At 62.6% G+C, this 55,604-nt stretch carries 56 protein-coding genes and 2 tRNA genes; 23 read left to right on the top strand and 35 right to left on the bottom strand.

Translation table 11 applies throughout. The features are described 5' to 3' along the window. Window positions 1-20: 20 nt before the first annotated feature. Both U3648_RS15295 and U3648_RS15290 read left to right on the top strand, forming a co-directional pair. Entirely contained in the window at window positions 21-425 is a 405-nt protein-coding gene (locus U3648_RS15295; RefSeq protein ID WP_420860103.1) for a helix-turn-helix domain-containing protein, read from the top strand. Next, window positions 422-694 (top strand): succinate dehydrogenase assembly factor 2, encoded by a 273-nt coding sequence (locus U3648_RS15290; RefSeq protein WP_420860102.1) that lies wholly within the window; start codon window positions 422-424, stop codon window positions 692-694. The genes U3648_RS15295 and U3648_RS15290 overlap by 4 nt, the downstream gene beginning before the upstream one ends. A 5-nt stretch (window positions 695-699) precedes the next feature. On the opposite strand, the gene olsA is transcribed toward U3648_RS15290, so the two are convergent. The 3 genes from olsA to U3648_RS15275 all read right to left on the bottom strand — a co-directional run bounded on the left by olsA (window position 700) and on the right by U3648_RS15275 (window position 2,625). Next, window positions 700-1,539: a lyso-ornithine lipid O-acyltransferase gene (olsA, locus tag U3648_RS15285; protein WP_420860101.1), complete on the bottom strand. Its 840-nt coding sequence runs from the start codon at window positions 1,537-1,539 to the stop codon at window positions 700-702. Next, a complete protein-coding gene (gene olsB / locus U3648_RS15280) occupies window positions 1,536-2,309 on the bottom strand; it encodes an L-ornithine N(alpha)-acyltransferase (protein ID WP_420860100.1) in 774 nt (257 codons plus the stop codon). The genes olsA and olsB overlap by 4 nt, the downstream gene beginning before the upstream one ends. 127 nt (window positions 2,310-2,436) lie before the next feature. Next, entirely contained in the window at window positions 2,437-2,625 is a 189-nt protein-coding gene (locus tag U3648_RS15275; RefSeq protein WP_420860099.1) for a DUF3553 domain-containing protein, read from the bottom strand. A gap of 30 nt (window positions 2,626-2,655) precedes the next feature. Here U3648_RS15275 and U3648_RS15270 point away from each other — a divergent pair, with 30 nt between their 5' ends. Continuing rightward, window positions 2,656-3,243, top strand: a complete 588-nt coding sequence (locus tag U3648_RS15270) for a histidine phosphotransferase family protein (protein ID WP_420860098.1) — start codon at window positions 2,656-2,658, stop codon at window positions 3,241-3,243. 91 nt (window positions 3,244-3,334) lie between these two features. After that, window positions 3,335-4,933 carry a DUF4139 domain-containing protein gene (locus tag U3648_RS15265; protein ID WP_420860097.1) on the top strand — a complete coding sequence of 533 codons (1,599 nt, stop codon included), beginning with the start codon at window positions 3,335-3,337 and terminating at the stop codon, window positions 4,931-4,933. On the opposite strand, the gene U3648_RS15260 is transcribed toward U3648_RS15265, so the two are convergent. The 8 genes from U3648_RS15260 to U3648_RS15225 form a co-directional block, all read right to left on the bottom strand. Next, window positions 4,930-6,183 carry a glutamate-5-semialdehyde dehydrogenase gene (locus U3648_RS15260; RefSeq protein ID WP_420860096.1) on the bottom strand — a complete coding sequence of 418 codons (1,254 nt, stop codon included), beginning with the start codon at window positions 6,181-6,183 and terminating at the stop codon, window positions 4,930-4,932. The genes U3648_RS15265 and U3648_RS15260 overlap by 4 nt on opposite strands. Before the next feature lie 10 nt (window positions 6,184-6,193). Further along, window positions 6,194-7,300 (bottom strand): glutamate 5-kinase, encoded by a 1,107-nt coding sequence (gene proB, locus U3648_RS15255; protein ID WP_420860095.1) that lies wholly within the window; start codon window positions 7,298-7,300, stop codon window positions 6,194-6,196. After that, window positions 7,288-8,325 (bottom strand): GTPase ObgE, encoded by a 1,038-nt coding sequence (gene obgE / locus U3648_RS15250; protein WP_420860094.1) that lies wholly within the window; start codon window positions 8,323-8,325, stop codon window positions 7,288-7,290. Before obgE ends, proB begins: the two co-directional genes overlap by 13 nt. 36 nt (window positions 8,326-8,361) lie before the next feature. After that, on the bottom strand, window positions 8,362-8,880 hold the full coding sequence (locus tag U3648_RS15245; protein ID WP_420860093.1) for a GNAT family N-acetyltransferase: 519 nt from the start codon (window positions 8,878-8,880) through the stop codon (window positions 8,362-8,364). Next, the gene (locus U3648_RS15240) at window positions 8,873-9,385 is read right to left on the bottom strand and encodes a GNAT family N-acetyltransferase (protein WP_420860092.1); all 513 of its coding nucleotides are present in this window, start codon (window positions 9,383-9,385) and stop codon (window positions 8,873-8,875) included. The genes U3648_RS15245 and U3648_RS15240 overlap by 8 nt, the downstream gene beginning before the upstream one ends. A gap of 3 nt (window positions 9,386-9,388) precedes the next feature. Next, on the bottom strand, window positions 9,389-9,925 hold the full coding sequence (locus U3648_RS15235; RefSeq protein WP_420860091.1) for a GNAT family N-acetyltransferase: 537 nt from the start codon (window positions 9,923-9,925) through the stop codon (window positions 9,389-9,391). A gap of 145 nt (window positions 9,926-10,070) precedes the next feature. Beyond that, window positions 10,071-10,340, bottom strand: a complete 270-nt coding sequence (rpmA, locus tag U3648_RS15230; protein ID WP_129681217.1) for a 50S ribosomal protein L27 — start codon at window positions 10,338-10,340, stop codon at window positions 10,071-10,073. A 24-nt stretch (window positions 10,341-10,364) separates the two neighbouring features. Continuing rightward, a complete protein-coding gene (locus U3648_RS15225) occupies window positions 10,365-10,988 on the bottom strand; it encodes a 50S ribosomal protein L21 (RefSeq protein WP_420860158.1) in 624 nt (207 codons plus the stop codon). A gap of 184 nt (window positions 10,989-11,172) precedes the next feature. Here U3648_RS15225 and U3648_RS15220 point away from each other — a divergent pair, with 184 nt between their 5' ends. Further along, the gene (locus U3648_RS15220; protein ID WP_420860090.1) at window positions 11,173-11,502 is read left to right on the top strand and encodes a hypothetical protein; all 330 of its coding nucleotides are present in this window, start codon (window positions 11,173-11,175) and stop codon (window positions 11,500-11,502) included. Here U3648_RS15220 and U3648_RS15215 read toward each other — a convergent pair. Beyond that, window positions 11,499-12,332, bottom strand: coding sequence for a DUF2059 domain-containing protein (locus U3648_RS15215; RefSeq protein WP_420860089.1), 834 nt, complete (start codon window positions 12,330-12,332; stop codon window positions 11,499-11,501). The genes U3648_RS15220 and U3648_RS15215 overlap by 4 nt on opposite strands. A gap of 181 nt (window positions 12,333-12,513) precedes the next feature. On the opposite strand from U3648_RS15215, the gene U3648_RS15210 reads away from it, so the two are divergent. Beyond that, a tRNA-Ser gene (locus tag U3648_RS15210) sits at window positions 12,514-12,603 on the top strand. Between the two features lie 355 nt (window positions 12,604-12,958). Here the strand turns inward: U3648_RS15210 and U3648_RS15205 are convergent. Together U3648_RS15205 and U3648_RS15200 are read right to left on the bottom strand one after the other, a co-directional pair. Beyond that, window positions 12,959-13,687: an RlmE family RNA methyltransferase gene (locus U3648_RS15205; RefSeq protein WP_420860088.1), complete on the bottom strand. Its 729-nt coding sequence runs from the start codon at window positions 13,685-13,687 to the stop codon at window positions 12,959-12,961. A 36-nt stretch (window positions 13,688-13,723) separates the two neighbouring features. Continuing rightward, window positions 13,724-14,836 (bottom strand): Ppx/GppA phosphatase family protein, encoded by a 1,113-nt coding sequence (locus tag U3648_RS15200; RefSeq protein WP_420860087.1) that lies wholly within the window; start codon window positions 14,834-14,836, stop codon window positions 13,724-13,726. A 264-nt stretch (window positions 14,837-15,100) separates the two neighbouring features. Here U3648_RS15200 and U3648_RS15195 point away from each other — a divergent pair, with 264 nt between their 5' ends. The 3 genes from U3648_RS15195 to U3648_RS15185 are packed head-to-tail and all read left to right on the top strand — an operon-like array spanning window position 15,101 to window position 17,451. Beyond that, entirely contained in the window at window positions 15,101-15,397 is a 297-nt protein-coding gene (locus U3648_RS15195) for a virulence factor (protein WP_420860086.1), read from the top strand. A gap of 47 nt (window positions 15,398-15,444) precedes the next feature. After that, the gene (locus U3648_RS15190) at window positions 15,445-16,380 is read left to right on the top strand and encodes a methylenetetrahydrofolate reductase (protein ID WP_420860085.1); all 936 of its coding nucleotides are present in this window, start codon (window positions 15,445-15,447) and stop codon (window positions 16,378-16,380) included. A 9-nt stretch (window positions 16,381-16,389) separates the two neighbouring features. Beyond that, entirely contained in the window at window positions 16,390-17,451 is a 1,062-nt protein-coding gene (locus U3648_RS15185) for a methyltetrahydrofolate cobalamin methyltransferase (RefSeq protein WP_420860084.1), read from the top strand. Between the two features lie 48 nt (window positions 17,452-17,499). Here U3648_RS15185 and U3648_RS15180 read toward each other — a convergent pair whose 3' ends face one another. The 3 genes from U3648_RS15180 to bglA all read right to left on the bottom strand — a co-directional run bounded on the left by U3648_RS15180 (window position 17,500) and on the right by bglA (window position 21,442). Next, complete coding sequence (locus U3648_RS15180; RefSeq protein ID WP_420860083.1) at window positions 17,500-18,306, bottom strand: class I SAM-dependent methyltransferase; 807 nt, start codon at window positions 18,304-18,306, stop codon at window positions 17,500-17,502. A gap of 69 nt (window positions 18,307-18,375) precedes the next feature. Then, the gene (locus tag U3648_RS15175) at window positions 18,376-19,740 is read right to left on the bottom strand and encodes a sulfatase (protein WP_420860082.1); all 1,365 of its coding nucleotides are present in this window, start codon (window positions 19,738-19,740) and stop codon (window positions 18,376-18,378) included. A 76-nt stretch (window positions 19,741-19,816) separates the two neighbouring features. Then, the gene (gene bglA / locus U3648_RS15170; protein ID WP_420860081.1) at window positions 19,817-21,442 is read right to left on the bottom strand and encodes a beta-galactosidase BglA; all 1,626 of its coding nucleotides are present in this window, start codon (window positions 21,440-21,442) and stop codon (window positions 19,817-19,819) included. Window positions 21,443-21,679: 237 nt separating this feature from the next. Between bglA and U3648_RS15165 the strand changes: the two genes are divergently transcribed. After that, window positions 21,680-22,726 (top strand): substrate-binding domain-containing protein, encoded by a 1,047-nt coding sequence (locus U3648_RS15165; RefSeq protein ID WP_420860157.1) that lies wholly within the window; start codon window positions 21,680-21,682, stop codon window positions 22,724-22,726. Between the two features lie 84 nt (window positions 22,727-22,810). Next, on the top strand, window positions 22,811-23,791 hold the full coding sequence (locus U3648_RS15160; RefSeq protein WP_420860080.1) for a glucokinase: 981 nt from the start codon (window positions 22,811-22,813) through the stop codon (window positions 23,789-23,791). A gap of 110 nt (window positions 23,792-23,901) precedes the next feature. On the opposite strand, the gene U3648_RS15155 is transcribed toward U3648_RS15160, so the two are convergent. From U3648_RS15155 to guaB, 3 genes are all read right to left on the bottom strand, one after another. Then, complete coding sequence (locus U3648_RS15155) at window positions 23,902-26,061, bottom strand: ATP-binding protein (RefSeq protein ID WP_420860079.1); 2,160 nt, start codon at window positions 26,059-26,061, stop codon at window positions 23,902-23,904. 309 nt (window positions 26,062-26,370) lie between these two features. Next, on the bottom strand, window positions 26,371-27,534 hold the full coding sequence (locus U3648_RS15150) for an RsmB/NOP family class I SAM-dependent RNA methyltransferase (protein ID WP_420860078.1): 1,164 nt from the start codon (window positions 27,532-27,534) through the stop codon (window positions 26,371-26,373). A 45-nt stretch (window positions 27,535-27,579) separates the two neighbouring features. Next, on the bottom strand, window positions 27,580-29,028 hold the full coding sequence (guaB, locus tag U3648_RS15145) for an IMP dehydrogenase (protein ID WP_420860077.1): 1,449 nt from the start codon (window positions 29,026-29,028) through the stop codon (window positions 27,580-27,582). 152 nt (window positions 29,029-29,180) lie between these two features. On the opposite strand from guaB, the gene U3648_RS15140 reads away from it, so the two are divergent. After that, entirely contained in the window at window positions 29,181-29,894 is a 714-nt protein-coding gene (locus tag U3648_RS15140) for a hypothetical protein (protein WP_420860076.1), read from the top strand. Between the two features lie 100 nt (window positions 29,895-29,994). Next, window positions 29,995-32,040 (top strand): ASKHA domain-containing protein, encoded by a 2,046-nt coding sequence (locus tag U3648_RS15135; protein ID WP_420860075.1) that lies wholly within the window; start codon window positions 29,995-29,997, stop codon window positions 32,038-32,040. Here the strand turns inward: U3648_RS15135 and U3648_RS15130 are convergent. Genes U3648_RS15130 through U3648_RS15110 form a run of 5 tightly spaced genes read right to left on the bottom strand, consistent with a single transcriptional unit; the run spans window position 32,037 to window position 36,488 of the window. Beyond that, window positions 32,037-32,828, bottom strand: a complete 792-nt coding sequence (locus U3648_RS15130) for an alpha/beta fold hydrolase (RefSeq protein WP_420860074.1) — start codon at window positions 32,826-32,828, stop codon at window positions 32,037-32,039. The two genes, U3648_RS15135 and U3648_RS15130, sit on opposite strands and share 4 nt — an antisense overlap. Next, a complete protein-coding gene (locus U3648_RS15125) occupies window positions 32,828-33,424 on the bottom strand; it encodes an amino acid synthesis family protein (protein ID WP_420860073.1) in 597 nt (198 codons plus the stop codon). Before U3648_RS15125 ends, U3648_RS15130 begins: the two co-directional genes overlap by 1 nt. Before the next feature lie 11 nt (window positions 33,425-33,435). After that, the gene (locus U3648_RS15120) at window positions 33,436-34,470 is read right to left on the bottom strand and encodes an LLM class flavin-dependent oxidoreductase (RefSeq protein WP_420860072.1); all 1,035 of its coding nucleotides are present in this window, start codon (window positions 34,468-34,470) and stop codon (window positions 33,436-33,438) included. A 20-nt stretch (window positions 34,471-34,490) separates the two neighbouring features. After that, window positions 34,491-35,963: an aldehyde dehydrogenase gene (locus U3648_RS15115; protein ID WP_420860071.1), complete on the bottom strand. Its 1,473-nt coding sequence runs from the start codon at window positions 35,961-35,963 to the stop codon at window positions 34,491-34,493. Between the two features lie 12 nt (window positions 35,964-35,975). Next, window positions 35,976-36,488 (bottom strand): flavin reductase family protein, encoded by a 513-nt coding sequence (locus U3648_RS15110; protein ID WP_420860070.1) that lies wholly within the window; start codon window positions 36,486-36,488, stop codon window positions 35,976-35,978. Window positions 36,489-36,571: 83 nt separating this feature from the next. Here U3648_RS15110 and U3648_RS15105 point away from each other — a divergent pair, with 83 nt between their 5' ends. From U3648_RS15105 to U3648_RS15095, 3 genes are all read left to right on the top strand, one after another. Continuing rightward, the gene (locus tag U3648_RS15105) at window positions 36,572-37,459 is read left to right on the top strand and encodes a LysR family transcriptional regulator (RefSeq protein ID WP_420860069.1); all 888 of its coding nucleotides are present in this window, start codon (window positions 36,572-36,574) and stop codon (window positions 37,457-37,459) included. Window positions 37,460-37,496: 37 nt separating this feature from the next. Further along, a tRNA-Gly gene (locus U3648_RS15100) sits at window positions 37,497-37,570 on the top strand. Between the two features lie 49 nt (window positions 37,571-37,619). Continuing rightward, window positions 37,620-37,970 carry a RidA family protein gene (locus U3648_RS15095; protein ID WP_420860068.1) on the top strand — a complete coding sequence of 117 codons (351 nt, stop codon included), beginning with the start codon at window positions 37,620-37,622 and terminating at the stop codon, window positions 37,968-37,970. A 69-nt stretch (window positions 37,971-38,039) separates the two neighbouring features. Here the strand turns inward: U3648_RS15095 and U3648_RS15090 are convergent, their stop codons facing one another. Beyond that, the gene (locus tag U3648_RS15090) at window positions 38,040-38,678 is read right to left on the bottom strand and encodes a hypothetical protein (RefSeq protein WP_420860067.1); all 639 of its coding nucleotides are present in this window, start codon (window positions 38,676-38,678) and stop codon (window positions 38,040-38,042) included. Window positions 38,679-38,810: 132 nt separating this feature from the next. On the opposite strand from U3648_RS15090, the gene U3648_RS15085 reads away from it, so the two are divergent. Further along, complete coding sequence (locus U3648_RS15085; RefSeq protein WP_420860066.1) at window positions 38,811-40,193, top strand: T6SS phospholipase effector Tle1-like catalytic domain-containing protein; 1,383 nt, start codon at window positions 38,811-38,813, stop codon at window positions 40,191-40,193. A gap of 178 nt (window positions 40,194-40,371) precedes the next feature. Next, complete coding sequence (locus U3648_RS15080; RefSeq protein WP_420860065.1) at window positions 40,372-41,148, top strand: ion transporter; 777 nt, start codon at window positions 40,372-40,374, stop codon at window positions 41,146-41,148. A gap of 187 nt (window positions 41,149-41,335) precedes the next feature. Here the strand turns inward: U3648_RS15080 and pgi are convergent, their stop codons facing one another. The 5 genes from pgi to U3648_RS15055 all read right to left on the bottom strand — a co-directional run bounded on the left by pgi (window position 41,336) and on the right by U3648_RS15055 (window position 47,054). After that, window positions 41,336-42,934 (bottom strand): glucose-6-phosphate isomerase, encoded by a 1,599-nt coding sequence (gene pgi / locus U3648_RS15075; RefSeq protein WP_420860064.1) that lies wholly within the window; start codon window positions 42,932-42,934, stop codon window positions 41,336-41,338. Between the two features lie 15 nt (window positions 42,935-42,949). After that, complete coding sequence (pgl, locus tag U3648_RS15070; protein ID WP_420860063.1) at window positions 42,950-43,621, bottom strand: 6-phosphogluconolactonase; 672 nt, start codon at window positions 43,619-43,621, stop codon at window positions 42,950-42,952. Window positions 43,622-43,699: 78 nt separating this feature from the next. Continuing rightward, the gene (zwf, locus tag U3648_RS15065) at window positions 43,700-45,154 is read right to left on the bottom strand and encodes a glucose-6-phosphate dehydrogenase (RefSeq protein ID WP_420860062.1); all 1,455 of its coding nucleotides are present in this window, start codon (window positions 45,152-45,154) and stop codon (window positions 43,700-43,702) included. 112 nt (window positions 45,155-45,266) lie between these two features. Then, window positions 45,267-46,460, bottom strand: coding sequence for a reductive dehalogenase domain-containing protein (locus U3648_RS15060; protein WP_420860061.1), 1,194 nt, complete (start codon window positions 46,458-46,460; stop codon window positions 45,267-45,269). 9 nt (window positions 46,461-46,469) lie between these two features. After that, a complete protein-coding gene (locus U3648_RS15055; RefSeq protein WP_420860060.1) occupies window positions 46,470-47,054 on the bottom strand; it encodes an HNH endonuclease in 585 nt (194 codons plus the stop codon). A 205-nt stretch (window positions 47,055-47,259) separates the two neighbouring features. Between U3648_RS15055 and U3648_RS15050 the strand changes: the two genes are divergently transcribed. Continuing rightward, window positions 47,260-47,595: a DMT family transporter gene (locus U3648_RS15050; protein ID WP_420860059.1), complete on the top strand. Its 336-nt coding sequence runs from the start codon at window positions 47,260-47,262 to the stop codon at window positions 47,593-47,595. Here the strand turns inward: U3648_RS15050 and U3648_RS15045 are convergent. Further along, complete coding sequence (locus U3648_RS15045) at window positions 47,592-47,798, bottom strand: DUF6356 family protein (RefSeq protein ID WP_420860058.1); 207 nt, start codon at window positions 47,796-47,798, stop codon at window positions 47,592-47,594. The two genes, U3648_RS15050 and U3648_RS15045, sit on opposite strands and share 4 nt — an antisense overlap. Before the next feature lie 136 nt (window positions 47,799-47,934). Between U3648_RS15045 and U3648_RS15040 the strand changes: the two genes are divergently transcribed. Both U3648_RS15040 and typA read left to right on the top strand, forming a co-directional pair. Further along, window positions 47,935-48,393, top strand: a complete 459-nt coding sequence (locus tag U3648_RS15040; protein ID WP_420860057.1) for an Lrp/AsnC family transcriptional regulator — start codon at window positions 47,935-47,937, stop codon at window positions 48,391-48,393. Between the two features lie 76 nt (window positions 48,394-48,469). Then, on the top strand, window positions 48,470-50,290 hold the full coding sequence (gene typA, locus U3648_RS15035) for a translational GTPase TypA (RefSeq protein ID WP_420860056.1): 1,821 nt from the start codon (window positions 48,470-48,472) through the stop codon (window positions 50,288-50,290). Window positions 50,291-50,369: 79 nt separating this feature from the next. Here typA and U3648_RS15030 read toward each other — a convergent pair whose 3' ends face one another. From U3648_RS15030 to recA, 3 genes are all read right to left on the bottom strand, one after another. Next, on the bottom strand, window positions 50,370-50,660 hold the full coding sequence (locus U3648_RS15030) for a DUF1330 domain-containing protein (RefSeq protein ID WP_420860055.1): 291 nt from the start codon (window positions 50,658-50,660) through the stop codon (window positions 50,370-50,372). A gap of 132 nt (window positions 50,661-50,792) precedes the next feature. Further along, complete coding sequence (gene alaS, locus U3648_RS15025; RefSeq protein WP_420860054.1) at window positions 50,793-53,447, bottom strand: alanine--tRNA ligase; 2,655 nt, start codon at window positions 53,445-53,447, stop codon at window positions 50,793-50,795. A gap of 117 nt (window positions 53,448-53,564) precedes the next feature. After that, a complete protein-coding gene (gene recA, locus U3648_RS15020) occupies window positions 53,565-54,635 on the bottom strand; it encodes a recombinase RecA (protein WP_420860053.1) in 1,071 nt (356 codons plus the stop codon). 194 nt (window positions 54,636-54,829) lie between these two features. Here recA and U3648_RS15015 point away from each other — a divergent pair, with 194 nt between their 5' ends. Together U3648_RS15015 and U3648_RS15010 are read left to right on the top strand one after the other, a co-directional pair. After that, window positions 54,830-55,426, top strand: a complete 597-nt coding sequence (locus U3648_RS15015) for a gamma-glutamyl kinase (RefSeq protein ID WP_420860052.1) — start codon at window positions 54,830-54,832, stop codon at window positions 55,424-55,426. A 72-nt stretch (window positions 55,427-55,498) separates the two neighbouring features. Further along, window positions 55,499-55,604, top strand: a 106-nt coding sequence (locus U3648_RS15010) for a sugar phosphate nucleotidyltransferase (RefSeq protein ID WP_420860156.1), incomplete at its 3' end; no start/stop codon positions are given.

The raw sequence follows: 55,604 nt of genomic DNA, 5'->3' as shown, positions 1-55,604 counted from the left end.
AAGCAGGGAAGGAAATCGACATGTCTTCGACGCCCGCCGAAGAAAACTGGTACAGCGACGACCGTGCAACCTTTGGAGACCGGCTCGCCGCCGCGCGTGAAGGCGCAGGGCTGAGCCAGAAGGACGTCGCGTCGCGGCTGGGGGTGAAGACCTCTGTCATCAAGGCCTGGGAACAGGACATCAAGGAACCCCGCGCGAACCGGTTGCAAATGATTTCCGGCCTGTTGGGTGTCAGCCTGACCTGGCTTCTGACCGGCGAAGGGGACGCGCCCAGCCTGCCGGAGCACGACAGCTATGTCCCGGCCGATATTTCCGAGCTTCTGTCTGATATCCGCGCCCTGCAGGGCCAGATCAAACAAAGCAGCGACAAACTGGCCCAGATCGAAAAGCGCCTGCGCAGCGCCCTTCAGGACAGCGCCCTGTGACCGAACCGCGCGAGATCCGCGAAAAGCGGCTGGCGATGCGGTCCATGCGTCGTGGGATCAAGGAAATGGACCTGATCCTGGACAGTTATGCCCGCGCCCATCTGGCGGCCATGTCCGAGGCCGAGATCGACCTTTACGAGGCGCTCTTGGCGGAAAACGATCACGATCTTTACCAGTGGGTATCGGGGCAAGTGGCCCCGCCCACTGAATACACTGCGATGATTGCACAGATCGCAGAGCAGGCACGGGGGCTGACCCGCCCGGCCTGACCGGGTCAGGTGTCCAGCACGCCCGTCCGGTCCAGCCCGTCACGCACCTGTCCTTCTAGCAACCGGGCAAGCGCCTTGCGGTCGGCAACCTCGGCCACCCGAACGGGCGGATGATAGACCAGCGTCACCGACCCCTGACGCCGCGCGCCAAGCGTGGACAGAAGATGTGGCCCGAACTCCATATCCCCCCACCAGCCGTATTGCCGGGGGTCGGCGCCGCGCGCGGCCCGATAAACCACCGATACCGGCTGGATCGACAGGGTTTCGCGCAGCCCATCGGCCATGAAGGCGGCAAAAAGCGTCGGTTTGAATGGCAGGACACGCCGCCCGTCGGTGGAAGTGCCTTCGGGAAAGAACAACAGCTTGTGCCCATGCGACAGCCGCTCGATGAACAGATCGACATGTTCCCGCGCCTCGCGCGGATTGCGCCGGATGAAAACCGTCCCCGTGGCCCGCGCCAGCCAGCCGATCCCCGGCCAGCTTGCCACCTCGGCCTTTGATACGAAGTAGATCCGCTTGCGGGCGTTCAGCGCGAAGATGTCCAGCCAGCTTGAATGATTGGCGACAACCGCGCCGGGGCCTTTCATCATCTGGCCCTCGGTCCGATACCGAATGCCAAGAATGACAAAGGCGGACCGGCAGACAAACTGGGTGATGAAGGGCGTCAGCGGGCGGCCCTGTCCAAAGATCGGCCGTTCCACCAGCCGCAGTAGGAGCAACAGCGCAAGGCAGCCAAAGGTCAGCACTCCCAGAACCAGCCCCCGGGCCAGTGCCAGCCCCCAGCCAATCACACCCAGCGAGACATGAGGCGGTTCGATCTCGGGGTGCCAGCCTGTGTCACTCATGCCCGGCCCGCCTTTTCATAGATCGCCCGTTGGGTGGCATTCATCCGTGCGGTGTCAAGGATCAGGCAGACATCAGTCGTGTTGAACGCATGGTCGATCCAGGCCCCCTCGCCCACGACGCCCCCAAGCCGAAGGTAGGCCTTGATCAGTGCAGGCGTGTCCAGCATGGCCTTGCGCCTGTCGATCTGATCCTCGGGCATGAGGTCCATACTGGTGGCATTGGGCGGCAAGGCCGCGACACGCAGTTCTTCGGGCGCGAGGTGCCGATGGTGCAAAAGGGACAGCGGCCCGGCAAGCGCCTGTGGGTCCGTGCCATGAAAGGACGCGACGCCGAACAGAACCTCGACCCCATGATCGGCCACATAGCCGGACAGCCCGTTCCACAGGTGATACATCGCCGCCCCGCCGCGATAGTCGGGCAAGAGGCAAGAGCGACCAAGCTCCAAGAGGTTTCGGCCAGACCGGCGCAGCGGGCCTAGGTCGTATTCGGTCTCGGAATAGAAGCGCCCGACCTTGTCCGCCTGATCCCCGCGCAGCAGGCGATAGACACCAACCGCCTGATCGCCCTCGGGCCGGGCCCGGTCGAACAGGATCAGGTGATCAAAGAAGGGGTCAAAGGCATCCTGCTCCAGCCGGGCGTCATGGTCCACCATCTCGCCGGAGCCGCCAAGTTCTTCAACAAAGACGGTATAGCGCAAGCGTTGGGCCGCGCGCAGGTCCGCCTCTGTCCGGGCAAGGCACAGCTGGAAATCCGGGGAGGTCTGGGACATGCGGGCCCGCGGTTGATCAAGGTCCGGGCGGTTCTAGGCCCCCAGCCGCCACATGGCAAGACGGCTGTCACCTCGCTATTCTGTCGGGAATTGACAGCGGATGCGGCGTTGCTACCCTCGGTTGCGTTCAGAACCTGTCAGGCGACACCATGACCAGCATCACGCGACGCCCATCAATCAACACCTTGCCTTCGTCCGGAAAATTCACGGTGACACGCCCACCGATGTTGGACTGCACCTGCCCGACGCCCCAATCGGGGCGGTCCGGGTGCCGCACCATCATGCCCGGCTCCAGAAAACTATTGAGGTCGTCCATCGGTTCCTCCTTCACGACATGGGGTGCCCTATGACAACAAAACTGTCCAGCCTTGTCGGGTCCCGCATTTGCCATGACCTCATCAGCCCGATTGGCGCAATCAGCAACGGGATCGAGCTTTTGTCCATGACCGGGATCGACGACATCCCCGAACTGGCGCTGATCCGCGACAGCGTTGAAAACGCCAATGCCCGTATCCGCATGTTCCGGATCGCCTTTGGCGCCGCGGGCGAGGGGCAAACCGTGTCTAACGCAGAGGCCGCGAATATCCTTGAAACGCTGGGCCGGGCCAGCCGGTGCAGCTATCACTGGGATGTCACAGAGGCACAGTCGCGGGCCGATGTGCGGCTGGCCTTCCTTCTGGTGATGTGCCTTGAAAGCGCCCTGCCCTATGGCGGGGAAATCCATGTCATGGCCGACGAAACCGGGTGGCGGCTGACCGCCGACGCCGAGCGGATGAATGTTGATTCGGCGCTCTGGGGGCAGCTTAGCGGTCAGACCAGTGCGGATATGACCGCAGCGCAGGTCCATTTTCTGCTGGTCTCCCAAATTGCCGCGGCGGAACAACGCCAAATCCGGATGACCCAAAGCGCAAGCCAGATTTCGGTCGTCTATTAAGACGGGCGGCCATTTTGGGCTCTACCCCTGATTGACGGCGCTGCCATTTCTGCCAACATGCCCAAGACATGATTGCGTTTTGGGTGGTTCAATGAAGTCGTTTATCCTTGCCGTCGCCAGCATTCTGCCAACCGCGGTTCTTGCTGATACTTTCGATGTTCCGACACGGATCGACAGCGTTGTCGTCTATCCCTCGATCGCCGAAGTTCGGCGAGAGATTGTGTTTGAGGCACCGGCAGGTCGGCATACACTTCGTTTTGTCGCACCTGCGTCTGAATTCGAAGATATCCTGCCCCAGATCGAATTGCCAGACGGGGTGACATTGATGTCCTACCGGGTGATCCAATCCCGCCCACCCGTCCTTGGGGAACTGGCGGGGCCAGATGTCATCGCAGCGCGTGACACATTGGAAAACCTTGAACGGGCCATTGCTGACAAGGATGCCGAATCCGCTGCTATTCATCGCGAGATCGCGGCGATCCAGACGCAAATGACGTTTCTCGAAACGCTTGGATCGGGGCAGCCGGTTGGCACGGACCTTGATCACCTGCGGGCGGTTCTGGGCTGGATGGGCGAAGAGACACAGGCGCTTGCCGCGACCCAGACCGAAGCCCATGCACGGCTTGCCGCCCTTTCGGAAGAGCGTGAAGAGCTGTTGGACGACCTTGCTGACGCAGAGCAGGCGCTAGACTACTTGATCGCAGAAATCCCGGACCTTGCCACGATCGAGCTGGTTCTCGACCTGTCGGACGACGGCGAACAAAGCCTCTTCTTTACCGATTTTCGGGGCGGTGTTGACTGGCGACCGGTCTATGACCTGAATCTGGTGACAGGGCCCGCACCCCATGTCACGGTCGCCGTCAGCGCCATCGTCACCCAGGAAACCGGCGAGGACTGGACCGGTGTCGCGCTTGGCCTAGCGACCGTGTTCCCAATGTCTGACAATTATATCCGTAGGCCCTATGCCTGGCGCCGAACGATCGTCGAAGAACGCCAGATTTCCACAGCCAGCGACACGATGCAGATGGAGCCGGTAATCGTTGAAGAGTCGGCAGCTCCGCATCCTTTGGAAAACGGTTTGCCGCGGATAATCAGCATTCCCAATCGGGTTGATTTGCGCAGCGGATCCGACGTTCTTCAAGTTGAACTGGAGCATTTCGAAACCGAAGTGGATCTTTTCGCCCTTGGGGTGACGGGTGAAGGAACAGGCTTTCGCGCCGTCACATTCATCAACACCTCGCCCAATGTCGTGCTGGAAGGCTCGGCGATCATGAAAGTTGATGGTGCCCTCGTCGGCGCTGGCGAAATGCCGCTCTTGGCATCCGGCGAAGATACTGAATTGTTGTTCGGCCGGCTTCAGGGCCTTCTGATCAGTTCGCTGACCACGGACGAGCTTGAAGGGACAGACGGGTATTTCTCGCGCTCGAACCATGATCGCAGCGCATGGAGTCTGACGGTCGAAAACCTGACGGGCGAGGATTGGCCCCTACGGCTTCGAACAGGCGTCAGCTACTCTACCCACGAGGACCTCGTGATCGAATATGACTTCAGCCAGCCCCCCTATACCGGCCCCGATGCGCCGGAAAGACGGGGGGTCATCGAATGGCGCCACCCGCTGGCGGCGGGGGACACCTATGTCATCGACTTAGTCGAGACCATGGAGTGGCCCGAGGGGTTCCAGCTCCGCTAGGGCCGCGTCGCGCCGTTGCCTTCGACAAGGTATTTGAAGCTGGTCAGTTGCTCTGCCCCGACGGGTCCGCGTGCGTGCATCTTGCCGGTGGCGATGCCGATCTCGGCACCCATGCCGAACTCGCCGCCGTCGGCGAACTGGGTTGATGCGTTGTGCATCAAGATCGCGCTGTCCAGCCGTTCAAAGAACCGGGCGACCGGGGCCGAATCCTCGGCGATGATGCAATCGGTGTGGTTCGACCCATAGGCGCGGATATGGGCAATCGCCTCGTCCACGCCGTCCACCAGTTTCGCGGCGATATCCATGTCGAGGTATTCGCGCCCCCAATCTTCCTCGGTCGCGGCAACGGTACCGTCGATCCCCTCTGCCCCATGCACGCGGACGCCCGCGGCCTTGAGCGCGGCGACCAGATCGGCGCCGAGACCCTCTGCAATGTCGCGGTCGATCAACAAGCACTCGGCGGCGCCGCAGATCCCGGTCCTGCGGGTCTTGGCATTCAACACAACATCCAGCGCCTTCTTCGGGTCGGCGGATTTGTCGACGTAAATGTGCACGATCCCCTCGAGGTGGGCAAAGACCGGCACCCGCGCCTCGCGCTGGACCAGCCCGACAAGTCCCTTACCGCCACGGGGAACAATCACGTCGATATGGTCGGTCATGGTCAGCATCTCGCTGACCGCCGCGCGGTCGCGGGTCGGGACCAATTGGATCGCCGCTTCGGGCAGGTTCGCGCCTTTCAACCCCTCGACAAGGCAGGCATGGATGGCCTGCGACGAGTTGAACCCCTCCGAGCCGCCGCGCAGGATCACCGCGTTGCCCGACATCAGGCAGAGCGCGCCCGCATCCGCCGTCACGTTGGGTCGGCTTTCATAGATCACGCCGACGACGCCAAGCGGGGTGCGCACCCGCCGAATATGCAGGCCCGACGGCATGTCCCATTCGGCGATGACATCGCCCACCGGGTCGCGCTGTTCGGCCACGGTGCGCAGCCCGTCGACGATGCCGCGAATCCGGTCTTCGTCCAGCATCAGCCGGTCCATCATCGCAGGGCTCAGGCCCTTCTCACGGCCATAGTCCATGTCACGCGCGTTTGCCTCGATGATCTTGGCACGGTTCTTCCAGACGGCATCTGCGGCCCCAATCAGGGCGGCGTGCTTGCGGTCGGCCTTGGCATAGGCCAGTTCGGCGGCGGCAGCCCGGGCCTTTTCGCCGATTTCGATCATCTGGCTGTGAATCTCGGTCGCGTCCATTTTCGCCCCCTCAAAGTACCATGTCGTCGCGGTGCACCAATGCGGCCCGCCCCTTATACCCAAGAAGGGCTTCGATGTCGGCGCTCCGGCGGCCCATGATCTGGCGGGCCTCCGTCGCGGTGTAGCGCGACAGCCCGATGCCCAGCTGCGCCGCATTGGCCGACCGGATCGCAACCGGGTCACCACGCCCGAAACTGCCGGTTATTTTCGTCACCCCGGCGGGCAGCAGGCTCTTGCCCTGGGCAAGTGCGCCTTCGGCCCCCGCGTCCACGACGACCTCTCCTTTGGGCTTCATCGCGGCGATCCAATGTTTGCGGGCAGCCTTCGGGTCGGTCTGGGCGGTGAACCAGGTCGCATTCGCGCCGTTCTCTAGCTGATCCAAGGGGTTAAGCGGCGATCCTAAGGTGATTGCCATGGCGCAACCGGCCTCGGTCGCGACCTTGGCCGCCATCAGCTTGGTAATCATCCCGCCCTTCGACAGGCCGGAGACGCCATCGCCCGCCATTGCCTCGATCTCTGGCGTGATTTTTTCAATCACGTCAAACCGTTGCGCGGCGCTGTCAATGTTCGGATTGCCGGAATAGAACCCGTCCACGTCGGACAAAAGAACCAGCGTATCGGCACCGACCGTGACCGAGACCTGCGCGGCAAGCCGATCATTGTCGCCATAGCGGATTTCGTCGGTGGCGATGGTGTCGTTTTCATTGACAATGGGCACGACGCCCAGCCCCAGAAGGGTTTCCAGCGTCGCGCGGGAATTGAGGTAACGGCGCCGGTTGGCGCTGTCTTCCAGCGTCACAAGCACCTGCCCGGTGGTGATCCCATGCGGGGCCAGCACCTCTTCATAGGCCTGCGCCAGCCGGATCTGCCCGACCGAAGCGGCGGCCTGTGACTGTTCCAGCGCCAGTTCACCGCGCGGCAGGCCCAGAACTCCGCGCCCCAGCGCGATGGACCCAGAGGACACCAGCACCACATCCGTGCCGCGCGCTTTGATCCTCGCCACGTCTTCCGCAAGGGATTTCAGCCAGTTACGGCGCAAAGCTCCGGTTTCCCGGTCAACCAGCAAGGCCGACCCGATCTTGACCACAAGGCGTTTGGACGCGGTCAGGGTTGCCAAGGCTCGTCCTCCGCCTCCGCTGCCTTTTCGGCCGCGCGGCGTCCGTCGATAACGGCGCGCAGGTCCCGAAGAACGTCCTGCACCCCTTCCCCCGTTGCCCCGGACATCAAGAGGACCGGCGCATCAATCGCGGCTTCGATCTCGCCCTTGATGAATTGCCGTTCTTCCGCATCCAGCGTGTCGATCTTGTTCAGGACCGTGATCCGGGGCTTATCGGCCAGACCCGCGCCATAGGCCTCCAGCTCGCCGATGATCGTTTCGTAGTCGCCCACCGGATCGCCGGACGTGCCGTCAAGCAGGTGCAGAAGCACCGAACAGCGTTCGACGTGGCCCAGGAACATGTCGCCCAGCCCCCGGCCCTCGCTCGCGCCTTCGATCAGGCCCGGAATATCGGCCACCACGAATTCGGCCCCGTCCACACCGACGACCCCAAGGTTGGGGACCAGTGTGGTGAAGGGATAATCGGCGATCTTCGGGCGCGCATTCGATGTGGCGGCAAGAAAGGTGGACTTACCGGCGTTGGGTAGACCCAGAAGGCCCACATCGGCGATCAGCTTCAACCGCAGCCAGATCGTGCGTTCGATCGCCTCTTGCCCCGGGTTGGCGCGGCGCGGCGCCTGATTGGTGGCGGATTTGAAATGCAGGTTGCCCCAGCCGCCATTGCCGCCCTTGGCCAGCACCACGCGCTGCCCGACCTCGGTCAGGTCGGCGATGACGGTTTCCTCGTCCTCGTCGATGATCTCGGTCCCGACGGGCACGCGCAGGATGATGTCATCCCCATCCGGGCCGGTGCGGTTGCTACCCATGCCCGGGCGGCCGTTCTTGGCAAAGAAATGCTGCTGGTAGCGGAAGTCGATCAAGGTGTTCAGCCCATCCACCGCCTCGGCGATCACATCGCCGCCGCGCCCGCCGTCGCCGCCATCGGGGCCACCGAATTCGATGAATTTCTCTCGCCGGAACGACACACAGCCATTCCCGCCCGCTCCGGAGCGGATGTAAACTTTGGCGAGGTCGAGGAATTTCATCAGTCAGGCTTTCTGTTGCGTCAGGCAGGCGATACTCTAAGCCGCGCCAATCCTCAAGCTGTCGTAACGGGCGCGGGTCAGGGCAAAGCGCCGCGACAGAAGTGTTTCGCCCCGCGCCTTGCAAAACCCCACTGTATCGGGCCGATTTTCAAACCCCAGCTTTTGCAGCACCCGCATAGAGGCAGGATTGTCCAGCCAGACGCCGCCCATGACCTCGTCCCAACTGTAGGTCGCAAAGGCCCGGTCGAGCAGAACCTGCGCCGCCTCGGTCGCATAGCCCTGCCCCCAATGCGGCGGCGCTATGGCATAGCCGATCTCGCCCTCCAGAATACCCATCTGGCCGACCATCTCTGCCCCGCGCCAGAGGCCGTAGACAAAGCCGCGCGCCGGATCGATCCGCTGGCAGCGTTCAAGGGCAAAGTCCCGATCCGCGGGGATCGGCCAGCTGCCGGTCATCCGCGCGACCTCGGGCCAGGACATGAGCGCGAAAAGCGCCTCATGGTCGGTCGGCGACACGGGCCGCAGGGTCAGCCGGTCGGTGCGCAGGTCATCCATGACGCGCCTCCCAAGTATCGCGGGTCAAAAGCATATCGCGCGATGGCACATCCTGCCCCCGCGCTACGCAGGGCAACATCTTGGCGCCCACATCCATGAACCCCAGCTTGCGCAGCACTTTCGCAGACCCGGCGTTGTCCTCGAAATGGCCCGACCGGATCTTGTAGTTCACCGGGTTGGCAAAGTAGTGGCGCAGAACGGCACATCCGGCTTCGGTCGCATAGCCCTGCCCCCAGACCCGGCGCGCCAGCCAATAGCCAAGCCCCGTGTCGGTGGTGCCGATCATGCCGCACAGCCCGTCAGCGTCGCAGATCGCCCAGGACGCCTCTCTGCCCGCCTCACATTCGGACAGGAACCATTCCGCATCGTCGCGGGTGTAAGGATAGGGCACAACCGACAGCCACTGAACGACCTCCCAGTCGTTGATAGCAAGGGTCAGCGCCTCTGCATCCCCGACCACCGGGGGCCGGAGGGTGAGGCGCCCGGTGGTCAAAACGGGGATCATCACTCACATCTTCTTGGTATAGGTCCAGGTTGGGACAGTGGCATTGCGGGCAACGCAAAACGCTTCGGCGTCGCCCAGATAATCGAAACCGGAATTGGTCAGCACACGGGCAGAGCCGGGGTTGTCCTGAAACACGCTGGCAAAGATCCGGTCGGACTGGTGCGGGTTGGCGTCCAGCATGGCCTGAACCGCCTCGGTCGCGATGCCGCCGTTCCAAAAGGCCGGGGCCACCCAATAGCCGATCTCGGACTGGTTGCGGTCCATCCGTTCCAGCCCGACAAGGCCCATCACCTCGGCATGGCCATTGGCCGATCCGTCGATGGCCCAGATATCTTCGGTGCGTTTCGGGTCCGCGGCATTGGTGATCAGCGCCTCGACCGCGCCGGGCGGCATTGGGTGCGGGATGTCGCGGGTCATCCGGGCCACGCGTTCGTCAGCGGAATACATTCCGATCAGCCCGGCGTCAGACTTGCGCAGCGGGCGCAGGATGAACCGCTCCGCCTCGATCACAGGCTGATTGACGACCAATTCTTGCAACATGGTCTTCCTCCTCGAAAACCAACGCGGGTGCCCCGGCAATCCTCCTATGCCAGATCCGCTAAAATTTCATGACATCACGTAAGACGAGAAAGGGGACCGACCTATGGCCGATCCCCTTCTTGTGATGCCTATTGAAGGTTTCGGCTTACTCAGCGGCCTCCGCCACCGGGAGAACCGAAATAAAGGTGCGCTTTTTCAGGCCCTTGTGGAATTTCACCTGGCCTTCGGCGGTTGCAAAGATGGTGTGATCCTTGCCCATGCCAACGCCCTCGCCCGGCCACATCTTGGTGCCGCGCTGACGCACGATGATGTTGCCCGGGATGACGGCTTCGCCACCGAATTTCTTCACGCCAAGACGGCGACCGGCGGAGTCGCGGCCGTTACGGGAGGAACCGCCTGCTTTTTTGTGTGCCATAGTCTCTCTCCTACGTCTTGTATCTTACTTGGCCAGTTCTTTGGCCTGGTCAACCCAGCCTTCACGCTCGATACGGCCCTTGAACGACAGCTTCTCGTCGAACTCGGCAATATCGGCTTCGGTCCAGGCAGCGATCTGGGCGAAAGAGGTGACGCCAGCGGCGTGCAGCTTCTTCTCCAGCGCCGGGCCAACGCCCGACAGTTGTTTCAGGTCGTCAGCGCCCGCAGCAGCGGCAGCTTCGGCCTTCTTGGCGGGGGCGGCTTTCTTCGGGGCGGCGGCGGCAACAGCCACACCAGCAACCGAACCAGCACCCACGGCGGCCTTCACGCCGGACTTGTCGGCACCCTTTTCAAGGATGTCGGTGATCCGAACCAGCGTCAGCTGCTGACGGTGACCCTTGGTGCGCTTGGACGAATGCTTACGACGACGCTTCACAAAGTGGATCGTCTTCTCGCCCTTAATCTGGTCGATGACCTCAGCCTGAACGGCAGCGCCTTCCACGAGGGGGGCACCAACGGTCGCGCCGACCATGAGAATCTCGTTGAACTGGACCTTCTCGCCAGCGTCAGCCGCCAGCTTTTCGACCCGCAGAACGTCGCCCGAGGCGACCTTGTATTGCTTGCCGCCGGTTTTCAGAACCGCAAACATATGATCTTCCTTCATTTTCCGCGTCTCTGGGGCCTCGGCCTTGGCCGTGTTGTGGGAACGTTCCCGCCCGTGGACTGCGCGCCGATGTCGGCGTTATTTCGCAATGTCCCCGACAAGGCTCTTGCCGGGATGGCGGCTTATCTGCGCCAATGGGGCAAAAGTCAACACCCAAAGGGGCCTGCAGATGCGACTATTCCTGATTGCCACTACCTGTCTTCTTGCCGGCTGCACCAGTCTGGGCGACGGCCCCGTGGCCACGGCTTTCGACCAAGCCGCAAATGCGGTCAACGCCGAACGTCGAGGCGCGGTCGAACTGATCGTGAAAACCAACCACCCGACCCTGCTGGCCGAGATCGCGGCCGGTGGCGGCCCGACCCTGACCCGCGCGATGGATACCGCCGGGGTTCCTGCCGGGGACCGGGCGGCGCGGATCCTGCAAATGCAGGGGGACCTGCCGGTCTATCGCAACAATCTTGAGGCGCTGACGACCGCCCTTCTACTTTATGGCGGTTAAAGGTCTGCGCCGGTCATCATGTCCCCGGCGGCAAACCCAAGGGCGCGGGACAGGTCGATGAACATCCCATCGAACCCGGCGAACAGCGCCCGGTTAAGCGCCTGCCCGGCGTCGGTTTCGGACAGGGCGATGTAGGTCTCTATGTCCGCATCCGAAAGCGGCTGATAGGCAAGCCCAAGGAAGGAATAGACCCATTCAGTGGTCGAGGCGCGCACTTCCTGCTCCTGTCCCCAGACATCCGACAGGATATCGCTTTCGGTCAATTCGCCCCCAAACGCCCCGGAATCAACCATACCGACATAGAAGGCATAGTTGGAATTCAGGCCGCCGACCACGTTCGATTCGATCAGGTCGTTGACCTCGATAAAGCGGGTCAGAACCTCGTGCCGATCCGTTTCATCCATCGCGGCGATTGCGGCAGCCTCGATCGCGGCGGCCTCGACCTCGGGGTCCAGGAACGCGGCGCGGGCGCTGATTTCCAGCGACACGAATTCGGCCCCCAGATCGGATTCGAAAAATGCCAGAAGCGGGGTGATATCTTCGTCCTCCAGGACGGCGGCAAAATCCATGCGGACCCGGGCCTCCATCCGGTCGACGTTGTAGATATCGGCGACCATCCTGTCCCAGCGGCCCGCGGGGTCAGAGGGGAACAGGTCCGCCGCCAATTCGTCGGCATGAACCAACCCTTCCTGCTGCATGATCTGTAGTATCTCCGGCATCCCCATGGCGTCGAACAACCGGTCGACATCATCGGCCCCCGACTGCGCAAAAGCCACGCCGCTGGCCACTGAAATCGCAACGGCGCCAAGCAGGGAAAAACGAAGGGTCATTGGGTGGCTCCTTGGCCGGGAAGTTTTCTGTCTGTCATAGGTGTAGGCCTTGCCCCCCTTCTTTCCAAGGGTGCTGACGCAATTGTCAGACCGGTTTTCAAGGGCCCGCGCGATTGGGGCGGAATTGGGGGTTGCAGAAGGTCGCGGCCTTGGCTAAACGCCCCCCACCAAGACCCTTCGCGGAGAGGTGCCGGAGTGGTCGAACGGGGCGGTCTCGAAAACCGTTGTGGGTGCAAGCCCACCCAGGGTTCGAATCCCTGTCTCTCCGCCACATACCCCAAATTGATGATGTGATTTGCGCTGGTGCTCTGGCCCACGCGGCCCGACGCCGCATTTGATGGGTGTCATCGGTCCGCTCCTGCTGGCGGTCGGCGGGGGTCCCTTCCCGATCCGGACCCATGTCCTGTCTGACCTGCGACCGCCTGTCGCATCCAAAGCGATTTCGCCGCTCTAGGTTCGGTCCCGTCGACATCGCGAACGGAGACATGACATGTTCAAAGGACTGGGGCTTTCCCTGTTTCTGATTATCGGCGGTATGCTGGCCGTCCCGGCAGCCATGGTTGCCGCACTCTGAAACATGTTGCGGGGCGGCCAGAGGCTGCCCCGTTTCACGTCATCCGCAAGGATCAGCCTTCGACGCGTCCCCGAAACCCTGTTGCGACCACGAATTTCTCGGAACTGTCTGACCGGCTTGCCGGGGGTTTCACGTTGGCGACCTTCTCGAACCGCTGCTTGAGGATCTTCTGCAATTCCCCTTCGGCCCCGCCCGCCAGAACCTTGGCCACGAAGGTGCCGCCCGGCGCCAGTACATCAAAAGCCAGATAGGCCGCGGCCTCGCAAAGCGCGATGATCCGAAGGTGATCGGTTTGCTTGTGACCCGACGACGAGGCGGCCATGTCGGACATGACCACATCGGCTTCGCCCCCCAACCAGCCCTTGATCTGTTCGTCCGCGCCGTCGTCTAGGAAATCCAACTGGTGGATTTCGGCTCCTGCCAGCGGTTCGACCTCTTGCAAATCAACGCCGATGATCCGGCCCACCGCCTTGCCCGATTTCTCGCCCAGGGCGTTGATCCGTGGCACCGCCACCTGCATCCAGCCACCCGGAGCGCAGCCAAGGTCCACGACCCGCGCGCCGGGCACGAGAAAGCGGAACTTGTCGTCCAGTTCCAGAATCTTGTAGGCAGCCCGCCCGCGATAGCCGTCTGCCTTGGCCCGCTTCACATAGGGGTCGTTCAACTGCCGCTGAAGCCAGCGGGTCGAGCTGTTGGACCGGCCGCGCGCGGTCTTGACCTTCACATGCAGGTCGCGTTGTCCGCGCCCACTAGTGCCCTTTGTTCCCGGTTTCTTTGCCATCCGTCCGGTCCTTTCCGTCAGGCCCGCCCCTTTGCCCTAAAACGGCACGTCTTCCAAGACCCCGTCGGCGCTCATCTGCGCGTAGAGCAGCCCTTCGCGCAGGCCGCGGTCCGCCACCGACATCCGATCGGTCGGCCAGATCCGCATCAGCGCCTGCAAGATCGCCGCGCCGGACATGATCAGCGCCGACCGGTCGCGCCCGATGCGCGGGTCGGCGCGGCGCCCCTCTGGCCCCATAAGAAGGTAGTTGCGGATCACCGCGTCGATCTGGTCCGACGTCATCCGCAGCCCGTCCACCTTATTCCGGTCATAGCGCTTCAGCCCAAGGTGGCTGGCCGCGACCGTGGTGATGGTGCCGCTGGTGCCGATGATCTGGAACCCCTCGCGGGCCTGTTCGGCGGCATAGGGGCTGAACTTCGCAAGGTTCTCCTCGAAGAACCAGCTCATCAGGGCAAAGCGCGCCGCGTCGTCTTCGACATCTTCGAACTGGTCGCGCAGGGTGGCGACGCCCAGAGGGACCGATATCCAATCGACCACACGGGCCGCCGCAAAGGGGCCGGGGTCCTGAATGAACCCACGGTGCAGGCGCATGATCGCGCCGGGGCGTTCCCGGTGCGGCACGTTGGTCAGGTCGATCCAGACCAATTCGGTCGATCCGCCGCCAATATCGACGACCAACAACTGATCTGTCTTGGTGCTGACCAGCGGCGCACAGGAAATGACGGCCAGCCGCGCCTCTTCCTCGGGCGCGATGATATCCAGTTTCAACCCGGTTTCGCGGCGCACCTGATTGATGAACCCTGCCCCGTTCTTGGCGCGGCGGCAGGCTTCCGTCGCGACAAGCCGCATCCGCTTGACCTTGTGACGGGCAAGTTTCTGTTTGCAGATCCGCAAGGCGCTGATGGTGCGCGCCATGGACGACCGGGACAGCTTGCCGCTGCTTTCCAGCCCATGGCCCAGCTGCACGGATTTCGAAAAGCTGTCGATCACATGGAATTGGCTGCCCTTGGGCTGGGCAATCAACATCCGACAACTGTTCGTGCCCAGATCAAGCGCCGCATAAAGCGTCGAGGGATCGGGCGTCGGAGGCACGGGGCGCTCTACCGCTTTGGGGAACGCGCCCGCACCTTTGGGACGCTTGGGCGCCATAACTCACGCCCTCCATATCGAGTTAAGACCAAGCTAGGATGGAAGCCGCATTGGCGCAAGCCCCGTGGCACCCGGAGGCCCATTTGAATGGGCTGCAAGATGATGCTGAAGATTTCTGGAACGCGTCGGCATGTCGCCTGCCGCCCAGCTTTGTTATGCCTTGTCGTCGCAAGGATCGCTCACCATGTCGAAAACCGACCCTGTGTCGTTTTTCGCGCGGGCTATGAGGGCAGCAGAAACATCGAAGGGTAAGGGAATCATCCCATGGCCGAAGTTACCATCGTCTACTGGCGGGACATCCCCGCGCAGGTCATCGTCGGAAAGGGCCGCCGGGGCACCAAGGTGCAGCTTCCCGAACGGTTCGAACAGGCGATTGACCGGGCCGCGATGAAGACCGGGGCCGCCGGAACGGACGACTATCTTGCCGAATGGCGCAAGGCCGAACCGTTTACCGTCGATGGCGAAGATGCCGAGGTCGCAGCCGCAGAGGCCGCCCGGATCGACGCGGAATACACCCAAGAGCGCATCAAGGCTCTTATCGCGAATGATGGCTGGTCGTGACGACCCCGCCCAAAGATCCCATCCAGGCCCGCATCAAGGAGGCTGTCGTGTCCGTATTTCCCTTCCTCAAGAAGAAAGAAGCCCCTGCCGCGGGCACCCCGGTCAACCCCGAGGTCGAGGCCTTTCTGAAAGGCTATTCGATCGAGGTGATGCCGCGCACCGCCGAGAAGGTCGAAGATTTCCGCGACCTGCTGCCGGGCGGCACCCGGGTCTATATCGCCCATATCGAAGGCACCCCGATCGACGACATGGTCGCCACCGCCAAGCGGATCAAGGGCGAAGGCTTTGACGTGATGCCCCACTTCCCGGCGCGGATCATCAAGGATCAGGCCACGCTGGCCGACTGGATCGCCCGCTATCAGGGCGAAGCAGGCGTCGAACAGGCGCTTCTGCTGGCCGGTGGCGTTGCCAAGCCGCATGGCGATTTCCACTGCTCCATGCAGCTGTTGGAAACCGGTGAATTCGGCAAGGCAGGTTTCAAGCGCCTGCACGTCGCGGGCCACCCCGAAGGCAACAAGGACATCGACCCGGATGGGTCGGACAAGAATGTCATGGACGCCCTGCGCTGGAAGCAGACGTTCAACGAAACCTCGGATGCCGAAATGGCGCTGGCCACCCAGTTCTGTTTCGAAGCCAAGCCCGTCATCGCTTGGGCCGACCGCCTGCGGGCAGAAGGCATCGACCTGCCGATTCATATCGGTGTGGCCGGTCCGGCCAAGCTGCAAACGCTGATCAAGTTCGCCATCGCCTGTGGCGTCGGCCCGTCGCTGAAGGTTCTGCAAAAGCGGGCCATGGACGTGTCCAAGCTCCTGCTGCCATACGAGCCGAACGAATTTATCGGTGAACTGGCCGCCCATGCTGCCAAGACCCCCGATTTCAACATCACCCAGGTGCATTTCTTCCCGCTGGGCGGGATCAAGACCAATGCCAATTGGGCCATCGAAAACGGCGGCGCTTCTGCCGTCCCCGCAGCCAAAGCCTAAGGAAGAGCCATGACCCGCACGATCGTCGAGTCCAAGACCAAAACCGCCATCATCGGGTTCGACCAGCCCTTCTGCGTGATCGGTGAACGGATCAACCCCACCGGCCGCAAGAAGCTGGCCGCGGAACTGGAAGCGGGCGACTTTTCGACCGTGGAAAAGGACGCGATTTCGCAGGTGGCAGCCGGGGCGACCGTTCTCGATATCAACGCGGGCGTGGTCTACAACTCCAACCCGAACCCGAACGAGACCGAACCGCCGCTGATGACCAAGATCGTCGAGCTGGTTCAGGGCCTCGTGGATGTGCCGCTCTGCATCGATAGCTCGGTTCCAGCCGCGCTTGAGGCCGGGCTTCAGGCCGCCGAAGGCCGCCCGCTCTTGAACTCGGTCACCGGCGAAGAAGACCGGCTCGAATTCGTGCTGCCGCTGGTCAAGAAATACAACGTGCCGGTCGTGGCGATTTCCAACGATGACACCGGGATTTCCGAAGACCCCGACGTGCGTTTTGCCGTGGCCAAGAAGATCGTGGAACGCGCCGCCGATTTCGGCATCCCCGCCCATGATATCGTGGTCGACCCACTGGTGATGCCGATCGGCGCCATGGCGACCGCCGGTCAGCAGGTGTTCGCCCTTGTGCGCCGCCTGCGCGAAGAACTGGGCGTCAACACCACCTGCGGTGCGTCGAACATTTCTTTCGGCCTGCCGAACCGTCACGGCATCAACAACGCCTTCCTGCCGATGGCGATGGGCGCTGGCATGACCTCTGCGATCATGAACCCGGTCGCGCTGCCGACCGCCAAGTCGAAGATCGCCGAGAAGCGGGCCGAGATCGAAGCCGCCGGGATCATCCTGCCCGCCGATATGGACGACGAGGCCCTGTGCCAGATGTTCGGCCTTGGCAGCACCCAGTTCCGCGCCGGCAAGGAAATGGAGGCCATCCGCGCCGCCAACCTGCTGACCAACAACGACCCGCATGGCGGCGACTGGATCCGGTTCAACAAGCCCGCGGGCAGCGCCGGGGCAGACGCAGGGAAATCCGGCGGACGCCGGGGTGGGCGTCGTCGCACGGCCTGACCTTCTAACAGATCGGGGCGCCTTCGGGCGCCCTTTTCATGTCAGGTTTCACATCTGGGGCTTGGTGCCGATCGCGGTCGCGAAAAGCTGAAACCCGTACAGCGTTTTGGCCGCGACCCGCCGGTTATGCTCCTCGATCAGGGCGTCACGCAGGCCTGCCCCGATCTGCCCCCGCTCGACCATCTGTTTCGTGGTGACCTCGACCCAGGGCAGCATCATCGGCGCACCGTCGGTCAGCCGGTTCCACAGCTGGAAATGGTCCACGGCAAGCCCCACACCGGTCAGAAGGCCCCGAAGCTTGCCAACGATATAGGCGTCGGTGACGAAATCGCTGACAAACGTTCGGGCAAGGCTGTCCAGGGGATCGTTGGGAAAGCTGGCAAAAGACCCTTTCGAGAAATCCGCATCGCAAACCGCGATCCTGCCGCCCGGCCGAAGCACGCGCAGGGCCTCTTTCAGGATCGGGAATGGGTCCGTGACGTGGGACAGAACCGTATGGATCACCACGGCATCAACGCTGTCTTCCGCGACAGGAAGGGCGGCCCCATCCGCGACTTCGAATGACAGGTTGTCCACCCCGGCCGCGCGGCTTCGTGCCTCTTTGACGAACCCCTCAGAGGGTTCAAAGCCGGTCACCCTTGCCACCGGGAACCGGGCGGCGATACGGCGGCTCACGGCCCCTGCCCCCGCTCCGATCTCGACAATGCGGGTGACGTCCGTCTGATCCAGCCGGTCCAGATAGTCCGCGACGATGGCCTCCATCGTCGGGTCCGATTGGCGCATGTCCATAGCATCCGCGAACATCGTGATGAAATCCGCGCCAGCCGCGTCGACATCCTGAAACGGGTCGGCCATTGGTCAATTCCTTCTGTTCCCCGGTCCGAGGCTAGCACTCGGATGCGGAATCACAAAAGGATACCTGGGCTAGGCGTCCGGCTCTGCCGCTGGTGGGACGATATCCCCGATGGCGGCGTTCATGATCGATTGATAATGGTTCGCCAGCCCGCGCAGGTTATCCCCTGCCCCATTGGCCAGCAGGTTGACGTGTTCAAACGGGTCCGCCTCGCTGTCGTACATCTCTTCCCCGCCGTTCCAATACAGGGTGTAACGGTGGGTCTTGCTGCGCAGGGAAAAGGCGATCCGCCCGTCCTCGGGGCTGCCCCATGTGCCCCAGACCGAGACGACGGGTTTCTTCCGTTCCCAATGTTCACCGCGCAAGACCGGGCTGAAATCCTCGCCATCCAGACGGTGCGCGGCGCGCGCGCCAGTAAGGGACATAAGGGTAGGATAGATGTCCAGCAGGGACACGGGTTCGTGGCAATCGCCCCGCACGACCCCCGGCCCGGCGACCATCAAGGGCACCCGCAACGCGCGTTCCCAAAGGGAGAACTTCCGGAAGGTCAGTTTTTCACCCAACTGCCAGCCGTGATCGGACCAAAGGACAATCAATGTGTTGTCCATCTGGCCGGTCTCTTCCAACCGGTCCAGAACCTTGCCCAACAAGGTGTCGGCATAGGTGATCGAGGCCAGATAGGCCCGCAGGAAATCATTGTATTCCCCGAACTTGTGCAGCGCCCAGCCGGTCCAGCGACCGATGAATTTCTGTGCCTCTTCCGGCAGATCGTCGATCAGCTTGCTGTTGCCCGGCCGGAATGTCGGCTGGCCAAGTCCGGGCGGTGGCGCAATCTCGCCCGGGTACATGTCGAAATATTCCTTCGGCACGATAAAAGGCAGATGTGGCCGATAAAGCCCAAACCCCCAGAACTGGTGGTCCAACCCCGGTTGAATCCGGTCGCAGATCCAGTCGGTGTTCACCGCGTCGAAATCGGCGCGATCCTCGGGGTCGGGGCCGAAATCCGTCAGGCGGCCAAGCTTGCCCGCCGCGACGACCTTGCTGACGATGGGATACTTGCGGTGGCGGATGTCGGATTTGTAGTCATCCCAATCGGCGGGGTCGTATCCTTTCACATCCAGATGAAATATTTTTCCTGCACCGACAGTAGTATAGCCCGCGTTCTTCATCGCCCCGACCAGCGACAGCCGCTGCCCCGAGGGGTAGTGATAGTGCCATTTCTCAGTGTTGGAATAGACACCGGTTTCCCAAGGGTTCTGACCAAACAACGCGGCGGTGCGGGACGGGGAACAGGCCGGAACCGGGGCATAGGCGTTGTGAAACAGCATCCCCATTTTGGCCAACCGCGACAGGTTCGGGGTCCGCACCTGTGGGTGGCCGCCCAGCGGCTCGATCCAATCGTTAAGATCCTCGATAGAGGCGAACAGGATATTCATGCCGCCACCCTATCCGATCCGCCGACCGCGTCACGGTGAAAATGGCCCGCGCGTCGCCGCACGGGCCGTTTCCATATCAGGCTGTCTGTCGCAGGAAACACACCTGCCAGGGCCCCAGATGCAGCTTGCCATCGGCACTGGGATGCGCGCCGCCCAGTTCTTCGCCGATCGGTTCCCAACTGCCCGCGGGCATGGCAACGTCCGAAGGCGTGTCGCTGATGTTGAAAGCGCAGAAAATCGTCTCGTCCCCGGCGCTGCGGGTAAAGCTGATCACCTCGCCGCTGGCGGTCAGACCGCCGTGATCTCCCGACATCAGCGCCGGATGGGCATGACGGAAGGCAATCGCGCGGCGGTAGTGATGCAGCAGCGCGGTTGGGTCCTGTTCCTGTGCGTTGACCGACAGGCCAAGGTGTTCCCGGGCAACCGGTAGCCACGGACGTCCTTCGGTAAATCCGCCGTTCTGGTTTGACGGCTCCCAGACCATCGGCGTGCGGCACCCATCGCGGCCTTTGAATTCCGGCCAGAATTCAATGCCATAGGGGTCCTGCAGGTCCTCAAAGGCGACATCGGCCTCGGGCAGCCCCAATTCTTCACCCTGATAGAAACAGACCGACCCACGCAGTGCGATGATCAGGCTGGCAAACATCCGCTGTGCCGCGGGCGGCAGGTTCCAGCGGCTGGCGTGACGCATCACGTCATGGTTGGAAAACGCCCAGCAGGCCCAGCCATCAGCCGCGACCTCGTCCACCTTGTTCAGGACTTCGATGATCCGGGTGGCGGTCGGCGTGTCAGCGGCGAGGAATTCGAAGGCATAGCACATCTGCATCAGGTCATCCCCTGCGGTGTACTGGCCCATGATCTCAAGGCCCCGCTGGGCATCGCCCACCTCGCCCACGGCGGCGGCGCCGAAGGGCTCCATCACCGCGCGCAATTTCCGCAGGAAATCAAAGTTTTCCGGGCGGTTCTTGTCATAAAGATGTTCCTGGTGGTTATAGGGGTTCACGCTGGGCGCGATAGTTGCGTTGCGCAGTTCCGGGGCCAGCGGCGGGTTGTCCCGCAACTCCTTGTCGTGGACGTAGAAGTTGATGGTATCGAGCCGGAAGCCATCGACACCCCGGTTCAGCCAAAACCGGCCAACGTCCAGAAGCGCGTTCTGCACATCGGGGTTGTGGAAGTTCAGATCGGGCTGCGACACAAGGAAATTGTGCAGATAATACTGTTCCCGACGGGCATCCCACTGCCACGCCGATCCACCGAAAATCGACAGCCAGTTCGTGGGCGGGGTCCCGTCCGGCTTCGGGTCGGCCCAGACGTACCAATCGGCGCGGTCATTGTCGCGGCTGGCCCGGCTTTCCACGAACCACGGATGCTGGTCGCTGGTGTGACTCAGGACAAGGTCGATCATCACCCGGACGCCAAGCCGGTGCGCGGTTTCGATCACCGCATCGAAATCGGCCAGCGTGCCGAACATCGGATCAACGTCGCAATAGTCGCTGACGTCATAGCCGAAATCCTTCATCGGCGAGGTGAAGAAGGGCGAAATCCAGATCGCATCGACCCCAAGCGAGGCGATATAGGGCAGCCGTTCGACGATTCCGGCAAGGTCGCCGATCCCGTCGCCATTGCTGTCCTGATAGCTGCGCGGATAAATCTGATAGATCACCGCGCCGCGCCACCAATCCCGGTTCATTTCAATCGTCATGGGTTCGATCCTTGGGAAATCGGCCACCACCTGGCCGGAGTTGCGCCACCTGTTAACGCAAACATAACGTCAACACCACATCCAAGGCGCTTTGAGCAGCGCTTATCCCCTATCCCCTCCCATGTCGACAGGGGCCGGACCGGATTTTCGGGCAATCCGCAGGAAACATTTTGACCCCCCGGCACCGCGCGCGTTAAGTGGCCTAGACCCTTTTGCAACCGCTTTGAATCGATGACAATCAACCTCAAGGAACTCTCTGCTAGACTTGGGCTGAGCCAGACCACGGTGAGCCGGGCGCTCAACGGGTATCCGGAGGTGTCAAAAACTACCCGCGAACGGGTCGCGCAGGCGGCCGATCGTTACGGGTATCGTCCCAACCCGCGGGCCAAGGGGCTGGCGGTTGGCCGTGCCTTTGCCATCGGACAGGTAATCAGGTCGGATGGACCAACAGAGATGGTCAACCCGATCTTCGGGGATTTCATCGCCGGCGCTGGCGCGGTCTATAGCAAGGCTGGCTTCGAACTGATCCTGTCGGTGATTTCCGATGGAAACGAGGCGGCTGCGTATCGCGGTCTAAAGACCCGTGGCGCGGTCGATGGTGTCGTCGTGAATTCGCCGCTGGTATCGGACCCGCGCTTTCCCCTGTTGCAGGACATCGGCCTGCCCTTTGTCGTGCATGGCCAGACGCTGGGCCCGGTTCCCGACTACGATTGGGTCGACATCGACAACTATGCAGCTTTCAAAACCGCAACCCGGCATCTGACAGATCTTGGGCATCGCCGGATCGGGCTGATTAACGGGTTCGAATCGATGACATTCGCGCATCTGCGCCGCGCGGGATACGAAGACAGCCTGCGCGCGGTCGGAGTGGCGGCGGACCCGGCGATCATGGTCAGCGGCGAAATGACCGAGGATCAGGGCTACCACGCCGCGCATGATATGCTCGCTATGGCGAAGGCCCCCACTGCATTTGTCGTGTCGTCTATCATTTCGGCCTATGGCGTGCGCCGCGCGATCGAAACATTGGGATTGGTCATGGGGCGGGACGTTTCCGTCGTCATCCATGACGATATGCTGTCCTATCTCAAGAACGGGACGTCGGACCGGCCCATTTTCACCGCGACCCGGTCATCTGTTCGCGATGCCGGACGTGATGTGGCAGAGATGCTGATCCGCCGGATCAGGAACCCAAGCTTGCCGCCACAACATCTGCTTTTGCCAGTCGACCTGGTACAGGGGAGGTCTTCCGGCCCGCCCCCTGATGTTTTGGGACCCATGGCTTGAGCCTTGAGAGATTGTTCCCTATGAGGGCAAAGACGATAGTTTAGCGCTAACATCGCGCCAACGACACAGCAACGGACAACAGCCATGGCACACCCCGCGAACACCTATTCCCTTGTGGCCGATATCGGCGGGACAAACACGCGGGTCGCGCTGTGCGAAGGGCGTCGGGTTCTGGGCGGGACGATCCGACGGTACTCCAACGCGAAATTCCCGGGGCTGGAGGCCGTTCTGTCGCAATATATCGCTGACGAGGGCGGGGTCGACACCAAGGCGATCTGCGTCGCGGTCGCGGGCCCGGTCCGGGATGGCCGCGCTGCGATGACGAACCTTGACTGGACCATCGATAAACCGACCCTTGCCCGCGCGGCAAAGGCCGAGACAACGGCGATCCTGAACGACCTGCAGGCGCAGGGGCACGCGCTGGGGCACATCGACGCCGCGAACCTGCGGTCTGTGCTGGACGGCCCGGCGGGCAACGAACGGGCGGCCAAACTGGTCATCGGGGTTGGGACTGGGTTCAACGCGGCGCCGGTCTTTGATGGCGAAACCGCCCGGCTTGTCCCACCGTCCGAGGCGGGCCATGCCAACCTGCCGATCCGGACAGAGGCCGAAATGCGCCTGTGCCGCTATGTCGAGACTGCACATGGGTTTCCGGCGATCGAAGATGTTCTGTCCGGGCGGGGGTTGGAACGTGTCTATGCCTGGCTGGGGGAAGAGGCAGGCGATCCGCGACCGCTCAAAGCCGCCGATATCATGGCCGCACAGTCAGCAGGCACCGACCCGCGCGCAACCGAAGCGGTCAAGACATTCGTCCGTATTCTTGGCACTGTTGCCGGGAACCTAGCCCTGATCCAACTGCCCTTTGGTGGCGTCTTCCTTGTTGGTGGCGTGGCCAGGGCCATGGCGCCCTACCTGCACGAATACGGATTCGGCGAGGCCTTCCGCGACAAGGGGCGCTTTGCCGGGTTCATGGGCAACTTTGCCGTTTCGGTGATCGAAGATGATTTCGCCGCGCTGACGGGCTGTGCTGCGCATCTTGTCGACCTTGAAAGCCGGCGCGGCTAGCCGCCCAGCCCCGATTCGACATCCCCCTGAAACGGACGTTAGCCGCCTTTCGCCCGACCGGCTCAAACATGAGCAAAAATATGGCGTCCTCAACGCAAAATCGAACAGAGCTAATGCAGTTGCCCGCGCACCGTTGACGTCAATTCATTGAGCGAGAATGGCTTAGGCAGGAAGACGGAATTCGGGATCGCTTCCTCATTCTCGCCAAAGGCGTCCTCGGCATAGCCCGAGACAAAGACCACCCGCGTATCCGGGCGGCTTTGAAGCGCTTCCCGAACCCAGGTCGGTCCGTCTTTGCCCGGCATGATCACATCGGTGACGAAAATATCCACGTGCAGCCCCTCGTCTTCGAGCATTTCCAATGCGGTTTCGGCGCTGTCTGCTTCCAGCACCGTGTAGCCCCGAAGCCGCAGCGCCCGAGAGGCGAAGGCCCGCACCGGCGCTTCGTCTTCGACCAGAAGGACGACGCCGCCGCCCATCGTGTCCGGCAAGCTATGGTCGGGCGTCGCCGCCACAGTCCGGTGTGCAAAGACCGGCGTCTCCGGGGCGGGATCGGCGATGGTTTGGTCATGTACCGGGAAATAAAGCGTGAAGACCGACCCGGTCCCAACCTCGCTGTCGGCAAAGATGAAACCGCCGGTCTGCTTGACGATCCCATAGGCGGTCGAAAGCCCCAGACCGGTCCCCTCACCCGTTCGCTTGGTGGTGTAGAACGGCTCGAATATCTTGGTGATCTTTTCGGGGCGAATTCCCATCCCTTCGTCGATGACGCGCACCATGACGTACTCCCCGGCCGGCACCTTCGCCCGATCACGGTTCAGCGGTTCGGTCAGCGTCAGATTCTCGGTTTCCACGCGAATCTCGCCCCCCGACGGCATTGCGTCGCGGGCGTTAACCACAAGGTTCATGATCACCTGTTCCAGCTGCCGCTTGTCCGCACGGATCGGCATCAGGTCCGGGTCGTGGTTCAACAGAAGTTTGACCTTCTCGCCGACCAGCCGGTTCAAAAGATGGGTCAAGTCCGCCAGGGTGTCGCGCAGGTCGATCACCTCGGGCCGCAGGTTCTGTTTGCGCGAAAATGCCAGCAGCTGCCCCACAAGTGAGGCCGCCCGATTGGCGTTCTGGTGGATCTGGATCAGGTCGGAATAATCCTGATCTCCCTGATCGTGACGCAGCAACAACAGGTCGCAATGCCCTGAAATCGCGGTCAAAAGATTATTGAAGTCATGGGCGACGCCACCGGCGAGCTGGCCGATCGCCTGCATCTTCTGGCTTTGAACGAATTGCGCCTCGAGCGATTTGAATTCGGTCATGTCGTTCAGAACGGCGACAAGGTGCCGATCGTCGCCTTCACCGGCCGCATTCAGGGAAACCTGGACAAAGAAATCCTGCTTCTCTCCGCGTCCGCGCAGGAACTGGCTGTCGCCGTCGCGCTGGCCGTTTGCGACCTCTTGCAGCCAGTCGATGATCGGGCGGCCCAAGCCTTCCAACAGGTCGGAAAGGCGGGTTCCTTCGCCCAACTGGCCAACCAGCGACCGGGCCTCGCGATTGGAGGCCAGAACCTCGCCCGTGCGCGCAACCTTCAACAGGGGGACCGGCAGGTCTTCGATGGCGTCCCAGGTGGCCAGGCCAGAGGGCGCATCGCCTGTCGTGTTGTCGTTTCCGGGGATCAGGAACACCTCTTGGCGCCCGCCGCTGCCCGAGACGATGGCCACAGTCGCGGAGACTTCACCCGCCGCGCCTTGAATCCGGTGCATTCGGCCCGACACCAGCGGAAGATCTGAAAACACCTGAGACAGGGCACGGGGCCGTTTGCCCACAAGCCTTCGGAAACTGTCGTTCATATAGAGGATCGTGCCCGACGGACCAGCGGTAAGCATCGGGAGCGCCTGCCCCTCCTGCCCCTTGTCCTGCCCGGCTTTCGCCTCGTCCAGATGTTCGACGCGCCAGATGAAATTCCCGTCGGTCACACTTGTCACGCTCAGCCGAACGCGCCCCCGCCGGGTCGAGATCACTTCTTGCACGGCGCCCTCTGCATCCGCGCGGGACTGGATGCGGAACAGCACGGCAGTAGGATTGGCAAAGACGTCTGCAAACCGTGCAGTCAGCGTATCTTCCCCCTCCGGCCCCGGCCCGCTGGCGGCGTTGTGGCCGATCACCAGACCGGTCGGATCGCACAGGTAGGATGGCACCGCGTCGTTCTGGATCAGGTCCATCAACGCGCCAGACACCATCTTGCGTCGCCCGCCGACAACCCACGCCTGCGCCATTTGTCCAAGTGCAAATACCGCAAGGGTACCGCCGAGGATCTGCAGTCCGAGCACGGCATACCATTGAGACATGAAAAACGATGCGATCACCGACAGAACGCCGAGGCCGAGCACAGGCGCCGCTCCGACCCGCAGGGATGTGGTAGGCAACCTGCGGCCCTTGGTCTGCCGAAATGCACTGCTTAGATCAGATTGGCTCACGGCTGCCCTTTCAAATCACCCGAATGCACAAAACCGCAAAGGGGTTAATCGCCTCTTAACGTTGCAAGAGAGATTACGGGCTAAAGCGTCATTTGCAACCTTTGGTTGCTACTGCGGCCTAACCAACAGCGCCAGATAGAAGCCATCCCAAGCCTTCGTTGGCGCAAGCCGCATTTCGTCGTGCAGGGTCCAGTCGGGATGCCGCGACAGGAAATCCTTGATCCGATCCTCGTTTTCTTCCCGAAAGACAGAACAGGTGGCATATGCCAGCTGTCCACCGGGTCTGACGTGGCCCACTGCTTCGTCCAAGACATTGTCCTGCATTTGGCAGAGGGCCGCGAGCCGGTCAGAAGTCAGGTTCCATTTCGCCTCTGGGGTGCGCCGCCACGTTCCCGACCCGGAACAGGGCGCGTCGCAGAAGACGACATCAAAGTCTTTGGATTGAATGGGTTGTGGGGCGATGTGAATGTTGACGCCGGCGCGCTTGGCGCGGACGGGGATATCTGCCATCCGCCGCGCATCGATATCATGGGCAGTGACCCTGGCCCCCTGCGCGGCCAGGGCAAGCGACTTGCCACCGCCGCCCGCGCAATAATCCAGAACAGTCTGTCCTGACAGATCCCCCAGCCGCAGGATTGCCAACTGCGATGCGGCATCCTGAGGTTCCACAAGCCCTGATAGAAACGCGGCGGAACCGGATATTTTACGAGCATTTTCCGTTACATGAAGGGCGGTCTTTACGTCTTCCACTGGGGTGGCAGCGATCCCTTCCGATGCGAGCCGTTCGATCGCCTCACTCACCGTTCCACGCGCCCTGTTGACCCGCAACGTCACCGGCGCACGTGCCTGCAAAACGGCTAGCGCATCCGCCGCGCCGTCTTCGCCCAGAGCCGCGACAAACAGGGGCCAGAGCCAGTCCGGACAATCGAGCGTTTCGGTCCGGGTCGCACTTGCAGGTGGAGTTGCCAGTTCTTCTGCGGACAGGGGTGTCGGTGCATGGCCAACACCATTAAAAGCACTTTCTAAATCAATGCCTTCTGACCGAAACCTGCCAATCATCAGGCCGCGCCCTGTCAGCCCTCCGCCAAGGGCGGCGAAGGACCGACGGCAGCGGATGGCGTCAAACACATGGTCGCGGATTGCCGCGCGATCCTTGGACCCGGCAAAGCGCGACCGGCGCGCCCAGTTGGTCAACGCCTTTTCGGCCGGGGTGCCGGCCAGCCATTCGTCCAGAATCTCGATGGCGGCGCTGACCCGCGCGGCCGGGGTCACCGCCCCTGCCCCGCATTAAGTTGACACGCCACCACGTTGAATTCCCTAGCCAATCCGATAGTTCGGGCTTTCACGCGTGATCTGCACGTCATGCACGTGGCTTTCCTTCAGACCGGCGCCGGTGATCCGCACGAAGGACGCGTTCTTGCGCATCTCGGCCACGGTCGCATTGCCGGTATAGCCCATAGCAGCGCGTAGGCCGCCGACAAGCTGGTGTACAACCGCGCTGGCCGACCCCTTGTAAGGCACCTGACCTTCGATCCCTTCGGGCACCAGTTTGTCGCTGGCGGCATCCTTCTGGAAATACCGGTCGGCCGAGCCGCGGGCCATCGCCCCAAGGCTGCCCATGCCGCGATAGGCCTTGAACGACCGGCCCTGATACAAGATCACCTCGCCCGGGCTTTCGTCGGTGCCCGCGATCATGCTGCCGACCATCGCGCAGGAGGCCCCGGCCGCTATCGCCTTGGCAAAATCGCCCGAAAACTTGATCCCGCCATCGGCGATCACCGGGGTGTCGCCTGCGGCGCGGGCGCAATCCATGATCGCGGTCAACTGCGGCACACCAACGCCTGCAACCATACGTGTTGTGCAGATCGACCCCGGCCCGATCCCGACCTTGACCGCATCCGCGCCCGCATCGATCAACGCCTTGGTGGCCTCACCCGTCGCCACGTTGCCCGCGATGACCTGCACGGTGTTCGACAACCGCTTGACCCGGTCGACGGCCTGCAACACGCCTTCGCTGTGGCCGTGCGCCGTATCGATCACCACGATATCGACGCCCGCGTCGATCAGCGCCTCGGTCCTTTCAAAGCCCGCGTCGCCAACGCCCGTGGCCGCGGCAACCCGCAAGCGGCCCAGTTCATCCTTGCAGGCGGTGGGGTTCAGGACTGCCTGTTCGGTGTCCTTCAAGGTCAGCAGGCCGGTCAGCTTGCCGGTGCCATCATGCACAAGCAGTTTTTCGATCCGGCGGGACCGCATCAGCGATTTCGCCTCTTCCAGATCGGCAGGTTCGGCAAGCATGGCAAGGTTGTCGGCGGTCATCACCGCATGAACCGGTGTATCGTCCGAGGTCGCAAACCGCATATCGCGATTGGTCACAATCCCGACGACCCGGCCCTGTTCGTCAACCACCGGAAACCCGGTGAAATTGTACCGCTCGACCAGCGCGCGCGCGTCGGCGATGGTCTGGTTCGCGGTCAGGGTGACAGGGTTATAGACGATCCCGGATTCGAACCGTTTGACCCGGCGCACTTCGCGGGCCTGTTCTTCGACATTCAGGTTCTTGTGAACCACGCCGATCCCGCCGGCCTGCGCCATTGCAATGGCCATCCGCGCCTCGGTCACGGTGTCCATCGCACTGGACAAAAGCGGGATGTTCATTCGGATCGACCGGGTGACATTGGTGCGGGTATCGGCGGTTGACGGCAGCACCGAAGATGCGGCCGGAACCAGCAGAACATCGTCGAAGGTGAGGGCCTCGCGAATCTCCATGTGGGTCTCCATGGGGTGGCTTCGTTTGGCGCTTCCCTATTTCACGATTGCCGGAAGAGGGAAAGGCCGAAATCCGGCCTGTTGCGGGTTTTCCCGGAGCGGCCACGGGTCGCGCCCGCTGAATCCCCTGTCAAATGCGCAGGACCGGGGCCATGATGCGGATCAGGATGGACCATGATGACCCGTTTCTACGCGCCGGCCTGCCGCCCGCCCCGCCCTTCTGGGTATCCGTGGGCCGGATGGTGCTGCGCCTCGCGCTGATCGGGGTTCTGGTTCTTGCCGGCTATTGGGCCATGGACTGGGTGATGCGGAACGAGGCGGCAGAGACATGGCCGGTGATCCTCGGACTGATCCTGATCTACGGGTTCCTGATCAGCATCCCGTTCCTGCCCGGGATCGAGGTGGGGTTGGGCCTTCTTCTGATGGAGGGGCCGGACGTCGCGCCGCTGGTCTGGGCCGGGACGGTCGTGGGCCTGTCGCTAGCCTATTGCGTCGGGCATTTTCTTCCGGGGCGGATGCTGCATACGTTCTTCGCGGATCTTAGGATGGTGCAGGCCTGTCAGCTGGTGGATCGGCTGGACCGGCTGCCCCCTGAAGACAGGCTGTCGTGGTTGCGGGCGCGGCTGCCGGGCTGGATCGCGGCCCGGCTGGGCACCGGGCGCTATGTGATCCTTGGCCTTGTGGTCAACCTGCCGGGCAGCGCGCTGATCGGGGGCGGCGGCGGCATTGCGCTGACTGCCGGGCTCAGCCGCCTGTTCCGGCCCGGTCTTGTGGTTCTGACCTTCGTGATCGCCACCTCTCCGGTCCCGATTGCGGTGATGATCTGGGGCCCTCAGGTGGCCGATTGGCTGGCCAACCGGGGCTGATGCCGCTGGCGGTCTGAAACATGACGGGATCGGCCTTTCCCTTGGCAGACATTCCACTATCTTGCCGACAATCGCGAACATCCAAGGCCCGAGCACTGCAATGTCCCAAGACCCTCTCGTGATCTTCACTCCCTCCGGCAAACGTGGCCGGTTTCCCGTGGGCACCCCGATTCTGACCGCCGCGCGGCAGTTGGGCGTGGACCTTGACAGTGTCTGCGGTGGGCGCGGGATCTGTTCCAAATGCCAGATCACCCCGTCTTATGGCGAGTTTCCGAAGCACGGGGTGACCGTGCGCGAAGGGGCCCTGTCCGACTGGAACAGCGTCGAAGACCGCTATGACCGGATCCGGGGCCTGCCCAAGGGCCGCCGCCTTGGCTGTCAGGCAACCGTTCAGGGCGATGTGGTTGTCGATGTGCCGCCCGAAAGCCAGGTGCACCGTCAGGTCGTCCGCAAGCGGGCCGAGGTGCGGGCGATCACGCTGAACGCGACGGTGAAACTTTACTATGTCGAGGTGCGCGAACCCGACATGCACGACCCCACCGGCGATCTGGAGCGGCTGCGCGCCGCGCTGACCGACCAATGGGGCCTGCCCCGCGTGGACTGTGACCTGTCGGTTCTGGGAATGCTGCAACCCGCCCTGCGCAAGGGCGACTGGAAGGTCACCGTCGCGATCCATCAGGACGAAGACGGCGACACCCCCCGGATCATGACCCTTTGGCCCGGGCTGCACGAAGGCGGCATCTTTGGCCTTGCCGTCGATCTGGGATCGACCACCATCGCCGCCCACCTGTGCGACCTGCAATCGGGCGAGGTTGTTGCATCATCGGGCCTGATGAACCCGCAGATCCGCTTTGGCGAAGACCTGATGAGCCGGGTCAGCTATTCGATGATGAACGCGACCGGGGCGGCAGAGATGACCAAGGCCGTGCGCGACGGCATGAACCAGTTGTTCGACGACATCTCCAAAGAGGCGGGGATCGACAAGGCGCTGATCCTTGACGCGGTCTTTGTCTGCAATCCGGTGATGCACCACCTGTTCCTCGGGATCGATCCGTTCGAACTGGGACAGGCGCCCTTCGCGCTGGCCACTTCGGATTCGATCCGGCTGATGGCACGCGATCTGGACTTGCACCTGAACCCCGCCGCCCGCGCCTATATCCTGCCCTGCATCGCGGGGCATGTGGGGGCGGATGCCGCCGCCGTGGCCCTGTCGGAAGAACCCAACAAGTCGAAGGACCTCGTGCTGGTCGTGGACGTCGGCACCAATGCCGAGATTCTGCTGGGCAACACGGAAAAGGTGTTGGCCTGTTCGTCCCCCACCGGCCCGGCCTTCGAAGGTGCCCAGATCAGCGCCGGTCAGCGGGCCGCGCCGGGGGCCATCGAACGGGTCGAGATTGATCCGGTCACCAAGGAACCCCGGTTCAAAGTCATCGGCTGCGACCTGTGGTCGACAGAAGAGGGCTTTGCCGAGGCCACCGCGACGACCGGGATCACCGGCATCTGCGGGTCGGGCATTATCGAGGCGCTGGCCGAGATGCGGATGGCCGGCATTCTGGATGCCTCTGGCCTGATCGGGTCGGCGGAACAGGTTGGCAGCCCCCGATGCATCGCCGAGGGGCGGACGAATTCCTATCTGCTGCATGATGGCAGCGCCGAGGGCGGGCCAGTCATCACGGTGACCAACCCCGACGTGCGCGCGATCCAGATGGCCAAGGCCGCGCTTTATTCCGGGGCCCGGTTGCTGATGGACAAATTCGGCGTGGATGCGGTGGACCGCGTGGTGCTGGCCGGGGCCTTTGGCGCCCATATCAGCCCGAAACACGCGATGGTTCTGGGGATGATCCCCGACGCGCCGCTGGACAAGGTCACCAGCGCCGGGAATGCCGCCGGAACCGGTGCGAGGATCGCCCTTCTGAACCGTGCGGCGCGGGGCGAGATCGAGGCGACCGTGCACCAGATCCACAAGATCGAAACCGCGATCGAGCCGCGCTTTCAGGAGCATTTCGTGAACGCCTCGGCCCTTCCGAACTCGGTCGAGCCCTTCCCGATCCTGAACTCCGTCGTCAGCCTGCCCGATGTCAGCTTTAACACCGGCGGCGGTGATGGGGCCGATGGCGGACGGCGGCGGCGGCGCGGGCGAGGCTAGACCCCCGCCAGAAACGCCCCGACCGCGTCGGAAAAGACCTTGGGCTGTTCGATCAGCCCGAGGTGCTTCAGACCCAGAACAATCGTGACGGTGGCACCGGAGATTTCCCGGCCCATCTCCGCGCTCATGGCCGGTGTGGACCCGACATCGTTTTCGCAGGTCATCACCAGCGTGGGCAGGGTCAGCGGCGGGTCGGGCCGGATCAATTCGACCACCCCTTCGACCAGAACCCGGCGGTGGGCGTTATAGGTTTCAGCATCGTTGGACAGGACAGCCGCGCGGACCTGCGCCACTACCTCGGGGCTGCCCGCGCGGAACGCCTCGGTGAACCAGCGTTCCATGGTCTGGTCGATCCCGGCTGACGGACCCCCTGCCGCGTTGTTGCGCGCCCGTTCCTCGGCCAGACGCTGCTGTTCCGCGCCCCGGTCGTGCGGGGAATTCAGGATCGCCAGCGCCGACACACGGGCGGGATGGTCGATCGCCACGCGCCGGTTGATCATGCCGCCCAGCGAAAACCCCACCAGCGCCGCCCGGTCGATCCCCAAATGATCCAGCAAGGCAACCACCTGATCGCCCAACATCCGCAGCGAGACTGGCCCAGATGGCGCGGCACTTTCGCCGTGACCGGGCAGGTCATAGGCCAGAACCCGGAACCGCGCGGCCAGCGCCGGACCGATCTGCGCCCATGTCACTGCCCGGTTCAGCCCCAACCCGTGGATCAGAACCACAACCGGCGCGCCCTCAGGCCCGGTCAGGTCATAGGCGGTCCCATCCGGCGCGGCGGGCATCACACGCCCGCCGGGTTGTCGACGTCATGACCCATTTCCTTCAGGTCTTCATAACGGTTGCCGATCCGGTGGTTCGGATGGCCGCCGACCGAGGCGCCGAGGGCAAGGATGATCTCATCCTCTGCCGGGGCGTCGGGAACCATGGTGTGGATGGTCTGGTAATGCGACCGGCGGCCGCCATCGTCCTTGTCCATCAGCGGAATGATCAACGCCGTGCCCGGCCCGCCGCGGGTGTTCGAGAAGGCAAGATAGGACTTGGCCTTGACCGCCTCGCGGTATTGGTTGCCGAACCACAGTGAATGGGTCAGCCCCTGCCCGTGTTCATTCTCGCCCCCTGCCCCGGTCACGGACGCCTTGCCGTAGCCTTCGATCCGGTCACCCGCCGCGCCGATCAGCATGTCGGTCAACAGCTTGCCCAGAACGGGACCGTGTTCCCGGATCTCGGGGCGCAGGTCTTCCACATGGCCACGCCCGAACCACGGGTTCCGGATGATCGCCATCGCGGCAAAAAGATGGGTCGGTTCATCGACCTTCTTCCAGCCTTCAAGATAGGTGGTCTGCTGCCACAAAAGCGTGCGGCGAATTTCAATAGCCATCAGATGTCCCCTCAGGAAAAGGCCGGAATGACGTGTTCGCAGAACAGTTCCATCGACCGTTTCTGCTCTGCCTGACCAAGGCCAAGGCTGGCGTAGTAGATAAAGCTGTCGACGCCGCGCGCCTCGTATCCCTTCAGCCGCTCGATGATCTGGTCCGGGGTGCCGAACATCAGGTTCTCGGCCAACATCTGTGGATCGTATTCGGCCCGGTTTTCAAGGTCTTCCAGCGGAATCTGCTTGGCGAACCCGTTCTTCACGTCCCCAAGGTTCTTGAACAGGTTTTCGAACTGCGACAACTGGCGGCGGGCGGCGGCCACCGGGATCGCGACATCCTCGGCCCGGTCCACAAGGGCTGTATGGCGCATCATGGCGATCTCGGGCCGTTTGCGACCGGGAAACTTCGCCTGCGCCTCGGCGAAACGCTCCATATACTGGTCCACCTCGGACATGGGGCGCGTCAGGGGCCATGACATGATGTTGTAGCCATGTTCGACCGCGTAGTCGAAGGTGATCGGCGCGCGGGCGGCGACCCAGATCGGCACCTCTTTCTGCGCGGGCTTGGGAACCGAGGTGGATTTCGGGAATTTCCAGAACTCCCCGTCGTGCTCATAATCCCCGGCCCAAAGCGCCTTCACCGCCGGGATCATCTCGTGCATGTAGCGCCAGGCGTCGGACTGTTTCAGCCCCGGATGCATCCGGTCGAATTCGCGCTGATAGGCCCCCGATCCGATCCCGAATTCCAGCCGCCCGCCGGTCAGAAGGTCGGTCATCGCCGCCTCGCCCGCCAGTCGGATCGGCGTCCAATAGGGGGCGACGGCTACGGCGGTGCCCAGCCGGATGCGGGTCGTGTGATCGCCCCACCATGTCAGCAGTTGGAACGGGTTCGGCGCGATGGTCATTTCCATCGCGTGATGTTCGGCGGCCCAGACGATGTCGAACCCGCCCTGATCGGCCATCTTGACCATGTCGAGTGTGTGATCGCGGACCGAGACCATGTCGATACTGTCGTCGATCCGTTCCATATTGATGGCGAGCTGAAATTTCATCGGTCTTTCCTTGCTTGGGCTCAGCGCATGACAAAGGGGTTGGCCAAGGGCGTGTCGGATGTGTTCATCCAGACCGTCTTGGGCCGTGTGTAGTCGTAGACGGCCTGGAACCCGCTTTCGCGGCCATAGCCAGAGTTCTTCATCCCACCGAATTCCGCGATGGGGGACACGGCGCGATAGGTGTTGACCCAGACGATCCCGGCGCGGACCGCGCGGGACATCCGAAGGGCGCGGGCGTTGTCGCGGGTGAATATCCCGGCGGCCAGCCCGTGCACGGTGTCATTGGCCAGCGCCAGCGCCTCCTCCTCGGTCCGGAAACGCAGAACCGACAGGACCGGGCCGAACAATTCCGTATCCACGATATGCAGGTCCGGACGCGGGCAATCGACGATCGTCGGCTGGAAGAACAGGTCAGACCCCGCGTCGGCGCGCGCGCCGCCACAGACGATCCGCGCGCCTTCATCCACTGCGCGGGCCAGTTCCCGTTCGATGTTTTCAACCTGACCCATGGTGCAGAGCGGCCCCATGTCGGTGTCTTCCGCCATCGGGTCACCGATCCGGACCCGGCCCGCGACCGCCGCCATCTTCGTCAGGAATTCGTCGGCCACATCCTCGTGCACGATCAGGCGCGACCCGGCGACGCAGCTTTGACCGGATGCCCCGAAAATCCCGCCGACCGATCCGTTGACCGCGCTGTCGATGTCGGCATCGGGGAAGACGATGAAGGGGGATTTGCCGCCCAGTTCAAGGCTGACTTCTGCGAAGTTCTGGGTCGAATTCTGGACCACATGCCGGGCCGAGGCCGGGCCGCCGGTAAAGGATACCCGCGAGACCAGTGGGTGCGAGGTCAGAACCCGTCCGCAGGGATCACCGTGGCCGGTGACGATATTCACGACCCCATCGGGGATGCCTGCCTCGGCCACCAGTCTGCCGAACTCCAGCATCGGGGCCGAGGCATGTTCCGACGCCTTCAGCACAACCGTGTTGCCCGCCGCCAATGCCGGGCCGATCTTGACCGCCGACAGGAACAGCTGACTGTTCCACGGCACCACAGCCGCGATCACGCCCAAGGGCTCGCGCTGGGTAAAGACGAACATGTCGGGCTTGTCGATGGGCAGGGTTTCGCCGTGGATCTTATCCGCCGCGCCCGCGTAGAAGTGATAGAATTCGCTGATGTATTTCGCCTGCCAGCGGGTTTCCTTGAACATCTTGCCGGTGTCGCGGGTTTCCACCGCGCCCAGTTGTTCGGACCGGTCGGCCAGCAGGTCGGCAAGGCGGCGCAGGCAGTGGCCGCGCTGGGTCGGGGTCATGGTCGCCCAGGGGCCCGTGGTGAAGGCCTCATGCGCGGCGCGGACCGCCCTGTCCACATCCTCCGCCGTCGCCTCGGGGATCAGCGCCCAATCCTTGCCCGTCGCGGGCTCCATGCTGGGAAACGTAGCCCCGTCTGAAGCCGCGACCCAGTCGCCGCCGATCAACATCTTATAGGTTTGCATCTGTCCTCCGGCCTAGTGCGGGGCGTGCGCCGCGTCGGGCACCACCCGGTGATAGGCCCCATCATGGTAGGTCAGCGGGCGGCTGTCACCGCCCAGAACCGCGCCAACCCGTCCGATGACAATCAGGTGGCTGCCGGACAGGAGGGTCTGCTGCACCGTGGCCTGAAATACGATGGCCCCGTCGATCTGCGGTGGCGTGCCGGGCAGGCCATAACAATCGACCCCGGAAAACCGGTCCGACACACGGGCGTCATGCCGCCCGGCGAAGCGGTCTGCGATATCGGTGCTGCCCTCGGGCAGGACGTTGACGCAAAACCGGCCATTGTCCTGAACCGCCTGCGCGATGCGGCTTTGCCCGTGTAGGCAGACCAGCACCGTCGGCGGATCGGCCGAGACAGAGGAAAACGCGCTGACCGTTGCGCCGTAGCGCCCCGCCTGCCCGTCGGTGGTGACGACCGTGACCGAGGCAGCGACCCGCCGCATGGCCCCGATGAACCGGTCCCGATCTGCCTGATCTGTTGCCATGGCGCATCTCCTGTCCCGCATGTCGACGGGCGGACCCTGACACATATGTCCAATTCTTGAAATCGAATAGTTTTGATCGTTTAATGCGGAAATTCCGAATTGAGGCCGCCGTGAATATCACCTCGCTCCAAACCTTTCTTGCGATTGTCGAAACCGGCAGCCTTGTGCGCGCCTCGCACAAGATGAACGTGACCCAATCGACTGTCACCGCGCGGCTGAAGGGGCTGGAGGAAGAGATCGGCCAGACCCTGCTGATCCGGCAGAAATCCGGTGTCACCCTGACGCCCGCCGGGACCAAGATGCTGCGCCATGCACGGATCATGACGGGGCTGTGGCGGCAGGCGAAATACGAAACCGCCCTGCCCGAGGGGTTGGAGTCGGTCTGCACGTTCGGCTGCGACAGAGAGCTGTGGCATGGTCCGGGCCGGGCGTTCTTTTACGGGATCACCGCCGACCGGCCCGAGGTGGCCCTGTCGGTCCAGCAGGGCAGTAGCCGCGATCTGGAGGATTGGATATCGACCGGGATCGTTGATGTGATCCTGACGTATGAGGCGGTCGCGCGGGGCAACCAGACCATCCACGACCTGCCGCCCGAGGAGTTGGTTCTCTATTCCTGGCGCGATGCCGCCCCGGTGATTGGCGATCCGGGCTATATCTTTGTCGATCACGGGGCAGACTTCCGCCGGCAGCACGCCGAGGCCTATCACGACGCAGGGCTGGCGCGGCTGAACTTCGACAGCTCTTGGTGGGCGCTGCAATTCATCCTCGACAACCGGGGATCGGCCTATCTGCCGCGCGCGCTGGCGGAAACATTCGTCCAGCAGGGCCGGATCTTCGAAGTGGCGGGCGCGCCCCTTTTCAGCCGCAAGAAATGCCTTGTGGTGAACGATTCCGCTGCCCGCAACTGGCCGTGGTTTCCGGCGCTGGTGGCGCGGCTGCAAGGACGGGAAAGCCCCACGAATTCCGCTTGACCTTTGCGCGCCCCGAAAATACATCCCCCTTCAAGCGGCGGGTATGGTGAAAAGGTATCACGAAAGCTTCCCAAGCTTCAGTTACGGGTTCGATTCCCGTTACCCGCTCCAACCTCTCCCGACCGGTTACGTTTCAACCAAATCCAACGGGAGACACCCCATGTCAGACATCAAACGTATCGAATGCGGCCAGCGGATGAGCCAGGCCGTGGTCTACAACGGCATCGCCTATCTGGCCGGTCAGGTCGGCACGCCCGGCGCGTCGGTCGCCGACCAGACCCGCGCGGTTCTGGACAGCATCGACCGGCTTCTGGCCGAAGCCGGGACCGACAAGACCAGGATCCTGACCGCGCAGGTCTGGGTGGCCGACATCAGCACCGATTTCGCCCCGATGAACGAGGTCTGGGACGCATGGGTCGCCCCCGGCCACGCCCCCGCCCGCTATACCGGCGAGGCAAAACTGGCCACCCCGGACTACCGGGTGGAGATCATCGTGACGGCGGCGGTCTAGGTTCGGCATTTTCAAACTGGGGGCCGACTTCCAATTGGCCCCCTACTGAACTGTCGGTGACAACTGCAATTAATCAAGTTCAAACGGGGCCGACCAATAGGATCGCCATGACAGCTGCAGCGATGGATCGCTCGCGGCGTGCTCGGCCACAACGTCTGCCGCGTAGTAGAACCTCGGCGGCTCTGGCCAGATTGCGTCGCTACATGCGACAGCTTCAATCTGGATTGCCAGACTTCGGACCTCCTGAACGTCGTGACCGGTGTCGCCATCGACATAGTTGAGCCGTATCATTATGGAGCTGTTAATCCTTTCTTGGCTCCCTAGGACTACATAACGGTCAAGACGCGAGCGTCCGGCCTTGCCTACGTACTCCACCCGCGGCGGGTAATAAGCAGACGCCTGAAGTGATGTCTCGCTGCCATCATTTAGGCCAAGTTTGACATCATTCACTTCGATCAATCCATCGAAGGTCAAGATTTCAGCACGATCCTTGGGCATGCACAGGTCGGCGGGGCCATGGTTTTCAACGTCAAAGACCACTTCGACCACGTTCCGGGATACCGGTCGAACTTCAAGCACCTCGATCACCGGCGGCCGATCAATCCTTGGCAAGTCTTCCGCATTGCGTACCGCGACCGAGCAGCCAACGAAACCCAACACTGATGCTGCGACAAGTATTGCTTTCAACTTCCTCTGAAAATCAAACAATAGACAAACCCCATTACGCGCATATGGATGAACCTATTCAACGCTAGACCCCAAATCCCACTACCACCAGTTGATTTTCATGTCTTGCCTCGCCATCCTTTCCGCATTGGTTAAGGCAGTTCGGGGGCGGCGATGCGCAAGATCATCATTTGCATGGATGGCACCGGGAACGAGGTCGGGGACAAGGAAACCAATGTCCTCAAGCTCTACAAGGCGCTGAAGAAGGACGATGCCCAGGTCTGCCATTACGTCCCCGGCGTGGGCACGATGGACAACCAGCGCATGTTCGGCAGGCTTACGCAGCGGGTAAAGGCGGTGATGGGCCTCGCCTTTGGCCTTGGGCTGGAAGACGATGTTCTGGACGCCTACCGCTTTCTTGCCACGACCTACAAAAGCGCCGAAGTCCAGGCCGCAGAGGCCGGCAGCAAGTCCCGGGACAGCTTTCAGGACGACCGGATCTATATCTTCGGCTTTTCGCGCGGGGCCTATGCCGCCCGCGTTTTGGCCGGGTTCATCCACAACTTCGGCCTTGTCCCGCCCGACCGGCTGCACATGATCACGCAGGTGTTCCGGGCCTATCGCCGCGTCACCAATGCCGAAAAAGGCGAAGACCCCGACAAGGTGTTTCAGTCGCTGCGGGAATACGAACATGTCATGGACCCGGACCGGGGCGTGCCGATCCGGTTTCTGGGGCTCTACGATACCGTGTCGTCGATGATACGCCTGCCGATTTTGCGGGGCGATTTGCGAACGATCTATCGCGAAGGCAGCCTGCTGGAATACGGCACCCATGCCAATGTGAACCAGAATTGTTCGGTGCGCATCGTGCGCCACGCGCTGGCGGTGGATGAACGCCGGTCGATGTTCCGGCCGCAGGTCTGGCAGCCCGGTCCCTACTACGGAAACCGGTTCAAGCGCGGCACCGAAAAGACCCAGTTCGTCGAACAACGCTGGTTCGCAGGTTATCATTCCGACATCGGCGGCAGCCCGCCCGAGGATGAAAGCGGGATCGGCAAGATCACCCTTTTGTGGATGCTGGACGAGCTAAAGGCCGCGGAAGAGGCTGCCGATGCCGAGGATGCGGCGATCCGCAAGTCGGCGGGCAAGCGCGCCCTGCCCCTCGCCGCCCGGTTCACGCCGGGGCTGGAGTTGAAGCGCGGCGCGATGAAGAACTACCTGACCGGGGAGAACGGCAAGAAGACCCCGGGCGGCCTGCCCTACTGCGGGCCAGACCCGATGGCCCCGATCCACAATTCGATCCGGGGGACCGACTGGAAGCCGAAAGGCATCTGGTTCTGGGCCCTGTTCGAGTTTCTGCCGAAATGCATTACCCGGCGCACATGGTCGCCGGGGCCGTTCATCCTGCGCCGGGGGATCATCTGGTTCCTGCCGATGTTCGAACCGCGCGTGATCCCCGATGACCACAGCCTTGACCCAAGCCTCCTGACCCGGCGGGACAAGGACCCGGACTATGACCCGCCGAACCTGCGGGCGCGGACGGGGCAGTCGGGCTAGGCCTGTGAGGCTGAGTCAATTGACTGCCCAAAGGCTGAACGATCCACTCTGACGCGCGATGCACGTGCTATGTGTGGATGACAGATTTGCAGAAAAAGCGGACATAAATCAGCGGTTTGGCACTTGCTCTCAAATGTCAGCGTACCATATGGCGTGTTAGAAATATCGGAGAGGCGACGTGACACGTAGTGCGCTGGCAAATTGGCTCGAAAGGCCACTTGTTCGAAATGTAATTATTGGCGTCATCCTGTTTAATGCGGTCATTCTTGGGCTTGAAACGTCAACCCAAGCGATGGCTGCGGCGGGTCCATTGATCCTCGCGCTGGATAGCGCCTGTCTTGCGATTTTTGTCGTCGAAATTGGTTTGAAGCTTGTCGCCTATGGCAGGCGGTTTTTCCGCTCTGGCTGGAACCTGTTCGATATCTCGATTGTTGCCCTGGCGTTGGTGCCCGGCGCGCAGACATTCACTGTGCTGCGGGCTCTGCGCATCCTTCGGGTTTTGCGGGTAATCTCGGCCACACCACGTCTGCGCCGGGTTGTCGAGGGCCTGATCACGGCGCTTCCGGGCATGGGATCCGTCTTCGTTTTGATGGCTATCATTTTCTACATTGGCGCGGTCATGGCCACCAAACTCTTCTCAAGTTCCTTCCCGGAGTGGTTCGGAACACTCGGAGATTCGGCCTACTCGCTTTTCCAGATCATGACCCTCGAGAGTTGGTCGATGGGCATTGTTCGGCCAGTGATGGAGATCTACCCCTATGCTTGGGCGTTCTTTGTGCCTTTCATCATGATCACAACTTTCGCCGTGGTGAACTTGCTGGTCGGACTTATTGTGAACTCGATGCAAGATGCTCATGGCGTGGAGGAAGGCGAACGGACAGATGCATATCGCGACGAAGTCTTGAAGCGGCTGTCCGAGATTGAGAAGAAGCTGGATCTGCGGCTTGATAGTTAGGATTCTCAGCAGATCCGCTTCAGATCACTGACAAAAGTGTCCAAAGGGCACCCACTAAATGCGCGCCTCACGGGACTGAAAGTCACGCTGCGGGTCGATTCAGTGGCGTCTATGGCGCCCTAACAGATCTTCAGGTGGTGCAGGCGCCCATTCACAGGCTGTCTCAGGGCGCCCAACACCTCCACTGTCACGTGCCGTGGCTGTGCAAGAACCCCACCAGCGCGGCGGTGGACCCGTCCTTGCCTGCCGCGCTTTCCGTCCCTTCGATGATCGGTTGCAGGGCGGTGGCCAGTTCCTTGCCCAGTTCCACGCCCCATTGGTCATAGGAGTTGATCCCAAGGATCACCCCTTCGACGAACACCCGGTGTTCGTAGAGCGCGATGATCTGGCCCAAAACCTCGGGGGTCAGCTGCGGATAGGCGATCGTCACCGAGGGGCGGTTGCCCTTGAAAACCCGGTGGCGGGCCTGCCGGTCGAGTTCCTCCCCCTCGAAGCGGCCCGCCACCTTGGCACGGGCCTCATCAAGGCTCCGGCCCTTCATCAGCGCCTCTGACTGGGCCAGACAATTGGCCACCAGAAGCTGGTGCTGATGGTGCAAGTCATCCTCGTGCCCACGGGCGGCGACAAGGAATTCGCAGGGGATCACGCGGGTCCCCTGATGGATCAGCTGGTAGAAGGCATGCTGCCCGTTGGTCCCAGGTTCTCCCCAGACCACGGGGCCGGAGTGCACGGGCAGATCGGCGCCATCCATGCTGACGCCCTTCCCGTTCGACTCCATCTCAAGCTGTTGCAGATAGGCGGGCAGCCGGGCCAGCCGGTTGTCATAGGGCAGCACCGCGCGGGTCGCATGGCCGCAGACCTGATTGTGCCAGACCCCGACAAGGGCCAAAAGCGCCGGCAGGTTTTCGTCCCACTTGGCCACGCGGAAATGCCGGTCCATCGCCTGCCCACCCCGCAGGAAGGCGCGGAAGGCTGCCCCGCCGATGGCGATCATCAGCGACAGGCCGATCGGCCCCCACATGGAATAGCGCCCGCCGACCCAATCCTCGAACCCGAAGACACGGTCGGGCGAAATGCCAAAGGCTGCCGTCTTGTCCGCCGCCGTCGACAATGCCGCGAATTGCGCCGCGGGGTCGGTGACGGATTGGCTCATCCATGCCTTGGCCGTGCGGGCATTGGTCATGGTTTCGATGGTGGTGAAGGTTTTCGAGGCCACGATCACCAGCGTGGTCGCCGGATCGCAACGCCGCAGCACCTCGGCCACATCGGCCGGGTCCACGTTCGATACGAAATGGCAGCGCGGGCCGTCGTGATAGGGCGCCAGCGCCAGCGTGGCCATCGCGGGCCCAAGGTCGGAGCCGCCGATCCCGATATTCACCACGTCGGTGATCTTGCCGCCCTGCCCGGTGAACCGGCCCGCGCGCACATCTTCGGCAAAGGCCTCCATCCGATCGAGCGTTTCCAGAACCTCGGGCATTACATCCTGCCCGTCGACCATGACCGGATCGCCGTCAAGATTGCGGAGCGCCGTGTGCAGCACTGCGCGGCCTTCGGTTTCATTGATCTTCGCGCCTGTGAACATCGCGTCCCGCTTTTCCGCAACCCCCGCGGTCTCCAGCAGGTCGATCAACAGGGCGCGGCCCTCTGCATCGATATTGGTCTTGGAATAGTCGAGAAGCATGTCCCCCATGCGGGCGGAAAACGCGTCAGCCCGGGTGGCATCGAACAGGCTGTCGATGCGACGGTTGGCAATTGCGGCGTGATGGGTCTTGAGCTTGTCCCACATGGGTCGTCTCCGTCCTTAGCTGGCGGCCCAATGCACGGTGGCGCCGGTCAATACGGCGGCCACGGGGGCCTCGTTCGGGGAAAGGATGCGGGCACGGTCAAGCGCTGCGCGCTTTTCGGGGCCCACGATAACGATATGGCGGGCCATGGCGCCGTTCAGCACCGAGGCCGACAGGGTGATCCGGGGCTCCGGGGCGCCCGGCGCCCGCATCGGGTAAAGCAGGTCCGGCCCATGCAGCGCGTCGTCCAGCCGGTCCGCGCCGGGAAAGATCGAGGCGGTATGCATATCCGCGCCCATGCCCAAAAGGCAGACCGACAGGGGCAGCGCCTCGGCCACTGCACCGGAAAGGCCCGGCAGCATCTCTTCGGCGCTGCCGCCCTCGGCATAAAGGGGCACAAGGGTCGCCGCGGCCGCGCGGTCGGTCAGCAGCCTTTCGCGCAACAGCCGCGTGTTCGACCGGTCCGAGGATTCAGGCACCCAGCGTTCATCTGTCAGCATCACCCGCACGCGGGACCAGTCGAGATCAGAGGCGCAGAGGCTGTCGAAGATCGGGCCGGGGGTTGTGCCGCCGGGCACCGCAAGGCTGGCGGTTTCCTCGTGGACCAGCACATTTTCCAACTCTCCGGCGATGATATTGGCAAGGTCCATCATCATCATTTCGGAATCGGCGTATTCGATGAATTTCATCTCGCTGTCCTCGTCGCTTGCTTTGGGGCGCCACCCTACAGAAGCACCCAGCCCCCGTAAGGTGGGTCTTGACCCACCCTACCCCTTGATGTCGCGCCAGCGGCGCCCGTCGCGGTGCATCAGCATCAGCGCATCATCCGGCCCGGCGCTGCCCTGATCGTACAGCTTCGGCACGTCGTTGCGGGCCTTCCAGCCTTCGATGATCGGATCAGTCCAGGCCCAGGCCGCCTCGACCTCGTCGCCGCGCATGAACAGGGTCTGGTTGCCCCGGATCACGTCCATGATCAGGCGTTCGTAGGCGTCTGTCACCTCCTCGGCCCCATCGCCAAGAGCGTCGGCAAAGGACATGTCCAGCGGCACGTCGATCAGGCGCATCCCACCCGGGCCCGGTTCCTTGATCGTCACCTGAAGGTCGATCCCTTCGTTGGGCTGCAACCGGATGGCCAGAATGTTGCGGTGCCGGGCCACGTCGCCTTCGAAAATCGAATGGCCAAGGTCCTTGTAGACCACGGCGATCTCGGACGTCCGGGCGCGCATCTTCTTGCCCGTGCGCAGGTAGAACGGCACCCCGGCCCACCGCCAGTTGTTGATATGGCACTTCAGCGCCACGAAGCTTTCGGTATGGGATTTCGGGTTTTCCGCGTCCAGCCGATAGCCCGGCTCATCCCCATCCGCATCATATTGCCCGCGCACGATGTGATGATAATCAACGGGTTGCAGGGCGCGGATGACCTTCAGCTTTTCGTCGCGTACCGCATTCGCCTCGAACATGCTGGGCGGTTCCATGGCGATCAGGCACAGAAGCTGCATCAGGTGGTTCTGCACCATGTCCCGCATCGCGCCCGACTTGTCGTAATAAGCGCCGCGGCCTTCGACACCGACGGTTTCCGACACGGTGATCTGGATGTGGTCGATGTAGTGGTTGTTCCACAGCGGTTCGAACAAGACGTTGCCAAACCGGACCGCCATCAGGTTCTGGACGGTCTCTTTGCCAAGGTAGTGGTCGATCCGGTAGATTTGGTCTTCGTTGAAATGCAGCGCCAGCGTGGCGTTCAGCGCCCGGGCGCTATCCAGATCGCGGCCAAACGGCTTTTCAACAACGATCCGGCTTTTGGCATCGGCAATCTTGTGCAGATGCAGGCGTTCCGCCAGATCCCCAAACAGCGACGGCGCGACCGAGAAATAAAAGGCCCGCACGACGTCGGCTCGCATCAGATCGCGCAGCTGCGCCCAGCCGCCTTCGCCCTTGGCGTCGATCGCAACATAGTGCAAGCGCCCCAGAAAGGCCTGCAATTGCTCGGTTTCCTTGGCTTCCGGGCCGCCGAATTCGGCAATTGCCTCGCCGATCATGTCGCGAAAGCCGGCGTCGTCCATCTGCGACCGGGCGGCCCCGATGATCCGCGACTCGGCCGGCATCTGGCCGGACAGGAACCGCCGGAACAACCCGGGAAGGATCTTGCGCCGGGCCAGGTCGCCGGTGCCCCCGAAAATGACCAGGTCGAACGGATCGACCGGAATGACGCGCGAGACCATGGTGTTCCCTTTCGTCGCCGGGCGAGACATCGCCCCGTTTCAGACTTGGCGCCACATTCCGTTAGCGCTAACGCCGCCCTCTTACCGTGCTGCACCTGCAAAGTCCAGCGGTTCAGCGCCCCTGATTTCCAGCCCACCAGTCCCGCGGACGCAGGCGTTTGCGCAGGCCACGACGGTTTTCGACCCAGAGCGCCAAGGCCCGCCACCGGGAAGTCGTGGCAAGGTAATACCAGATTCGGTCGGCCCATGTCCCTTGTCCCCGGTTGAATGGGCAGACCCTCATGCAGATTGCGCAATCGCTGCGCAACTTGGCCCAGTAGCCAAAGCATTTTTCGCAATTGGCCGACCACTTCCGGACCCCGCGGATGGTCGACGGGCTGTCGGAGCCGACGGCCGGGGGCCCATTGGGTAGGGCCCTAGGAGGGCAGGCCTCCGCACATTTCGTGCATATCGTACAATAACTTGCCAGCCCAAGTTGACGTGGTGCATCAACGGCAAGCGGCATATCCGTAAAGATTTTCGAAAACCGCACCCTTGGCCCGAATTCAGGTGTCAGCACCATCTGGTTGCGCCCATATTCCCCCAAACCTGCCTTGATCGCATAGGGAATCGCCAGGGCCGTGTCATTCATGCTGGCGACGGCCTGAAACCCGAGGTTACGGATGTAAGCGGCAAGCTGAATCACGATCGCCGTCTCGTGGCTGTATTCGCGCCCAGTCGCCGCGCCGGCCAAGGCGCTGGGATAAGTATCGACAAGCCCCGCATCCATTTCATGCCCCATCACGATCACATGAGTCAGCCCTTCAGGCAGTTCATTGGGCCGTGCGCTCATGTCCCGAGTGTCGGGCACGCGGGAATAGTGCCAGCGTTCGTCGAGATGTGTGATCCCACATAGGTCCGCACCAAAGAAGGCCGCCAAGCGCTTGATTTCCCGCGCTTCCTCCGCCTCGGAGCCAAGCGTGACCCGCTCGGGCGCGGCGGGTGTGTCATTCCGGATGGCCCCCTGAAACCCTTCGCGCACCCCCTCTGCCGCGGCCCGGTTGGAAATGATGTCCGACACCGCCCAAGCGGCATTGCGCAGCGCGAAGTCGCGCTGACTGAACCCCTCACCCCGCCGGGGCGCGGCCTCCATCCGGTAAGAGTTGAAGAAGGCGTCGGTGTCCGGGCTGCGCACACTGTCATCCCAGAAGGCCCGGGTGAACATGTCGTTCATTTGATCGAACCGCTCGAAATCCTCGGTGATTTCGAACCCGGCAGCGGCGTCGCTGTCCAGAAGGTGTTGGGGAATCGCGTTGGCCCGAGTCATGGGCGCAGATTACGCCTCCAGTTCGGCATCCCAATAGAGATAATCGACCCAGCTTTCATGCAGGTAGCCCGGCGGGAACTTTCGGCCCGAGTTGCGCAGCTCTTCTGCCCCCGGTTGGCGCGGGGGTTTGCGCAGGGACATGCCCGCCTGACGCAGGCTCTTCGACCCTTTGCGCAGGTTGCAGCGCGAACAGGCGGCGACAACGTTTTCCCAGCTTGTGACCCCGCCGCGCGCGCGGGGGATCACATGGTCAAAGGTCAGATCGCCGGTACTGCCACAGTATTGGCAGCAAAACCCATCCCGCAGAAAAAGATTAAAGCGCGTGAAGGCCACGCGCTTTTGAGGTTTCACATAGTCTTTCAGGACGACGACCGAGGGGATCCTGATGATGGTCGAGGGGCTTCGGACGACCTCGTCATATTCGGCGACGATATCCACCCTGTCCAGCCAGGCCGCCTTGACCGCCTCTTGCCAAGGCCACAGCGATAAAGGGTAGTAGGAGAGCGGACGGTAATCCGCATTCAGCACCAGCGCCGGATGGTGTTTCAACGCTGCTGGGTCCCTGACGAACCCGGTCCTGAAGTCTCCGTCCATGGGCAATATCTCCCTCACCCTGCCTGCCTGCCTCGGCACCAGAGCGGGAGCGCCCCGCTCCTGCCTTATCGCCACTATATCTCGGTCCAATATGCTGGCAAGCCCTACATGTGGCCAGAATATCCCGGGATGATGTGACAACGTGATGACATGGCTTTCCAGTTCCAATTTCCCGGTCTAGGAGGGTCGGATCGGAGGTCTCGCCATGCCCACACACTACATCTACCTGATCGTCGCGATTGCTGCCGAAACCATCGGCACGTCCGCGCTTCAGGCCAGCCAGCAATTCACCCGGCTTTGGCCATCCGTCATCGTTGTGGTCGCCTATGCGGTGTCCTTCTATCTGCTCGGCCTGACTTTGAAATACATGCCCGTGGGGATCATGTATGCCATGTGGTCGGGCCTTGGGATCGTGTTCATTGCGCTGATCGGCTGGCTCGCATTCCGGCAATCACTAGACATGCCCGCGATCCTTGGGATCGGTCTGATCCTTGCCGGGATCGTGATCATTCAGCTGTTTTCCGACAGCGCCCGGCACTAGCGCCCGCGGGTGTGGGTCCGCTGATACAGGTCGGCCACGATCCGGCTGGCCGTCTTTTCGAACATGAACGGCAAAACGGCATGGACCGTGGCGGCAAAGGCCGCCGCGAACAGGCGTAGGGCAAAACCCGAGGCAAAGCGGGCATGTTCGACATAGGTTTCATCCACGCTGCGCGGATGGTCAAGGAAGAGGCGGGTCAGCATGTCTGGTCCTTTCGCTGTCTGTCTTGCGGTGGCGGGTTGTCGTTGGGTCTGGATGCCACGGGCCGGATGGGCATTGCGCCCAAATCGAACCGCAAATCGCTTGCGGATTGTGACATTTTCCCTCATTTTAGCTGTCATGGTGGAAATTGACCAAATAGACCGCAGAATCCTGCGCGAATTGCAGCGTGACACGACCAGATCGTTGGACGAGGTTGCCGATCTTGTCGGCCTTTCTCGCAACGCGGTCTGGCGGCGCGTGCGTTTTTTGGAGCAGGCAGGCATCATTCGCGACCGGGTTGCGCTCTTGGACCCGGACAAACTGGGCCTTGGCCTGACCGTTTTCGTGCAGGTGCGCACCAGCAGCCACGATCCCGACTGGCTGGCCAAATTCGCCCGCGCGATGCGCGACACCCCCGAGGTTCTGGGCGCCTACCGGATGACCGGCGATCTTGATTACTTGATCCGCGCGCGGGTCGGATCGGTGCAGGACTACGACCGGTTCTATCAGCGGCTGATCGCCCGCCTGCCCCTCTCGGATGTCTCGGCCAGCTTCGTGATGGAAGAGATCAAGGAAACAACCCAGCTCCCGGTCTGAAACGCGACGTTTGTTCTGGCCTTTGCGGGCGGTCCGGGCTATGGCCCCGCCAACCCGAAGATAAAGGCCCGTTCCAATGGATATCCGCAATATCGCGATCATCGCCCACGTCGACCACGGCAAGACCACGCTGGTGGACGAGCTTCTGAAACAATCCGGCGCGTTCCGCGACAACCAGGCCGTTGCCGAACGGGCGATGGACAGCAACGATATCGAACGGGAACGCGGGATCACCATCCTTGCCAAGGCCACCAGCGTGGAATGGGCCGGAACCCGGATCAACATCGTCGACACCCCCGGCCACGCCGATTTCGGCGGCGAGGTAGAGCGGATCCTGTCCATGGTTGATGGCGTGGTCCTGCTGGTCGACGCCGCCGAAGGCCCGATGCCACAGACGAAATTCGTAACCTCCAAGGCGCTGGCGCTGGGGTTGAAGCCCATCGTCGTGCTGAACAAGGTGGACAAGCCCGACGCGGAACCGGACCGCGCGCTGGACGAATGCTTTGACCTGTTCGCCAACCTTGGCGCCACGGACGAGCAGCTTGATTTCCCGCATCTCTATGCCTCTGGCCGGTCCGGCTGGTGCGATGCGGAACTGGATGGCCCCCGCAAGGACCTGACCGCCCTGTTCGACCTCGTGCTGCGCCACGTGGACCAGCCCAAGCAGATCGAAGCGCGGGGCGAGCCGTTCCGTATGCTGGCCACCACCCTGTCCGCAGACCCGTTCATCGGCCGTATCCTGACCGGTCGGGTGGAAAGCGGCACGCTCAAGGTGGGCGAGACGCTCAAGGCGCTGTCGCGCACCGGCGAAAAGATCGAACAGTTCCGCGTGACCAAGATCCTCGCCTTCCGCGGCCTGTCGCAGCAGCCCATCGACGCAGCGGAAGCTGGCGACATCGTCACCATCGCGGGCATGACCAAGGCCACCGTGGCCGACACCCTCTGTGATCTGTCGGTGGACAAGGCGATTGACGCCCAGCCGATCGATCCGCCGACCATCTCGGTCCTGTTCGGGATCAACGACAGCCCGCTGGCGGGCCGGGACGGCAAGAAGGTGCAAAGCCGGGTGATCCGCGAACGCCTGATGAAAGAGGCTGAAACCAACGTGGCGATCAAGATCGAGGACACTCCGGGCGGCGAAGCGTTCATCGTTTCGGGCCGGGGCGAATTGCAGATGGGCGTGCTGATCGAAAACATGCGCCGCGAAGGGTTCGAACTGTCGATCTCGCGTCCGCAGGTAATCATGCGCGAAGAGGACGGCCAGCGGCTGGAACCGGTCGAGGAAACCACCATCGACGTGGATGACGAATATACTGGTGTCGTGGTCGAAAAGCTGACCGGCCCGCGCAAGGGCGAATTGGTCGAAATGAAGCCCGCAGGCGCTGGCAAGACCCGGATCGTGGCCCATGTGCCGTCGCGCGGGCTGATCGGCTATCACGGCGAATTCCTGACCGATACGCGCGGCTCTGGCGTCCTGAACCGGATTTTCCACGGCTGGACCCCCTACAAGGGCACCATTCAGGGCCGCCGTCAGGGTGTTCTGATCTCGATGGAAAACGGCACCGCCGTGGCCTATGCGCTTTGGAACCTTGAAGAGCGCGGCAAGATGTTCATCCACCCGCAGGACGCGGTCTATCAGGGGATGATCATCGGTGAACACAGCCGCGACAACGATCTGGAGGTCAACCCGCTCAAGGGCAAGAAGCTGACGAACGTGCGGGCCTCGGGCACGGACGAGGCGGTGCGCCTGACCCCGCCGGTGCAGATGAGCCTTGAGCAGGCGATTGCCTATATCGACGACGATGAACTGGTCGAGGTGACGCCGAACGTGGTGCGGCTGCGCAAACGCTATCTGGACCCGCATGAACGCAAGCGGATGGCCCGTTCGAGCAACTGATCAGTCACGGTGGGGCAAGACCCACCTTACGACATCGGCAAATTCGGAAAGTAAGGTGGGTTTCGACCCACCTTTTTTCTTAGTCCTCCGAGATTTCGACCACCATCAGTTCGCGCTCTGACGCGTCGCGGGCATGGTCCAGCGCGCGCTGATATTCGATGGAGTTGTAGCACTCCACCGCTGCTTCGACGCTGGGGAAGCGGGCGACGACGTTGCGGGGCCGTTCCTTGCCCTCAAGCTGCACGAACCGTCCGCCACGGGCGATGAAATGGCCACCATGTTTGGCAATCGCCGGTCCGGCCAGTTCAGCATATTTGCCGTAGGCGTCCGGGTCGGTGACGGTGACATGGGCAATCCACAGGGCGGGCATGGCGGCTCCTTTCGCGCGTTTCGGGACCAATCTTGCCGGTCTGGGCGCAAAGCGCAATGGTCTGCGCCCCTCGGAAACGAAAACGGGCCGCCCCGCGATGAACGGGACGGCCCGGCCTGGATCGTTCGGGGGTCAGAGGCCCGCGATGACCGCCTCTGCCGCCGCAATTGCCGCTTCGGCGTTGTCCACGCTGGCCCCGCCGCCCTGTGCCATGTCGGGACGGCCACCGCCGCCCTTGCCGCCCAGTTCGGCCACAGCAGCGCGCAGGATATCCACCGCTGACAGGCGGTCGGTCAGATCGCCGGTCACGCCAGCCGCCACCGCCGCCTTTCCGCCCGCGTCGGCGATCAGCAGAACCGCGCCGCTGCTCATCTGGGCCTTCAGCTCGTCGATGATCCCCGGCAGGTCCTTGCCCGTCACCCCGGTCAGCACCTGAGCTTTGAACGCGATCCCATTGATTTCCTTTGCAGGTTCCTCGGCCTTGGCCCCGCCGCCCATGGCAACCTCGCGGCGCAGTTGCGCCACTTCATTGGCCAGCGCCTTGCGTTCATCCAGCAGCGCCTTGACCCGCTCCACCGCATCCGCGGCAGAGGTTTTCAGCGCCCCGGCCACCGCCGCCAGCGTCGCATCCTGCGCCTTGAGGTGGTCAATCGCGGCCTGCCCGGTCAGCGCCTCGATCCGGCGCACACCGGCTGACGACGCGCTGTCGGCCAGCACCACGAAAGCACCGATATCGCCGGTCTGGCGCACATGGGTGCCGCCGCACAATTCGATCGACCAAGTCTGGCCATCCAGCCCCTTGCCGGTCGCGGCCTTGCCCATCGACACCACGCGGACCTCGTCCCCGTATTTTTCGCCGAACAGCGCCTGTGCGCCGATGGCGCGGGCGTCATCCGGGGTCATGATCCGGGTGGTGACGGGGCTGTTCTGGCGCACCATCTCGTTAACCCGCGCCTCGACCTCGGCCACTTCGTCGCCGGTCATGCCCTTGCCGTGGCTGAAGTCGAACCGCAGCCGGTCGGGCGCGTTCAGCGACCCGCGCTGTGCAACGTGGTCGCCCAGCGTCTCGCGCAGCGCCTCGTGCAGCAGGTGTGTGGCCGAGTGGTTAGCGCGGATCGTGGAGCGACGGCTGTGATCAACCTCCAGCTCTGCCCCCTGCCCGCGCGCGATCTCGCCCTCGACCACCTCAGCGAAGTGGATGAACACCCCGGCGGCCTTCTTCGTGTCGATGACACGGGCCAGCCCGGTTTCGGTCTTCAGAGTGCCCATATCGCCGACCTGGCCGCCGCTTTCGGCATAGAATGGGGTCTGGTTGCAGGCAACCTGCACCGTGTCCCCGACCTTCGCGGTCTCAACCTTGTCGGACCCGGCGACGATGGCCACGATCTGCCCTTCGGCCTTCTCGGTGTCATAGCCAAGGAAATCCGTGGTGCCGGATTTGTCCGCCACGTCAAACCAGACGGTCGCATCCGCAGCCTCGCCCGACCCGGCCCATGCCGCACGGGCCTTGGCCTTTTGCTCGGCCATGGCGGCATCAAAACCGTCCACATCGACCGACAGGCCCTTTTCGCGCAGGGCGTCCTGCGTCAGGTCCAACGGGAAGCCGTAGGTGTCGTAGAGTTTGAATGCCGATGCGCCCGGAAGGGCCGCGCCTTCGGCCATGTCGCGGGTTTCGTCTTCCAGCAACTTCAGGCCGCGGTCCAGCGTGCTGCGGAACCGGTTTTCTTCGCCAAGGAAGGTTTCTTCAATGGTCGACTGGCGCTCACGCAGTTCCGGGTAATGCCCGCCCATCTGCTTGACCAGTTCGGGGACCAGCTTGTGCATCACCGGGTCCTTCGCACCCAGAAGATGGGCGTGACGCATCGCGCGGCGCATGATCCGGCGCAGGACGTATCCCCGCCCTTCGTTCGATGGCAGCACCCCTTCGGCAATCAGGAAGGAGGTGGAGCGCAGGTGGTCGGCGATGACGCGGTGGTGCACGTTGCCATCTCCGTCCGGGTCCACACTGGTGGCATGGGCCGACGCCTCGATCAGGGCGCGCATCAGGTCGGTGTCATAGTTGTCGTGCTTGCCCTGCAAAAGCGCGCCGATCCGTTCCAGCCCCATGCCGGTGTCGATCGACTGCATGTCGAGGGGGCGCATGGAGCCGTCCTCGAACTGCTCGTTCTGCATGAAGACGACGTTCCAGATTTCGATGAACCGGTCGCCATCTTCTTCGGGCGAACCCGGAGGGCCGCCCCAGATGTGGTCGCCATGATCATAGAAAATCTCGGTGCAGGGACCGCAGGGGCCGGTCGGCCCCATCTGCCAGAAGTTGTCCGAGGTGGCGATGCGAATGATCCGGTCTTCGGGCACGCCGACCTTTTTCCAGATTTCCACCGCCTCGTCATCGGTGTGGTAGACCGTGGTCAGCAGGCGGGTTTTGTCGATCCCGAAATCGCGGGTCAGCAGTTCCCATGCAAAGGGGATCGCTTCGGTCTTGAAGTAGTCCCCAAAGCTGAAATTCCCCAGCATTTCGAAAAAGGTATGGTGACGTGCGGTATAGCCGACGTTGTCAAGATCGTTGTGCTTGCCCCCGGCGCGAACGCATTTCTGCGCCGTGGTCGCGCGGACGTAGTCGCGCTTTTCCAGCCCCGTGAACAGGTTCTTGAACTGAACCATGCCCGAGTTGGTGAACATCAGCGTCGGGTCGTTGCGCGGCACCAGCGGGGAGGAGGCCACGACCTCGTGCCCCTGCCGGCGGAAATAGTCGAGGAAGGTGGAGCGGATATCGGCGAGGCTGGTCATGGTCCTGCATCTTTCTGTCTAGTCGGGCGTCAAATACCGCCCCTGCCCGCTACGGTAAAGCAGGAATGAAAAAGGGGCGGCCAAAGCCGCCCCCGAACCATCTTTCAGACGCTGATCCTAGTCTTCGACAAGCTCTTCGGCGTCATTGTCATCCATGTGGAAATCCAGCCCGTGCGCGGCGCGGATCTTGTCCTCGATCTCGTACGCCATACCGGTGTTTTCGCGCAGGAACTGCTTGGCGTTCTCGCGGCCCTGCCCGATCCGCTCGTCCCCGTAGGAGAACCAGCTGCCGGACTTCTCGACCACGCCGGCCTTTACCCCAAGATCCAGAAGTTCGCCCGTCTTGGAGATGCCTTCGCCATACATGATGTCGAATTCCACCTGCTTGAACGGCGGCGCGACCTTGTTCTTGACGACCTTCACGCGCGTGGTGTTGCCCACGACCTCGTCCCGGTCCTTGATCGCGCCGATGCGGCGGATATCCAGACGAACCGAAGCATAGAACTTAAGCGCGTTGCCGCCCGTGGTGGTTTCGGGGCTGCCGAACATGACCCCGATCTTCATCCGGATTTGGTTGATGAAGATCACCATGCAGTTGGACCGCGCGATGGAGCCGGTCAGCTTGCGCATGGCCTGGCTCATCAGGCGGGCGTGGACGCCGACGCTGCTATCGCCCATGTCGCCTTCAAGTTCCGATTTCGGGGTCAGGGCGGCGACCGAGTCGACCACGACCATGCTGACCGCGCCGGAACGCACCAGCGTATCGACGATTTCCAGCGCCTGTTCGCCGGTGTCGGGCTGCGAAATCAGCAGCTCGTCCAGATTGACGCCCAGTTTCTTGGCATATTGCGGGTCAAGCGCGTGTTCTGCGTCGACAAAGGCGCATACGCCGCCCTTTTTCTGTTCCTCGGCCACTGCGTGCAGGGTCAGCGTGGTCTTGCCCGAAGATTCCGGCCCGTAGATCTCGATGATCCGGCCCTTGGGCAGGCCGCCGATGCCAAGCGCGATGTCGAGGCCCAGAGAGCCGGTCGAGGTCGCCTCGATCTCTGCCACGGGGTTGTCGGCACCAAGTCGCATGATCGACCCCTTGCCGAACTGCCGTTCGATCTGGGCCAAAGCCGAGTCCAGGGCCTTCTGTTTGTCCGCTGTGCGCTTGTCATTCATGTTGAAAAGTTCTGCCGTTGCCATCTTTGCCATCCTTATTCCACACCCCGTTGAGGGCGGCAATCGCTGCTTTGTTCGCCTCTTGTTCTCAAGGTTAATGAGATCAAAAAGAGAACATTTCAAGAAAAATCTTACAAACACACCTTTTTGGATGAGTGGTTAAGGAGTAGTTTACGAACCAACGAGAACAATAAATTCAGGCAATACAGGGCAGTCTCATGTTGGTTTTCTGGAGCGAGCGGCTGGTTTTTCTGGCTGTGCCCAAGACCGGAACGACGGCGATCGAGGGGGCATTGGCGCCGCGTGCGTCACTGGTGTTACGCGATCCGCCGATTCTCAAGCACAGCCCGGTCTACCGTTACCGCCGGTTTATCCAGCCGCTTCTGAAGAAAGGGGCCGATGTAGAGTTTGAAACGCTGGCCGTGATCCGCAACCCCATCGACTGGCTGGACAGCTGGTATCGGTATCGGCACCGGGACGATCTGGTTGGACATCCGAATTCGACACGGGGCGTCAGTTTCGATGATTTCGTCGATGAATATGCCAAGGGCAAGCCCGCCCCTTTCGCCGCCGTCGGGTCGCAGGCGAAATTCGTTTGTGGCGACAGTGGGCAGATCCTTGTCGATCATTTGTTTCAATACGAGCAGCAGGACAAGTTGATCGACTTTCTCGAGGGCCGTCTGAACGCCCAAATCGACCTGAACCGGCTGAACGTCTCGCCCAAGGTCGACACCACCCTGTCAGAACGAACCGAGGCCAAGCTGCGCCGCAAATGCGCCGCCGAATTCGAAGTGTGGGAGGCCGCGCGCAGGTGATGACAGGGTTTCCATAACTTTGCCTGATTTTGCGGGCAGAGAGATAAGAAACGAGCAGTACATGGTTAACAAATGACGCCCATTCGTCCCCATTCCACGAGCCGCAAGGGCATCATCCTTGCAGGCGGGTCCGGCACGCGGTTGTATCCGATCACCCAAGGCGTGTCGAAGCAGCTTT

It is taken from the genome of Marivivens marinus, from assembly GCF_035969385.1.
Lineage (GTDB): Bacteria > Pseudomonadota > Alphaproteobacteria > Rhodobacterales > Rhodobacteraceae > SELP01.
This window is presented reverse-complemented; position numbering and strand designations above follow the sequence as displayed.

Bases quoted from the DNA above. Each gene is read 5' to 3' on its own strand.
- U3648_RS15245 (WP_420860093.1), bottom strand. From the start codon at position 8,880: ATGGATGACCTGCGCACCGACCGGCTGACCCTGCGGCCCGTGTCGCCG.
- U3648_RS15120 (WP_420860072.1), bottom strand. From the start codon at position 34,470: ATGAAATTTCAGCTCGCCATCAATATGGAACGGATCGACGACAGTATC.
- U3648_RS15235 (WP_420860091.1), bottom strand. From the start codon at position 9,925: ATGTTGCAAGAATTGGTCGTCAATCAGCCTGTGATCGAGGCGGAGCGG.
- pgi (WP_420860064.1), bottom strand. From the start codon at position 42,934: ATGTGGGACAAGCTCAAGACCCATCACGCCGCAATTGCCAACCGTCGC.
- U3648_RS15195 (WP_420860086.1), top strand. From the start codon at position 15,101: ATGGCCGAAGTTACCATCGTCTACTGGCGGGACATCCCCGCGCAGGTC.
- U3648_RS15275 (WP_420860099.1), bottom strand. From the start codon at position 2,625: ATGGACGACCTCAATAGTTTTCTGGAGCCGGGCATGATGGTGCGGCAC.
- U3648_RS15260 (WP_420860096.1), bottom strand. From the start codon at position 6,183: ATGGACGCGACCGAGATTCACAGCCAGATGATCGAAATCGGCGAAAAG.
- U3648_RS15055 (WP_420860060.1), bottom strand. From the start codon at position 47,054: ATGGACGGAGACTTCAGGACCGGGTTCGTCAGGGACCCAGCAGCGTTG.
- U3648_RS15045 (WP_420860058.1), bottom strand. From the start codon at position 47,798: ATGCTGACCCGCCTCTTCCTTGACCATCCGCGCAGCGTGGATGAAACC.
- zwf (WP_420860062.1), bottom strand. From the start codon at position 45,154: ATGGTCTCGCGCGTCATTCCGGTCGATCCGTTCGACCTGGTCATTTTC.
- U3648_RS15110 (WP_420860070.1), bottom strand. From the start codon at position 36,488: ATGGCAACAGATCAGGCAGATCGGGACCGGTTCATCGGGGCCATGCGG.
- U3648_RS15030 (WP_420860055.1), bottom strand. From the start codon at position 50,660: ATGCCCGCCCTGTGGATTGCCCATGTCACCGTCACCGACCCGGACGCC.
- U3648_RS15270 (WP_420860098.1), top strand. From the start codon at position 2,656: ATGACAACAAAACTGTCCAGCCTTGTCGGGTCCCGCATTTGCCATGAC.
- U3648_RS15205 (WP_420860088.1), bottom strand. From the start codon at position 13,687: ATGGCAAAGAAACCGGGAACAAAGGGCACTAGTGGGCGCGGACAACGC.
- U3648_RS15295 (WP_420860103.1), top strand. From the start codon at position 21: ATGTCTTCGACGCCCGCCGAAGAAAACTGGTACAGCGACGACCGTGCA.
- U3648_RS15220 (WP_420860090.1), top strand. From the start codon at position 11,173: ATGCGACTATTCCTGATTGCCACTACCTGTCTTCTTGCCGGCTGCACC.
- obgE (WP_420860094.1), bottom strand. From the start codon at position 8,325: ATGAAATTCCTCGACCTCGCCAAAGTTTACATCCGCTCCGGAGCGGGC.
- typA (WP_420860056.1), top strand. From the start codon at position 48,470: ATGGATATCCGCAATATCGCGATCATCGCCCACGTCGACCACGGCAAG.
- U3648_RS15180 (WP_420860083.1), bottom strand. From the start codon at position 18,306: ATGGCCGACCCGTTTCAGGATGTCGACGCGGCTGGCGCGGATTTCATC.
- pgl (WP_420860063.1), bottom strand. From the start codon at position 43,621: ATGAAATTCATCGAATACGCCGATTCCGAAATGATGATGATGGACCTT.
- U3648_RS15140 (WP_420860076.1), top strand. From the start codon at position 29,181: ATGATGCGGATCAGGATGGACCATGATGACCCGTTTCTACGCGCCGGC.
- bglA (WP_420860081.1), bottom strand. From the start codon at position 21,442: ATGACGATTGAAATGAACCGGGATTGGTGGCGCGGCGCGGTGATCTAT.
- U3648_RS15160 (WP_420860080.1), top strand. From the start codon at position 22,811: ATGGCACACCCCGCGAACACCTATTCCCTTGTGGCCGATATCGGCGGG.
- U3648_RS15040 (WP_420860057.1), top strand. From the start codon at position 47,935: ATGGTGGAAATTGACCAAATAGACCGCAGAATCCTGCGCGAATTGCAG.
- U3648_RS15135 (WP_420860075.1), top strand. From the start codon at position 29,995: ATGTCCCAAGACCCTCTCGTGATCTTCACTCCCTCCGGCAAACGTGGC.
- olsB (WP_420860100.1), bottom strand. From the start codon at position 2,309: ATGTCCCAGACCTCCCCGGATTTCCAGCTGTGCCTTGCCCGGACAGAG.
- olsA (WP_420860101.1), bottom strand. From the start codon at position 1,539: ATGAGTGACACAGGCTGGCACCCCGAGATCGAACCGCCTCATGTCTCG.
- U3648_RS15185 (WP_420860084.1), top strand. From the start codon at position 16,390: ATGACCCGCACGATCGTCGAGTCCAAGACCAAAACCGCCATCATCGGG.
- U3648_RS15125 (WP_420860073.1), bottom strand. From the start codon at position 33,424: ATGGCTATTGAAATTCGCCGCACGCTTTTGTGGCAGCAGACCACCTAT.
- U3648_RS15115 (WP_420860071.1), bottom strand. From the start codon at position 35,963: ATGCAAACCTATAAGATGTTGATCGGCGGCGACTGGGTCGCGGCTTCA.
- U3648_RS15050 (WP_420860059.1), top strand. From the start codon at position 47,260: ATGCCCACACACTACATCTACCTGATCGTCGCGATTGCTGCCGAAACC.
- rpmA (WP_129681217.1), bottom strand. From the start codon at position 10,340: ATGGCACACAAAAAAGCAGGCGGTTCCTCCCGTAACGGCCGCGACTCC.
- U3648_RS15240 (WP_420860092.1), bottom strand. From the start codon at position 9,385: ATGATCCCCGTTTTGACCACCGGGCGCCTCACCCTCCGGCCCCCGGTG.
- U3648_RS15095 (WP_420860068.1), top strand. From the start codon at position 37,620: ATGTCAGACATCAAACGTATCGAATGCGGCCAGCGGATGAGCCAGGCC.
- U3648_RS15015 (WP_420860052.1), top strand. From the start codon at position 54,830: ATGTTGGTTTTCTGGAGCGAGCGGCTGGTTTTTCTGGCTGTGCCCAAG.
- U3648_RS15060 (WP_420860061.1), bottom strand. From the start codon at position 46,460: ATGACTCGGGCCAACGCGATTCCCCAACACCTTCTGGACAGCGACGCC.
- U3648_RS15265 (WP_420860097.1), top strand. From the start codon at position 3,335: ATGAAGTCGTTTATCCTTGCCGTCGCCAGCATTCTGCCAACCGCGGTT.
- U3648_RS15200 (WP_420860087.1), bottom strand. From the start codon at position 14,836: ATGGCGCCCAAGCGTCCCAAAGGTGCGGGCGCGTTCCCCAAAGCGGTA.
- U3648_RS15085 (WP_420860066.1), top strand. From the start codon at position 38,811: ATGCGCAAGATCATCATTTGCATGGATGGCACCGGGAACGAGGTCGGG.
- U3648_RS15105 (WP_420860069.1), top strand. From the start codon at position 36,572: ATGCGGAAATTCCGAATTGAGGCCGCCGTGAATATCACCTCGCTCCAA.
- guaB (WP_420860077.1), bottom strand. From the start codon at position 29,028: ATGGAGATTCGCGAGGCCCTCACCTTCGACGATGTTCTGCTGGTTCCG.
- U3648_RS15215 (WP_420860089.1), bottom strand. From the start codon at position 12,332: ATGACCCTTCGTTTTTCCCTGCTTGGCGCCGTTGCGATTTCAGTGGCC.
- U3648_RS15175 (WP_420860082.1), bottom strand. From the start codon at position 19,740: ATGAATATCCTGTTCGCCTCTATCGAGGATCTTAACGATTGGATCGAG.
- U3648_RS15130 (WP_420860074.1), bottom strand. From the start codon at position 32,828: ATGCCCGCCGCGCCGGATGGGACCGCCTATGACCTGACCGGGCCTGAG.
- recA (WP_420860053.1), bottom strand. From the start codon at position 54,635: ATGGCAACGGCAGAACTTTTCAACATGAATGACAAGCGCACAGCGGAC.
- alaS (WP_420860054.1), bottom strand. From the start codon at position 53,447: ATGACCAGCCTCGCCGATATCCGCTCCACCTTCCTCGACTATTTCCGC.
- U3648_RS15225 (WP_420860158.1), bottom strand. From the start codon at position 10,988: ATGTTTGCGGTTCTGAAAACCGGCGGCAAGCAATACAAGGTCGCCTCG.
- U3648_RS15155 (WP_420860079.1), bottom strand. From the start codon at position 26,061: ATGGCGCAGGCGTGGGTTGTCGGCGGGCGACGCAAGATGGTGTCTGGC.